The following is a 57,671-nucleotide window of genomic DNA, read 5'->3' as shown; positions in this document are numbered from 1 at the left end:
TGCTGTGGTGGTGGCACTATGTACTTCGATGCTTTTGGCGAACTGACATAACGGTACATGTCGCTCCTCCTTATAAATGACTCTTATACCCAAGTGACTTCAAGATGCAAGATTCAGAGCGTTGTCATTGATTCGGGGTCAAGGAAAACAACGCAGCGTAATAGTCAGCTCTTTCCAAGTTGTTTGACACAGAAGCCGAGTCAATGACACGCTCCCGAAGGGCGAGCTGTCTTGGTTTGTATACTTTGTTGTCGATTCTTGATTTAGACCCACTAGACCTTTAAATCGCCGCCGCGTCTACAAACCAAGCCATTCTCGCTGAACCTAACATCTCGAGGTTACTTGGGTATAAACTAGCTAAGAATACTTTTTTCAATTTCCAAGTTTTTTTTCTACAGCTCATAGAAAGAAACCCAACAAAAAAACCATGCAAAGTAGGCCCTGCATGGCTTGGGTTTGGGCAGCAATGACACTGCCCTCGTCTAGGACTGGTTACATTGAGCTTTGATCGAAATCGTTGCCTTGGTCAGTACCTGTTTGAGTATCCGAGTCGAAGCTGCCAGAGTCATCCGTGAAGTCAACACCTTGATCTTGACCTCCTGCACTTGTCCAGTCGCTGCCGCCAGATTCCATACCCGCCATGTCTGGTTGCTGATCTTGAGCAGAACCTTGCATGGTGTATTGATCATCGACTTCAACTTCAACTGTGCCACTCGCACCTTCTACTGCGCTGCCCAATTCGTCGTAACCTTGGAATTGGATTTCGCTCGTACCTTCGTAACCTTCTGGTAAGTCAACCGATACTGGTTGGTTCAGGTTGCCACTTAATGTGAAGCTGCCATCGCCATTATCCAGTGCGTTGCTTACTGATGCACCATCAGGTAGACCGGACATTTCTGCATAATCCACCGATTCGTTACCACTGACCTCATCTGGAACCGAGATAGAAATAGTATCGCCTGGTGCTGCAGTCACATCAGCTGCGCTCTCCTCTTCACTGTCTGCACCGTTTGCTGCTTGCTCTTCAGGCTGTTGCGCTTCGCCAACTTGCTGCTCTGCTGATGCTTGAGCAGTTTGGATTTGTGGCTCGTCGCTTTGCGCTGAATCGTCCGCAACTTGGATGCTCAGATTCTGAGTCGATACTTCACCATTGTCGTTGACCTGAATATCCATAGCCAAATTGCCATCGAAGTCATCGTTCGGCCAGTATGTCCACTCTTCATCACCTGATTTCGCGAAGAAACCAGCATCGTTTGCATCGGCTACATCCAACACTTCTGCTGAAGGGCTAATGCCAAGCTCATCAATCAACTGTGCTTCCGTTAGGGTTAGTGAACCATCATCAGCCAGTGCGTAGCCTTCGCTAGTTGTGGTTTCACCCTCACCTTGGATGTCGACATTAAAGAAGCTCTCAATGCGGTTTTCACCGTCAGTTGCAATAAAGCCAACTTGAACATCTCCGGTGTAGCCTTCTGCTGGTGTGAATTGGTAGTTACCTTGGTTATCGGTCTCTATCACACCTTGACCTTCCATTAGGCTCACTGACTCAATGCTCAAGGTGTCGCCTTCAGCATCGCTCAAGGTCGATAGCATGTCATCATTGGTGAACGACAAGGTGCCATCCGCTGCCATTTCTGTGGTAGAAATACTGTCGATTTCTGGAGAAGCATTCTCTTGCGGTGCGTCTTCTTTCACGACCACGCCTGTTTGCTCATCATGAAGCACACCGTCTTTATCAATCACGTAAGCGATATCCGCTTCACCAGTAAAGCCTGGTGCTGGATTGAATGTCCATGTGCCATCACCGTTATCGACTATCTCACCTTGGCTGCGATCAGCTAGGTGAACGAATTTCACTTCATCACCCGCGTCAGCGTCTACGTTTTCTGCCAATCCGATTAGGTCATCAGCGGTTAGGATAACGGGTTCACCCGCTAGGGTTTCGAAGTCACCTGAATCGATACCATCTTCGAACTCTTCTGGCTCGTCACCATAATCCACCGTTGTTGCGGTCACGGTTACGAAGAACTCGCCATTAAAGTCAGCCGGAGGCGTCATTTGCAGGTCTGAGATATCCCACTCGTTCAAGTCGATGTATTGACCCGGTTCCGTAATGGTAATGGTGTTCACACCATCCGTAACTTCGAAGCCAACAGGGAAACCAGTCATCACTAGGTTACTTAGCGTTTCTGAATCGTCGATTAGACCGACATTCAAGCCTAGGTGACCCGTTTCGTCCTCACCGAAGACTAACGGACCATCATGGTCGGTTGTAATGACCGCGCCATCCGCAACAGGGCGAACAAACACTGGTACATCAAGTACTGTTTCAAACTCACCGTCACTTACCACAACTTGCAAGTCAGAAACCCCTGCAAAATCGCCAGTCGGTGTGAACGTCCAAGTACCGTCACCGTTGTCTGTTACCTCACCACCATCTTCACCTTCTGCGGTGATAATGCGTGATACGACTAGGTTTTCAGTATCGATATCGCCGAACAAGTTCATCAGGTCGCCAGCGTCGAAGGTGAATGCGCCATCTTCGTCGGTTGCCATAAAGGCATTACCCACATTGAATGGAGCATCGTTGACAGGGATAACATCCACATTCAACGAGCCTTCAACCACTTCTTCACCATCCGTCGCGGTGTAGCCCAGTTCCACCAAACCATTGAAGTCTTGAGTGGTTACCAAGTGGTACATACCATCTGGCTGCTGAGTTAATGTCGCGTTTGCAGGAGCACGAACCGTGATGCTTTCTACGCTGATTTCGTCACCATCAAGATCCGTAACTTGATCAGCGATGTAAGCTGGGTCAATCACCATGACCACATCTTCTTCGCCTTGCATCTGGATGGTTGGCGCTTCTGGTGCATCGTTAACCGCTTCGATGTTTAGATTGCCTTCAACCGGCGTCACTAAATCACCATCGCTAACACCGAACGACATTGGCACATCACCATTGAAGTTCTCAGCTGGAGTGAATGACCAAGTGCCATCACCGTTGTCTAGCAAGTCACCGTATTGCTCATCAATCACTAGGTCGACAGCAGACAGTTCGTCGTAGGTGTTGTCGATATCTGTCGCGTTAGCAAGCAACATGTCCTGCGTGATAAGAATGGTGGTATCTTCGGTGCCAGCAATATTCACTGGCGTTGATTGCGGCGCATCGTTAATTGGGTTCACCGTTAGGTCGACGCCCACTTCCACGCTCGCACCATCGTTATCAATCAAGTCGAAGCTTAGGTCGATATCGCCATTGAAGTTCGCATCAGGCGTAATCGTAAAGCTACCATCTTGGTTCTCAACAACGGTTGCATTGGCAACCGCGGTTAAGTTCACTGCTTCTAGATTATCGCTGTCTACGTCACCCGCTTGAGCCAGTAACTGCTCTTGACTCAATGTGATTGAACCGTCTTCATCGACGCTGTAAGCCAAGTCGCCAGATACCGGAGCATCGTTGACTGGCAATACATCAATGTTCGCGTTGGTTGTCGCAGTTGCACCGTCTTCATCAGCGACGACTACGTCTAGGCTTACGCCACCGTTGAAGTTTTCATTTGGTGCGAAGCTATAAGTGCCATCGTCATTCGCCGTTAGAATGCCGTCGCTACCACTGTAAGAGACGCTTTCTAGGCTCACGTCGCCTTCCACATCGCTTGACTGCGCTAGCAGTTGCTCTTCCGTGAAGATAATGACTTCGTCTTCATTGACAGAGTAACTTGTCGCACCTGCGATTGGTGGATCGTTCACCTCAAGTACTGTGATACCCGCAGTGGTTGAGTCTGTCGCACCCTCTTCATCGACAACTACAACGTCTAGGCTAACCTCGCCATTGAAGTTCTCGTTTGGCGAGAAGGTGTACGTACCATCGCCATTGTCTTGGAACACACCATCGTTACCACTGTAAGTCACACTACTGATGTCTACGTCGCCTTCGATATCCGACGAATTAGCCAATAGTTGCTCGTCACTAATGGTGATCGAGTTGTCTTCATGTACTGTGTAAGACGTGCTGCCCGCAACCGGAGGATCGTTCTCTGGCGTCACACTCACATCAATGTTGGCAGAGGTCGTATCCGTACCGTCTGATACATCAAACGTGAAGTTCACGTCACCGTTGAAGTTCTCGTTCGGTGCAAAGCTGTAAGTGCCATCACCATTATCGGTTAGGACACCGTCTGCACCTGTGTAGGTCACGCCTTCAACTGTTAGGTTGTCACCTTCTACATCCGTCGCGCCTGTTAATAGGTCAGCATCGGTGAAGGTAAGAAGACCGTCCTCACCCACGGTGAACGCTTGATCTTGTGGCTCTGGAGCGTCATTGACTGGTGTAACGGTTAGGTCAAGACCAGCAGCAACCACTTCTTCGCCATCCGTGACATCGTAACTAAACTCAATGTCGCCGTAGAAGTTCTCGCTTGGAGTAATGGTGAAGCTGCCATCCTCGTTCATTTCAACCGTTGCATTTTCATCATTGGTGCTCAGGTTGATTGCACTTAAGTCATCGCCATCGATATCAACAGCGTGCTCCAGTAACTGCTCTTGAGTTAGCGTAATGCTGTTGTCTTCGGCAGTGACTGCAGTGATGTCACCCGTTACTTCTGGTGCATCATTGGTTGGCGAGATATGAATCGTCACATCTTGCGTCGCTGTCGCCGTTGTACCTGTATCCACATCCGTAGAGGTTGCATTTACGGTTAGCGTCACATCGCCGTTGAAGTCCGCAGAAGGGATAAACTCTAGTCCTTCTAGCTCGCCTGGTTGTAGTGACCAAGTGCCGTCACCATTATCGACACCCGCTGATAGTGCGCTGCCTTCTGGCACATCTTCAATCAAGATTGAGAGGTTTTCTGAACCATCGGTATCGCTTAACGCTGCATCGATATCAAGCGGCACTGGTGTATCTTCGGTACCAATAATTTGGTAATCCGCATCCGCTACCGTGATTTCGATGTTGTCGATACCAAACGATTCATCCCAAACGTCTTGATTCAAGGTTGAACCGAAGCCGAGTTGCAGTTCGCCATCCTCGACAGGAACCGTCAGGTTGATTTGGTGAGCTTGGTCATTCCAACCACTGAAGCCTTCACGTTGAGAGGCTCCGTGGATCACTTCACCCACTTCGTTACCGTCAGAATCGTATAGCGTTGTCGTACCATCTTGAGTACGGAACGCGGAGTTCTCCAAGGTGGTTAGCTGTTCGCCACCCACAAAGATTTGGAACGACTCGCCATCCCAAGAATCGATTTCGTAGAAGCTAAACGATATATTCACTTCATTAACATCACTTGGGATCTCGTAGGTTTTGCTGACCGCTTCATCACCGCCAGTGCCACCAATACGACCCAGCATGTCGCCCGTTTCGAAGCCTTGAGAGCTTTCAGTGTTCGCGTTCCAACCGTTCGAGCCAGACTCGAAGTTATCAGACGCAATCACCAAGTCCGAAGCAATCGACAACTCTGGCATATCAACCACAGATTGAACATCAATGTTCGCTTCAGCAGGAACCGTTGCAGTGCCATCGTTGACATCAAACGTCACGTTCACGTTGCCGTCGAAGTTTTCGTTTGGTGCGAAGGTGTAAGTGCCGTCACCGTTATCAACCAAGGTACCGCTGTCAGAGGCAACGTTTTCAACCGTTAAGTTATCACCATCGATATCACCTGCATTTTGCAGCAGTTGCTCTTCAGTGAAGGTGAAGCTGGTATCCTCTTGCGTGACGAACTGTGGCTGACCAACCGTTGGTAGGTCATTCACTGGGTTCACAGTCAGATCGGCAGTCGCTTGAATGGTTGCATCACCGTCCGTAATGTCGAAGCTCAGATCAATGTCGTCATTGAAGTCCGCATCTGGTGTGATAGTGAAGCTACCATCGTCATTCGCAACAACGGTCGCATTGCCATCAACTGTCAGGTTCGATGCGGTTAGGTCATCACCATCCACGTCGCCGGCTTGAGCAAGAAGTTGCTCTTGGCTGAGAGTGATAGAACCATCTTCATCCACGCTGTAAGCCAAATCACCTGATACCGGAGCATCATTGATTGGCAATACATCGATGCTTGCATTGGTTGCTACCGTTGCACCATCTTCATCAGTCACAACCACATCAAGGCTGACATCACCGTTGAAGTTTTCGTTTGGCGCGAAGCTGAATGTGCCATCGCCGTTGTCAGTAAAGATACCGTCGGAGCCGCTGTAGCTGACGCTATCAATCGCCACCTCACCTTCAACATCAGAAGCATTCGCCAATAGCTGCTCAGAGCTAATGGTGATGACTTCATCTTCGTTAACGGAGTAGCTGGTCGCGCCTGCGATTGGTGGGTCGTTCACCTCAAGAACAGTAATGCCAGCGGTGGTTGAGTCCGTCGCACCGTCTTCATCTACCACGACAACATCTAGGCTCACTTCACCATTGAAGTTCTCGTTTGGCGAGAAGGTGTAAGTGCCGTCACCATTGTCCTGGAACACGCCATCTGCGCCACTGTAGCTCACGCTGTCGATTGCTACTTCGCCTTCGACATCAGATGAGTTAGCCAATAACTGCTCGTTACTGATGGTGATCGAATTGTCTTCATGCACTGTGTAAGACGTGCTACCTGCCACCGGTGGATCGTTCTCTGGTGTGACTGTCACATCGATATTCGCGGTCACGGTATCCGTGCCATCGGAAACATCGAAGGTGAAGTTCACGTCGCCATTGAAGTTTTCGTTTGGAGCGAAGCTGTATGTGCCATCGCCATTGTCAGTTAGGACACCGTCCGCACCTGTGTAAGTGACGCCCTCAACAGATAAGTCATCGCCATCAATATCCGTTGCGCCATCAAGCAGATCTTCATCAGTGAACAACAAGACGCCATCTTCACCAATGGTGAACGCTTGATCTTCTGGTTGTGGTAGGTCGTTAACTGGATTAACCGTTAGATCTGCCGTCGCGACCAAAGTGTCAGAACCATCACTGATATCAAACGTGATATCAATGTCACCATTGAAGTTCGCATCAGGCGTAATGGTAAAGCTACCATCATCGTTTGCCGTAACCGTTGCATCACCGTCAACCACTAGGTTAGATGCGGTTAGCGCGTCGCCTTCTACATCCGATGCTTGGGCAAGAAGCTGCTCTTGGCTAAGCGTAATTGAATTGTCTTCATCGACACTGTAAGCCAAGTTGCCCGATACTGGCGCATCGTTGATTGGCAATACATCGATGTTTGCATTAGTTGACGCAGTTGCACCGTCTTCATCAACAACCACAACATCTAGGCTAACATCGCCATCAAAGTTAGCGTTTGGTGCGAAGCTGAATGTGCCGTCACCGTTGTCAGTAAAGATACCGTCGGAACCGCTGTAGCTGACGCTATCAATCGCAACTTCACCTTCAACGTCAGAAGCGTTTGCCAACAACTGCTCAGAGCTAATGGTGATGACTTCGTCTTCGTTCACTGAGTAGCTGGTCGCGCCTGCGATTGGTGGATCGTTCACCTCAAGTACTGTAATACCTGCGGTAGTTGAATCCGTCGCACCGTCTTCATCGACCACGACAACATCTAGGCTCACTTCGCCATTGAAGTTCTCGTTTGGCGAGAAGGTGTACGTACCGTCACCATTGTCTTGGAACACACCATCTGTGCCGCTGTAGCTGACGCTATCAACCGCTACATCTCCTTCGACGTCTGATGAATTCGCCAGTAACTGCTCGTCACTGATGGTGATCGAGTTGTCTTCATGCACTGTGTAAGACGTGCTGCCTGCCACCGGTGGATCGTTCTCAGGCGTGACTGTCACATCGATATTCGCGGTCACGGTATCCGTGCCGTCAGAAACATCGAAGGTAAAGTTCACGTCGCCATTGAAGTTCTCGTTTGGCGCGAAGCTGTAAGTGCCATCGCCATTGTCAGTTAGGACACCATCTGCGCCTGTGTAAGTGACGCCTTCAATCGAGAGGTCATCGCCATCGATGTCCGTTGCACCATCCAATAGGTCTTGATCAGTGAAGATCAACACGCCATCTTCACCAATGGTGAACGCTTGATCTTCTGGCTGCGGCAAATCATTAACTGGGTTAACGGTTAGGTCCGCTGTTGCAACAATAGTGTCGCTGCCGTCGTTGATATCGAACGTGATATCAATGTCGCCATTAAAGTTCGCATCTGGCGTGATAGTGAAGCTACCATCGTCGTTTGCCGTAACCGTTGCATCACCGTCAACCACTAGATTAGATGCGGTTAGCGCGTCGCCTTCTACATCCGATGCTTGAGCAAGAAGCTGCTCTTGACTCAACGTGATTGAGTTGTCTTCGTCAACGCTGTACGCCAAGTTACCCGAAACTGGTGCATCATTGATTGGTAAGACATCGACTGTGATGTAAGTATCGACCTCTGCGCCATCTTCATCGCGAATGGTCACATCCAACTGTACTTGACCGTTGAAGTTTTCATTCGGTGCAAAGCTACAAGTACCATCACCGTTTACTGAGAAGATACCATCTGGACCGTCGTAGCTGATGCCTACTAGCTCAACATCACCTTCAACATCCGAAGCATTCAGTAGCACTTGCGATTCACTAAACGTTAGAACTTGGTCTTCATCGATAGTGTATGCGGTAGGACCTGCGATTGGTGGGTCATTTACCTCAATCACAGTAATGCCAGCAGTGGTAGAGTCCGTTGCACCCTCTTCATCCACAACGACAACATCTAGGCTCACCTCGCCGCTGAAGTTCTCGTTTGGTGAGAAGGTGTAAGTACCATCACCGTTGATTTCTAACACACCATCGTTACCGCTGTAGCTCACGCTATCAATCAATACATCGCCTTCAATATCCGATGAGTTTGCTAATAGCTGTTCATCACTGATGGTAATCGAATTGTCTTCATGAACGGTGTAAGCCGTGCTGCCTGCAACCGGTGGATCGTTCTCTGGCGTCACTGTTACATCGATATTTGCCGTCACGGTATCCGTACCATCGGAAACATCGAAAGTGAAGTTCACGTCGCCATTGAAGTTCTCGTTTGGAGCGAAGCTGTAGGTACCATCACCATTGTCAGTAAGAACACCGTCTGCGCCTGTGTAAGTGACCCCCTCAACAGATAGGTCATCCCCTTCAATGTCGGTAGCGCCTGTTAGCAGATCCGCATCAGTAAAGGTCAGCACACCATCTTCACCAACGGTGAACGCTTGATCTTGTGGTTCAGGCGCATCATTAACTGGTGACACCAATAACTCAAGGTTGGTTGAGACAACATCATCGCCGTCAGACACATCGAACGTAAAGGTGATATCACCATTAAAGTCCGCATCTGGCGTTAAGGTGTAAGTACCGTCGCCATTGTCTGTGATGGTGATGTTTTCATCATCCGTTGCCAAATTCAGCGCTGTCAGTTGGTCTCCATCCAAGTCACGCGCATTAGCAAGCAAATCTTCTTGCGTAATTAGGATTGAACCATCTTCTTCAACCATCGCTGAAACAGGCAATGCTTCAGGCGCATGTTCAATGTGGGCACCTGTTGCATTGACATAGATGGTTTGAGAAACGGTTTCAGAATCATTATTTGATAGCTCTGTTGCCGTTGCCGTTACGTTGATTTCTAGCTGTTGGTTAAAGTTTTCTGGCAATTGAATCTGTAGCTCTTGTTCAATTGCTGTGGTTGGAAGCGTTACGGAACCATCTGGACCGACTGTCACTTCACCGCTGTAGATTTGGCTGTTCACTTCACCCACATCAATGGTGAAGTTGAAGTCGGTGTAATCGGCATCGCCGCCACCGTAGAGATCTTCAAAGCCGTAAACCAGTTCACCGTCTTCGTTCACGGTAGTTCGGGTATGTTCAATACCATCTTGGTTGAGCTCTGAGCTTGAACCACCGTGGAAGACTGCATCACCGAATTGACTTTGAATCACGGTTTCAGAACCATCAGCGCCAACAAACACGAGTTGTGGGTCAACTGTATCCATGTTCGCAGGAGAGCCATCTGCTGCACGGAACTCGTACTGACCATCTTGCATGGACGCAAAGTCATTGAAGTTATGACCGTTAGGAATCAAGAATAGGTTGAAGCTTTCCCCTTCCGAGATTTGGAAGCTGAACTGATCTTGTCCCGGAACGAGGTCACCGCCGCCGCCAACTTGAGAAGCGTTTTCGTACACCACTTCAACGCCCGTGATGTTGCCATCTTCATCGACTTTGTAGTAACCCGCTGTGTTTTGGTAACCCGCGGTTTCACCTTCAAACGTAACCGTGATTTCAGTATCGTTGAAACTGGTGATACCGTTGTCTTGATCGTTAAGCACCCCTTCGTTGTCGTAGCTGATCACCGAACCTTCAGGAACACCATCAACGGTCACAGTCAGCGTTTCTGACAAGTCTTGGTCAACCAATGCTGCGGCAATGTTCACTTCAACAATACCGCCTGGCTCAACCAAGATCGCTTGGTCATCCACGTTTCGACCGTCGCCATCAGTGATGACTAGGTCTGGCGCATCTGCCACGGCTTCGATATGGACATTAATGTCTTGCTCAACTTCATCAGTACCGTCAGAAACCGTAAAGCTGAATTGCAAGTCACCACTGAAGTGCTCTTCTGGTACGAAGCTAAATGTACCGTCACCGTTGTCCGTTACAGTACCTTCATCACCCGAGTAGTTAATGCTGGTAACGGTGAGGTCATCACCATCAATATCAATCGCGCCACTTAGCAGATCTTCTTGCGTGAACAGGATGCTGCCATCCTCTTCAATGTGGTACATGCCAGGCGCAACAATTGGAATGTCATTGACTGGGTTCACCGTCAATGTCATTTCATTGGCAACACTCAATTCACCATCGCTCACTTCATAAGTAAACTCGATGTCTCCATTGAAGTGTTGTGAAGGCGTAACGGTAAACGTGCCGTCACCGTTATCCACGATAGAGGCATTCGGATCATTGGTTTCTAGTGCCGTTGCGTATAGGTCATCACCATCTTGATCGCTGGCGTTTTCAAGCAGCATTTCTTGTGTCACGAGGATAGAGCCATCCTCGTCCACGTCTGCCACGATTGGTGCTGCTTCTGGTGCGTCGTTGACGAACTCAACTTTCAAGTCGATGTTTGCCGCCACCACATCGGTGCCATCGCTCACATCAAACGTGAGGTCAACATTACCAAAGAAGCCCTGCTCTGGCGTTAACGTGTAAGTGCCATCGCCATTATCTGTTACTTGAACCGTATCGCTTAAGCTCGTCACGTTCACAACAGATAAGTCATCGCCTTCGATGTCCGTCGCTTGAGCCAGCAACTCTGCTTCAGTAATCGTGATAGCTTCGCCGTCTTCTGTGGTAAAGGACAAATCAGGCACATCTGGCAGGTCGTTCACTGGGTTAACGGTGAGGTTTAGATCCGCAGCGACGGTTTCAATCGCGTCCGTTACGTCATAAGTAAATTCGATTTCACCAAAGAAGTTTTCGCTCGGTGTAATCGTGAAGCTACCATCAGCGTTCTCAACGATGGTTGCATTAGGATCGTTGGTCGACAGGTTCACCGCTTCAAGGTTGTCACCATCCACGTCGGTCGCGTTCGCTAACAAGTCTTCTTGAGTGATGGTAATTGAGCCATCTTCATCAACGACCGCATCAACCGGGCCGCTGACCTCTGGACCTTCGTTGACGATCTCAACATCGATCTTCGCTGTGCTTGGTGCACTTGCTTGACCGTCGCTGATGTCGAAGGTCAAGTTCACTTCACCGTAGAAGTTCGAAGTTGGTTCGAAGGTAAAGGTGTTGTCGCCGTTGTCTGTCAACGTACCTTGTGACTGGTCGACAAGCAGTAGATTCTCGATATGCAGAATGTCGCCATCCACATCAGTCGCACCTGATAACAGGTCTTTTGCTTCGATGATGATGATGCCGTTTTCTAGCATTTGAGTATGCAGCGGCGCACCAGGAACTGGCACATCGTTGACTGGAATAACGGTCAGATCTAGATGGGTATCGACTTCATCGGTGCCATCGAAGACTTTGTAATCGATGTCGACTTCACCATTGAAGTTTTCATTCGGCATAAAGGTGTAAGTGCCGTCGCCATTGTCGACAAGCTCACCGTTATCACCGCTGTAAGAGATATCAGAGATAGACAGCGCATCGCCTTCCACGTCACTTGCATTGGCAAGCAAATCATCCGAGCTAAACGTAATGCCCACATCCTCATCAGTCGACAACACAATCGGACCAGAAACGATTGGTGCATCGTTTACTGCTTCAAAGTTGATGTTGATGATGTTGTCGTCAGTGAGTTCACCATCTGTAACTTGGTAACCAAGCTCAATCTCACCGTAGAAGTTCTCATCTGGTGTGACTGTCCATGTACCATCGCCGTTGTCGGTTAACGTAGCGTGCTCCGCGTTATCCCCCACCAGCTCTAGGTTTTGAATATCAAGAACATCGCTATCGATATCACTCGCTTGTGCTAAAAGCTGTTCTTCTGTGATTACCACAGAGGCAAACTGCGTAGAACCTTCGGTATCGATGGTCACATTTGGCAGGTCAGCGGTCAGTTCGATTTCACTGTCACCTTCACGGATATTCAGTTCTACCGTTTCAGTGATTTCCGTGCCGTCCACGCCAATAGATGTGAACACCGCTTCATCATGACAAGTTTGCGATACCGTCATGTTTTGAACCACGTAAGTACCGTTACCTTGAATCGTACCTAGCTCAAAGTAAGATACCGGCTCGTTCACCGTTAGGGTGTAATCCGTCTCATAGCTACCACGATCTTCTTTGTGGTAAGTCATCGAGTCGATCAAGTCACCATCAGAGTTAAACGCGCGAATTTCGACTTCGGTAAAGTGGCGAGACTCCTCCATAAACCAGCCGCCTAGACCATCTAGGTGGAAGCTGATTTCGTTGATGTCTTGACCTTCAACAGTCACAGTCAGTTTTTCATCACCGCTCAAGCCTTGGCGGTCAGTATCACCGATACCGTGACCGATGTGTGTTTTACCATTCCACGCACCGAGTGGGTCATCATTACTTTGAACGGTAACTTTCAAATCACCATCAACAAACTCACGTGTGTAAGGGTCAACAGCAGTACCCCAATCATCAAGGCTGGCGTTGTCGTCAAAGGTACCAATTTGACTCGTATGCGTACCGTTTGCCAATGCATCATCATTTGGAATGAAGCGCACTTCCGTGTCTGCAGGAACCTCCTGCCCGACTTCTAGCTGTACCCATTCGTCATTTAGATTTGCTTCAATGATGCCGTTTTCAGGGGCTTGGTCGAGACGTAACGCAGGCTCTTCACGCAGAGAAACACCCACTGTTTGGTCTTCTTCTGCTTGAATAAAGATCTCGTCACCCGCTTCTGGCGCATCGTTGACAGGATTAACGGTCAGATCCAACGTGGTCAGAACATCATTTTCGCCATCGCTGATGTTGTAAGTGAAGTCCAACTCACCATTGAAGTTTTCCGTATGCGTAATCGTGAATGAACCATCATCGTTGGCTACGATCGTCGCATCCGGGTCATTGGTTTGTAGATTGCTGGCAACAAGGTCATCACCTTCAATGTCTGTCGCATTCGCAAGCAATTGCTCTTGCGTGATGGTGATGGCGTTATCTTCATCCACTTCAGCTTGAATGCCTGACGTTTCAGGTGCGTCGTTCACCGCGATAACATCGATGCCTGCGGTTGTCGTATCCGTTGCACCATCTTGGTCGATAACCGTAACATCGAGCGAAATGTTACCGTCAAAGTTCTCATTTGGCGTAAAGGTATATGTGCCGTCGCCATTGTCCACGAAGCTACCGTCGTTACCAGAGTAGCTAACATTCGCCAAGGCTACGTCGCCTTCCACATCAGAAGAGTTGGCTAACAACTGCTCGTCACTGATGGTGATTTGACCGTCTTCTTGAACCGTGTAAGACGTAGAACCTGCAACCGGCGGATCGTTCACTGGTGTCACGCTGACATCAATGAATGCTGGTGTTGAACCTGTGCCGTCAGACACATCGAATGTGAACTGAACATCACCGTTGAAGTTCTCATTCGGCGCGAAGCTATAAGTGCCATCACCATTATCGGTAAGTACACCATCCGCACCTGTGTAGAGAACGTTTTCGATAGACAGATCATCGCCATCAATATCCGATGCGCCTTCCAATAGGTCTGCATCCGTGAACAGCAAGGTGCCATCTTCTTCTACCGTGAACTGTTGATCTTGCGCTTGTGGCAAGTCATTCACAGGATTAACCGTAATATCCAGACCAACTTGTACCGAACCACCATCGTTATCAATGATATCGAAGGTCAGATCTAGGTCGCCGTTGTAGTTTTCATCCGGTGTGATGGTGTAACTGCCATCATCGTTGTATTGAATTGTCGCGTTGTCATCTGTCGATAGATTGATGGCTTCAAGGTTCTCGCTATCAATATCGCCCGCTTTGGCAAGCAGCTGCTCTTGGCTTAGCGTGATTGAGCTGTCTTCGTTGATGGTGTAAGCCAAATCACCCGATACTGGTGGATCGTTGATTGGCAATACATCGACATTGATGTGCGTATCAACGGTTGCCCCATTCTCATCTTGAATGGTCACATCCAACTGAACTTGACCATTGAAGTTCTCGTTTGGTGCAAAGCTACAAGTACCATCGCCATTGACGGTAAAGATACCATCCGAGCCTTCATAGCTGATGCCAACAAGCTCTACATCGCCCTCGATATCAGATGCGTTAGCAAGAATTTGTGACTCACTGAATGTCAGTACTGAATCTTCGTCAATCGTGTAAGACGTTGGACCGGCAACTGGAGGGTCATTCACTTCAATGACGGTAATGCCTGCAGTCGTTTCGTCAATCGCACCTTGCTCATCCGCCACAATCACATCAAGGCTGATATCACCGCTGAAGTTCTCATTCGGCATGAAGGTGTAAGTGCCGTCACCGTTGTCTTGGAATACGCCATCGGTGCCTGAATAGGTCACGCTATCGATGGACACTGCGCCTTCCACATCCGAAGAGTTAGCCAGAAGCTGCTCGTCGGAAATGGTAATCGCGTTGTCTTCATCAACCATGTAAGACGTTGCACCCGCAACCGGAGGATCGTTGACTGGAGTGACGCTCACGTCCACATTTGCTGGTACGGTCTCAGTGCCGTCAGAAACACCAAAGCTAAAGCTGACATCACCGTTGAAGTTTTCGTTTGGTGCAAAGGTGTAAGTACCATCACCGTGGTCAGCCAGCACACCATCGCTGCCTGTGTAGCTAATGCCATCAACCGTTAAGTTATCGCCATCGATGTCGGTCGCGCCAGCAAGCAAGTCTGCGTCAGTAAACTGAAGCGTGCCGTCTTCTTCAACACTAAACTGCTGGTCTTGAGGAACAGGAAGATCGTTAACCGGATTAACCGTTAGATCCGCCGTTGCTTGGATAGTGTCTGTGCCGTCCGTAATGTTGAATTGGATATCAATGTCACCATTAAAGTCCGCATCTGGCGTAATCGTGAAGCTGCCATCGTCGTTCGCTGTGACGGTTGCGTTTCCATCTACAGTCAAATCGCTAGCAGTCAGACCATCTCCCTCAATATCAGACGCTTGAGAAAGAAGCTGTTCTTGGCTGAGTGTAATCGCACCGTCTTCATTAACGCTGTAAGCCAAACCACCCGATACTGGCGCATCATTGATTGGCAATACATTCACATTAATGACGGTATCAACTTCTGCTCCATCTTCATCTCGAATGGTCACATCAAGTTGAACTTGCCCGTTAAAGTTCTCGTTTGGCGCGAAGCTGCACGTGCCATCATCGTTAACGGTGAAAATGCCATCCGGACCATCGTAACTAATGCCAACAAGCTCTACATCGCCTTCCACATCAGAGGCATTCAGCAGCACTTGCGATTCACTGAAGGTCAGAACTGAATCTTCATCAATGGTGTAAGAAGTTGGTCCTGCGACTGGTGGATCGTTCACTTCCAGCACCGTAATGCCAGCAGTGGTGGCATCCGTTGCGCCTTCTTCATCAGCGACGACAACATCAAGCGTCACTTCACCATTAAAGTTTTCATTTGGAGAGAAGTTGTACGTACCGTCACCATTGATTTGCAACACACCATCGCTGCCAGAGTAGCTCACGCTATCTATCGAGACATCCCCTTCTAAATCCGAAGAGTTTGCCAACAGCTGCGCGTCAGAAATGGTAATAGAGTTGTCTTCGTGAACCGTGTAAGACGTTGAGCCTGCCACCGGAGGATCATTCACCGGCGTAACGCTCACATCTATATTCGCTGAAACTGTATCTGTGCCATCAGATACGTCGAAGCTGAAATTCACATCGCCATTGAAGTTCTCATTTGGCGCAAAGCTATACGTGCCATCGCCATTGTCAGTTAGAACGCCGTCGGTTCCTTCGTAGCTGATTCCCGTTACAGAAAGGTCATCGCCTTCAATGTCGGTCGCGCCAGCAAGAAGATCCGCATCAGTAAATTGCAGTGTGCCGTCCTCTTCCACATTGAATTGTTGGTCTTGAGGAACAGGCAGATCGTTGATTGGATTAACGGTTAGGTCAGCGGTTGCTTGAACGGTGTTCGTGCCATCTGAGATATCGAAGTTGATGTCGATATCACCATTAAAATCTGCGTCCGGCGTGATGGTGAAGCTACCATCGTCGTTTTGAGTCACCGTCGCGTTGCCATCTACCGAAAGGTTAGACGCCGTCAGTGCATCGCCTTCCACATCGGAAGCTTGCGACAACAACTGCTCTTGACTCAAACGAATCGAGCCATCTTCATCCACCGAGTAAGCAAGATTGCCTGATACTGGCGCATCATCGACAGGCGTAACGCTTACATCAATGTTGGCAGAAACCGTATCTGTGCCGTCGGACACATCAAAGCTGAAGTTTACATCACCATTGAAGTTTTCATTTGGCGCAAAAGTGTAAGTCCCATTGCCGTTGTCGGTCAGGATGCCGTCGCCACCGTCGTAGCTTACGCCCTCAACTGTTAGGTTATCGCCTTCAATATCCGTTGCGCCAGTAAGCAGGTCTGCGTCCGTAAAGATCAGCGTGCCATCTTCTTCCACGCTGAACTGCTGGTCTTGAGGAACAGGCAAATCGTTGATTGGATTAACCGTTAGATCAGCGGTTGCTTGAACGGTGTTCGTACCATCTGAGATATCAAAGCTAATGTCAATATCACCATTGAAATCTGCGTCCGGCGTGATGGTGAAGCTGCCATCGTTATTTTGAGTCACCGTCGCATTGCCATCTACCGAAAGGTTAGACGCCGTTAGTGCATCGCCTTCCACGTCAGAAGCTTGCGACAACAACTGCTCTTGGCTCAAACGAATCGAACCATCTTCATCCACCGAGTACGCAAGATTGCCCGACACTGGCGCATCATCGACAGGCGTGACGCTTACATCAATGTTGGCAGAAACCGTATCTGTACCGTCGGACACATCAAAGCTGAAGTTCACATCGCCATTGAAGTTTTCATTTGGCGCGAAAGTGTAAGTCCCATTACCGTTATCGGTCAGGATGCCGTCGCCACCATCGTAACTTACACCTTCAACTGTGAGGTTATCGCCTTCAATATCCGTTGCGCCAGCAAGCAGGTCAGCATCGGTGAAGATCAGCGTACCATCCTCTTCAATCTCAAAGGTTTTATCTTCAGGCACTGGTGCGTCATTGATTGGACGAACAGTTAAATCAATCGAACTAGAAATGGTTTCTTGACCATCACTGATATCAAACGTTAAGTCGAGTTCACCATTAAAATCAGCTTCAGGTGTGACGGTATAAGTGCCATCACCATTATCCACAACTGATGCATTAGCACCCACTTGCACGTTAAATGCGGCAAGATCATCGCCATCAACATCACTCGCGTACCCGAGAAGTTGTTCTTGAGTGAAGGTAATAGTGCCATCTTCATCCATGATGTATGCCAGATCTTGCCCTACTTCTGGCGCGTCATTTTCACCTTCGACTTTAATCTGGAACGTTTCGCTCGTAGTTTCGGAGTCGAAATCGTCTTCTACTTGCGTCGTAGTTTCTTCGCTGGTGTCTTGTACATCCACCACGAAGCTCTCTTCAGTGGTTTCTGAATCTAGCTCGTCACCACCTTGAGAACCTTCAGAGTCTGAAGAAGCACTTGGCGCAGATGAAGTTTGTACCGCTTGTCCTTGCGCTTCATTGCCTTCTGCGTCCGAACCACCTTCAGAGCCAGAGGCATCACCACCACCGACCGCTTGGGCACCCGCCCCAGAATCCGAATCACCGCCGCCCAGAGCCTCGTCACCTGATTCTCCGCTAGAAGCTACACTATCAACAACATTGGATTGTGCAGCGTCAGAGTCGCTGCTACTTTCAGTATCCTCTTCTTGAACTGCGCCACCCGAGCTCACTGCTTCTTCTTCCGTACCCGCGCCACTAGGATTTTCTTCCATCGCACGATTGGCTTCATCAACAGCATCTGCGCTTTCAGCACCGGTCGCTACAGTCGAAGAGACGGTCGACTGCTGTTTTTCTTCTTTTGTCCCCGTATCCTTCGTTTCTGTTTGCTCTACCGCATCGTTAAGCTTTTCATTGTCTTTTTCTTGATTAGTGTCGCCTGTCATTACAGCCTCCGTTGCTTTTAGCTAACTGATCGTATTTAGAGGCAGTAAAGGACACCATTTTTAGAAACCAACTTTTTTATACAACTTTTTTCATACCTTTCGAGTTCCATAAAAACAAAAAAATTTGAAAACCCAGTATAAAGATCCTTACTTGTTGTCATTAAAGCAATTAGTGCGGTGGGATAATGATAAATATGACAAATCTGTTGCGCTCAGTCGACAACAGCCATAAAGGGCTGCAATTGCTATTAGGCGATTTTTACCAAGATTTCAGTGACGCAGGGATTGATATTGAGATGCTGCATAAACAAAACCGTTTTGAAGCACTCAGATGTTATTCAAAAAGACTAAAGACCATTCTCGTCTTGTTATGTGATGACGACTTACCACCAAAATTGGCAAAGCTTGAACACTTAAACAAACACCATTTCCCTGCTCCTAATGAATTGATTGAGGACGTTAAAACCGAGCTTAACAACGTAAACAAACAAATTAGCCAGCTGTTAAAAATCGAAAATTCAATCGATAGCCGCACAGGTAGTGAATCGTAGGGGTGGCTCATGAGTAATAAGCAAATAGAACATCACCTCAAAAAGGCGCTCGTTTCGAACAACGAAGCTTCGAAGGTAACAACAGACGATACAATCGTGCTAGCCAGTGCAATGACCAGCGTACACAAAACCTTGCTGGTTATCTTTTTGCTTTCCATGGTGGCTATCGCCGTGGCATCTCAGGCTCGTATCGACATTGTGGTGTCGGTGCGCGGTGAGCTATTGCTCGAATCTGACATCGAAAAAGTGCAACACCTTGAAGGCGGTATTCTAGAAGAAATGCTAGTGCGCAAAGGCGAAGTAGTTTACGAAGGTCAGCCTATTGCACGCCTTCGCTCTCTGGATAGAAACACTCAACTCGATACGGTAAACACAGAGATCATTCAGCTAGAGCTAGACAAGATTCGTTACGAAAGCCTGCGCGATATGGTGGAACCCGATTTTTCTGCCTACATCGAAAAGTACCCAGAATTAGTGCAAGTCAACATGAATACCTGGCAGCAAGAATTTTCTAAAAACCGTTCCAATGAAGAGTTGATCACCCACGACATCAATCATAAGAACTCGTTGATTGATTCAATGCTCAAGCGCCGTAAAAGCTCCGAGAACCAGCTCTCCTTGATACGCAAGCAGCTCAATATTAAGAACACCTTGTACAAAGAGGAAATGGCGTCTTACGTCGATGTTCTGAATATGCAGGTTCAAGAGTCAAACATGGTGCGTGAGATAGAAAACCTTGATGAGTCGGTCATGAATGAGCGCTTCCAACTCGACAAACTAGAGAAGCAGTACCGAGACTTGGTGGAGAATCGTAATGCCGAGTATCAAGCACAAATCATTCAAGCAAACAAGGACTTAAAGTTGAAGCGTATATTACGTCCTCAACACTCAGATAAAGTGGATCGCCTCGTGGTTTACGCCCCTATTGACGGTGTAGTAGATAAAGTGCACTTCAACTTCCGCTCCGCTGTGATACCGCCAGGTGAAAGCATCGCGGACATTGCACCGATCAATAACGCCCTTCACGGAGAGGCGAAGATCCCGCGTAAAGACATGGGTTTTGTAGAAATCGGACAAGCGGTCAAAGTGAAAATGGATACCTACAACTTTGCCAAATACGGATTTTTGGAAGGTCGAATTGCATCGATCAGCCGTTCTTCTTATGAAGAAGAAGACGCAGAATTCTATCTCGCGGAAATCCAAATCAGTCAAAACTATCTAGAGCGCGGAGGCACACAATACAAGCTGTCCCCTTATATGGAGTTTACCGCAGACGTGAAAACAGGTTCACGCCGGGTGATCGAATACGCAGCGAAGCCGGTTATGTCGGCTATCGAAGACGCATTCGATGAGAGGTGATGGATGAGTAGCAAACCTTCTTACAATATTTCCGTTCCTGTTATGCGCCTAAGCATCGCTTTCAGCTTGATGCTGGCTGCCCTCGCCTTTTATTTGTATATCTCTTGGGACAAAGTGGATTCAGTCGAGAAAGTGCAAAACGCGCCTCTTTTGGTTCAAGCTCAACAGCTCAACCAAACTATCGAGTTTGATATTCAAACGCTTCAACGCTGTTTAAGCGCACGTTATTGCAGTACAACAGAGCTTGATTTTGAGGTTCTGAAAGACGAAATTGACCAATTTAAGTCGCTCGCGTCACTCAACAAAACCGAGTTTAGCTTGGTGGGCGCGACCGAATACTCGCAGCTTGAACTGGCAATCAATCGCTTCTCAGACAGCCAAAAAACACGCGACGATGTGTTGGCACTGTACCTCTCGCTCACCAATAACTACCTACAAATGGACGACAACTACCGGACCATATTTAACAACCATGCGAGCGACCTAATGATGGAGAAAAACGAGTTCTTCATTTGGTTGTTTGTGGTCGTTGTCGTACTGGTTGGTATCGCAGTGCTATCGAACTTGGTGGCAATCCTTAAACTGAAAAAATCCAGCTCGAATGAGCGTGACATTGACCAAGAATTCGATGAGCTTTATCAAGAACTCAAACTACTGGATTTACAAAGGTTGGAAGAGTTGCTGAATGAAGTGAGCATCAATCCTAAGCAGCGTCAGATCTACTCACACCTAAAACTGATTTTCAGCAAACTCGAAGAGCAAAAACGCAATAACGATCTCTACAAGCAGCTCTATGCTCTGATTGGTTACGAGATTCGTGGCATCACCAACACCATTAACGGCGGCGTGCAATATCTCGTTCAAGAGACCGATGAGAGCGGCGTGTTGATGGCGCAAGATATAACCTCGGCTGCCAATACCCTGTCTGAATTGGCAGAGAACTACAACCGACTCATTTCACAAGGGACCGAGAGCAAATCGAAAGAGTTTTCACTGCTGAATGTACTGTCTGAATTGATGATTCACATCAGTTCAAAAGTGCAGCGAAATGAAGGTGAGCTAGACTGCTTTATCTCAGATAACTTACCAAACCGTGTTGAAGGACAATCCACCAGCTTATTCTGGGTGTTGTTCCTTCAGCTATCAAATGCCATCCAACTCAAAGCCGACAAGAAACTGTTTGTCACCATTGAATCAGGTGCGGCGTCAGACATTGAAAATACCCGCCTGACCATCAATCTAAACTTCTTAACCACGCTGGATGTGCCGCTTGCCAAGCTCAATACCCTACACTGGAGCGACCATAAACAGCACACTGCAACCAAAGACGATTTGGCGAAAAGCGTGTTGAAAGATTATGGCTATTACGAGAGCCATTGGTATCAATCGGGCAATCAGGAACGTTTTCAAATTCAGCTCGATTTGAAAGCCAAAAGCTTCCACACCGAGAAAACTCGCTTCGACAATAAGCGCCTATTACTGTGTGCCAACTCTCAGCTGCGCATTGATGTGATGAGCAAAATGTTAGTCAACTTGGGCTTAGAGATTACGCCAATTCGAACGCCGAACGAACTCTTCTCTGCGGCAAAAACCTTTGGCGAATACGATGCCATCATGCTGACCGACACGTTCGAGCCAAACAAGCTGCCCTCACTGAGCAAAACGGTGAAATCGCAACTGCGCAATCACCCGAACACCAAGTTGCTGCTCTCGGTCACTAGCACTCAGCAAGCGCAAGAGAGCCATACCTTTGTCGACAAGATTCTGAACTCCCCTGCGATTCCGTATGAGTTTATCCCCAATCTTTTAGCAATCATGGAAGCGGAAGCCTCAGAAGATCAGATGGAGAACAGCTCATTCCTGATTGTGGAAGATGACCGTGTTCAACAGATTCTACTCAAACGTATTTTGAGCAAGCAAGAATACGAAGCCGACACCGTTGGCGATGGCGCAGACGCTGTTCAGCACTTCATGAATCAGCGCTCGGACATCATTTTTATGGACTGCATCATGCCTGGCATGGGCGGTATTGAAGCAACCAAACGCATTCGACAATACGAACAAGAGAGCGGACAAAACCCTTGCACCATCATAGGCGCGACAGCATTGACCAGCAGTAATGAACACCAAGCTTGTATCGAAGCTGGAATGGATTACGTGATCAGCAAACCTTATAAAAACGACGAAATCATCAAGGTGATCAACAAGTATGTGGCGGTACAGAAACTTAACTAGCTGCGTATTGGCAGCGCTTACATTGAGCAATGCTCCTTCGGCAATGGCGACCACCTTGCTTGAGGCGGTCAAACTCGGCTTGGAAAACAATTTATCTCTGCGCGCTAGTGACAAAGGCGTGGAAGAAAACGAATACAACATCGACATTAGCCGTTCTAAGTTCCTGCCTTCTTTAAACGGTGCCGCTGATACAACATGGAATGAAAACGAGACCATATTAACGGGAACACCAGATAAACGTTCAAGCTACAACTCAAATAGCTACAGCGTGTCTTTATCGCAATCGGTGTTTAACCTTGGCGACATCTTCAAATACGGCACCGCGAAGCTGGATTTCAACATTGAGGAAATCAAACACGAGAACAAAATCCAGAGCACCATTTCTGAAATCGCGACGCAATATTTCGAATACCTCAAAAACAACGCGCAAATCAAAGCCACCCAAGTAGAACTTAAATCGTCTGAAACACGTGAGCGCCAAATGCGTCGCAACGTGGAACTTGGCAACACTGCGGCGAGCGAGTTGTATGAGGTAATTGCCCAGAAAGAAGGCATTGCCAATCGCTTAAGAACCTTAGAGAAAGACCGGCGCGTAATTTTGAACGGTTTAGAGATTCAAGTTCAATACCCAGTCACCCCATCACAAGACATCTACGAAAGTGTTCCCTTGGAGGAAATCAGCGAATCCGAACAACGTGAGATTCTTGAACAAGCTTTGAAGCTCAATAACGACTTATTGGTTGCGAAGAAAACCGTCGAGCGCAGCCGAAGAGGCTTGAAAGAAAGCGGTTCAAACTTTGTGCCGACCGTATCGCTCTCTGCCAGTTACCGTTACGACGATGCGAACAACTATGACCGAACCGACCCAACCGCAACAGGGGACAGTAACTCGACCAGCGTCGGGTTGAACTTGAATGTGCCAATTTTCTCCGGCGGTTCGGATTACTACGGTTATCAAAAATCGTCGACTGCCATCGAGCGAACCGAGCTGCTGTACCAAGATTCATTGTTCGCGACGCGCAATAGCGTTAACACCTCAGTACTCAACATTAATGACTTCTCCCGCGCCATCAGCAGTTACGAGAACATCATCCGTGCCAACTACGCTTCCTACAAAGGCATTCAACGCGCCTATCAGCTTGGTACGCGAACCATTACCGACTTACTGGCAGCGGAAAGTAAACTGTTCAGCGCGCTACGTGATTACGAGAGCGCGCGCTATGACTACATCATTGAATCGATCAATCTTGAGCAAATCAAAGGCATGCTATCGGTTCAATCTATCGAAAGCATCATGCAGTTGATGAGCGATATCGAAGGCAGAAGCAATCAAGACTTAGTTCCAAAACACCTTCTCTCTAAACCATCGATTAAGAAAGGAGGTCGCAATGCAAACTGAGCACTTTTCCCAAAAGATTAACTTTGCTGACAAGTGTTATCTGACTTTCTCAACGGTCATCTCAACACTGTTTGGTTTAGTGCTGCCCTTTTCGATTCTTATTATCTTTGACCGTGTTTTACCTAACCAAGCCAAAGACACGCTGTTTCTTCTGTTTGCCATCATCTTGATCACTATCTTCCTCGACTATCACTTAAAGAATCAGGAAGAGAAGATTTCGTCGGTGATCATGAAGCAGTTCGAAACTAACTTAACCAACAAGGTGTTTCAATCCATCTGTTTGGCTGAGATATCGAAGTTTCGTCGCCTAGAACCCGGTGAATACTTAGAGCGTATTGCCACCATTCCCGAGATTAAATCCTTCTTTGGCGGAGAATCTGTACGGGCATTGATCAACCTTGCCGTCAGCATACTGACCATTCTGATTATCGGTGTGATCAACATTTGGGCGGGAGTGACCATCTTGCTCGCCTCCATCATTTTGGCGGTGTTCGCACTGAGCCTATCTAAGCAGAAAATCAACAGCTTAGAAAACAAATCCGACATCGAAGGCTTAACTACTTCTAAAATCATCGAGATCATCTCTAGCCCACTCGATATCAAAGCGCGCAATATGGAATATCGCGTTGAGAGCTTGATGACACAAATGGTGGAAGAACGTGAAGTCGAGAACATCAAATACGAGCAAATTGAATCAAACTTCAACCTTATCTTGTCGCTCATACAACAGCTCTCCATCGCTTGTGTGGTGGTGGTTTTGGCAACGGCAGTTATCAACATGCAATCGAGCCAAGGCATCATGGCTGCCATCATCATGCTTACCAACCGCTACTTCGCGCCATACCAGCAAGTAATGCGCACGGTGAGTCGATGGGAGTTGAACAAGCTTCATATTCAACGTATCGCCGAGCTGCTTGAGCTTGCTGCATCTATAGAACAACAAAACGACACGACGGAAGTCGAGCGCATCTCGGTGAAGTATTCGGAAAAACAACGCATTGAGTTTGAACGCGGTCAGGCTTACTTGCTGACGGGGAAAAGCGGCGCAGGTAAAACCCACCTCGCCAATTGCATTACGCGGCAAAACACCGACAGCAAGCTCGATATCCAAATCAACGAGACACCGCTCGATGACGTCAACTACAACGTCTGGCGTAATAGCGTGCTCATGGTCGACAAAACCAGTTCGTTCGTCGAAGGCACCATCATCGACAACTTGACTTGTTTCCGCCCGAGCTTAAATAACACGGCATTTGCGCTTTGCGAAACCATGAACATCAAGGCACAAATCGATGCCCTTCCCGCTGGTTTTTACACCGAGCTTAAAGGACATTTACGCAACCCATTCTCGCGCCAAGTCGCTTATGCCTTGTTGTTAGTGCGTGCCTTACTCGCGAACAAACGTGTGTTGATCTTCGACGACATCGACTGTGTTTATGATGACGACTTTGCTCGATTGGTTTTGACCAGCACCGCCTATCGCGCCAACGACAAAATCCTCATCATCGTCAGCAACAAGATGGACAAACTCAATCATCGCCTCAAACGCGTCAAACTTACCGGAGGTGACCAATGAGTATTTTGGTTGATTTTAATAATGTCCCTCAGCGCTTGTTGGACTTTGAGGCTCGCAGTTATGACGAGCGATACAATGAGTCACCTTTGATTCGTGGTTTAGCTTACACCCTCATAGCGCTTGAATGGGAAGGCACACCTTCTATCCTCAGCGACGCTTTTATCCCTAAACCAAAAGACAGCGACAGTTTTATCGCTACGATTGAACGCCTTGGTTACCGTTGTGACGTCACCAAACTAAAAACGTTGGAGCACATCGAGGGGCATCCTCATCCTTGTTTTATCGAGATAGAAAACCTCACTGCGATTTTCTTGGGCACTAAAGACGGCAAACTGATCCTGTTTGATTACACAAATAACAACACCATTGAATACCCGCTCTGCAAGAAGCCGTGCTTGTTGGTCTCGATCAGCGAATACTCCCGCTTATTCCGAGAACCGCCACCTGAATCTCAAGACCGCAGTAACTGGATTAAATACGCGTTTTATCGCTACAACAATGAACTCAAAAGCCTGATTATTCTCAGCTTCGTGGTCAGCATTCTCGGCGCACTCCAGCCCTTTTTTATTATGAGTGTGTACAACTTCGCCTTAACCTCTAGCTCGCAAGCCACGCTTTATTGGCTCACGTTATTTGCTGTGATTGTTGGGTTCTCGGAATACTTTTTCAAGAAAATGCGGGTCAACATCATCGCCACATCAGGAAAGGATTTGGCGGTGCATATTTCTCAAAACGTAATATCCAAACTGTTGTGGCTTCCTTATTCGATGACATCTACCGCTGGTGTCTCTTCTCAGTTAGCACGATTGAAGGACATCGACACTTTCCGCCGTTTGGTAACCGCAGAGTCAACATTAAGCTACTTCGACATGCCGTTTGTTATCGTATTCATTATTGCCATTGCTCTTATGTCTGGTACCGCAGCGCTAGTCGTTATGGCGGGGTTGATTCTAATGTTGGTGTTCTGTGTTTATTCTCGTTACATCTACTCGCAAGCCACGTCCAAGAGCTCTCGCGCCAACGCCATGGTTTCTTACCAATGGAATGAGATTCTTCGTGGTATAAAAACCATCCAAGGCTTGCCATTATTGCGTGTTATCCAGTCCCGCTTTAGCGCATCGCATTTACAAAGCACCAACGATGCAGAACATGTTTCAGTGACTAATAGCAGGGTTCAGGCAGCAGGCGGGAGTTTGATTCAGGTTATTGGTACCGCAAGTATCGTCGCGGCCGTTATCGGCGTGATGGACGGCACCTCCGATGCAGGTGCAATGCTTGCTACCGTAATTTTAGTCTGGAAGGCGTTGGGGCCTATTATGGGCATCTACAACTCTATTTCTAAGTTCCAATCCATTAAGGCGTCTTCTGCGCAAATCAACAACCTTATGGCGATGAATGACGATAAGCTAACGTTAGAGAAAAGCCCCCCTATTCGCCTATTTCAAGGTAGTATCGTCGGCTCTGGTGTGAGCCATCGTTATAGTGGTGCGGCAACAGGCTTAACTAATCTTGGTTTTAAAATTCCACCGGGCGCAAAAGTTGTGATTTGTGGACCAACAGGTTGCGGTAAAACGACGCTCATTTCTATTATCGCTGGGCTAGAGGAACGCTATCAAGGCTCAGTTTCGGTGGACGGTTATAACATCAAACAATTCAACAGTTACCGCTATCGAACCTCGATTAACTACATCCCGTTTAACCTGCATATTTTTGAAGGCTCCTTGGAGACTAACTTCATCTTGCATAATGGGTTAATCCCAACAGAAAAAATGCGTGAAATGGTGAGTTTCTTTGAGCTCGATACATGGTTGCCACAAGGCCTGGACACTCAATTGAGCGTTGATATCTGTAAAAGTTTACCAAATGGTATTCAACAAAGACTGCGGCTCGCATTAGGGCTAGGTAACTGCGAACAATCTTTGATTATCATTGACGAGCCATTTAATGGTGCTGAGCAAGAAAACTCGCACTACTTCAAGCGGTTATTCAGCGACAAACTACTCAATAAGACCGTTATTTTCTCAACGAATGATCCGGGCATGATCTCTACATCCAATATGAGCTTAGTCTTGGAGCCAGATGGCAACTTGAAGTATTTCGGGTTAACCGATAAGTACTTAAAAAGTCTAAGTTAAGTTCGGAATGTGGTGTGGTTCATCATTCATAATTGAGCACGGTCATTGACAAAAATGTAAACGATGAGACTATTTACTCTGTAAGCGCGTACACTAAGGAATCCGATGTATACATTTGTTGCAGACAAATTGGATGTGGTTTATTTATCAACAATACCAGAAAACTACCATTTACAAGACTTCGACGTGCCTGAAGAAGAACTCGAAATTCGTGAAATTGTAGAGGTATGGTATGAGTGTGCGTTTCTTCCTGACTTTAACCTTCAACACATCGACATCGAAAACAAAACCGCATTGGTCGAGACACAAGCGCGAGTCGTAAACAACTACACAAGTACGCTCGCTTTTTTACTCAAAAGTCGTACTTATCGCGCAGCACTTAACCGATTATTGAGTGTATGGAGATTGGAGGCAGCAGCTAAAGCACAGCTTGAGCTGCTGTTACTTACGGAAGAACAGAGTAGCAAGCCAGTAAATTAATCGGCTAGGATAAGGGGCTAAAAATCTTAAACCCAACCATCGAATCGGAGACGTTTCTGCACGCGTTCAACCGCCTCTATCTGCATCTGACGAACACGCTCGTTAGACACGTTTAATAACAGGCCTATTTCCGACAAGGTTTTCACTCTCTGGTCAAATAATCCGAATCGATGGATCAAGACTTTCTGCAACTTAATTGGCAAAGTTTTAATAATATTTTCAATAGCTTGAGTAAAGCACTGGTTTTCACAGTCTTGTTGTGGATCTGGCGTATACTCACTTTCACACAGTTCAAGAACAAATGGAACGCGATGTAGGTCCGCAGTGGTCGATACATCAATAAAGCCACTAAGCGCAACAAGTTCATCTATACGCTCTGCTTTCACCCCTGAGCAGCGTGAGAGTTCAGAAATAGACAACTCCTTGCTCTCACTTTTTGACGCATCGAGCTTTTTTAAAGCCAGACTATTTATCTCTTTGCACACATGAGCAGGTAAACGTACCGTTCGGCCATTGTTCATTAATGCCGCTTCTATATTCTCGCGAATCCACCATACCGCATAAGTAGAAAAACGGTAGCCTGGCTCAGGATCGAACTTATCGACCGCTTTTATCAAACCAATATTACCTTCTTCTATTAAATCGAGCAGAGTAAAGTTATTGCCTGGCCGTTTGAGGTAGCCTTTTGCGATTTTCACAACAAGTCGAAGATTAGACTCAATCAACATTTCGCGCGCTTCTTCATCACCAGCTCGATTAAGTTTGGCGTAATGCAACTCCTCTTCACGAGACAACAAATCAATGCCCACAATATCTTTGAGATAGTGAGCATAAGGGTCTTTCCCAACTGACAACGATTCTTTCATTGACAGTTCATCCGTGACAGCTCGGAACCTAGCAAAGCATTCGTTGTTCATTCCCCGTCCTTCTCAAGCCAACTTATTTCTTATCTTCTTTAATTGTTTTTGTACAACACTGTATGCATCATGCTTTATATGCATTACTTTACACTGAGTGTAGACAGGGGTTCTGATCTTTACCAAGAAATCGCTTATCACTTTGAAACAATTACTGCTTCTATGATAAAAACGTGAGCAGGTGGGGGGTTATATATATGAAAGTGCAAGTATTTGTACGCAAATTGGCCTCAAAGAAAACAACGCAACGTGATCGTCAACGCTTACCACGTTACTCTGACTAAAACTTTGAGGCTTGAGGATGGTTTGAAGCATCAGTTGAATTAGCGAGATCTAATTCACTTGACGAAGCGCAGGTTGAAGCTGACAGTCTGTTATAACTTGGAAAACTGCACGATTCTTTCCTTCAGACTTACCTTGATACATCAACTCGTCAGCATCTTGCAAGCTCACGATGTGGGTAAACTCAGGATAGTAAGCACAGCCCAAACTGATACTCAAATGAATTGCTTGTCCGCCCAGTATAACAGGCTGATCGTAAACGGCTTTACAAAGCATATTGGCAAAATTGAGCGCTTCTCGCTCTGACAGAGAAGACGTAACGAGTGCGAACTCTTCTCCTCCAATTCTCGCCAATGTCATTCGGTCATCAGTCATCGACTTAGCGGCTTCTGCGATGGCAACTATTGCTCGGTCTCCAGCAAGGTGGCCATATCGATCATTGATTGATTTAAAATCATCAATATCAAACACCATCACCGTTAAGTTTCGCTTCAAATGATTCAGTAGCGCCAATTGCTCAATCAGGTGTCTACGGTTGTATAGCTTTGTGAGAGAATCCGTCAACGTCATCTCCAGCAATTGCTGATTGGCAATCGTTAATTGCCTTGTCCGAAGAGCAACCATACGTTTGAGGGCAAAAATATGATAAAGCGTTGCAATCGCCATAATGAAAATAGCAATAGGGAAAAGATAAAGTGGATAAACCGTTTTCACCACACTCCAACGGGTAAGGATCCGCTCACGATCCGTATCAATGACTTTTTCAAACGCTCTTGATACCTCTAAAATGGAAGTTGCACTATGCATTCCTTTAGCAATCCGAAGATCTTTACTATACAAGCTAATTGTCGGGACAAACATACCCGCTCCCGGCGTGGTTGCCATATAAAAGTTAGCAACTTGCAGGTCTGCAACAAAGTACAGCACCTTTTTATCGACGGCTGCTTGTATCATCGAATCATTGTTAATGTACTCTGCAATAGGTGCATTTGGATAATTCGTCTGAACAAACTCAGACTCGTAACTTCCTTTAACAACGCCAATTGGCAGCGTCATTTCGCCAGTTAAAACACTCCTGATATCAACCGAAAGTACATCTTTATTTACGTACAGTTTGGTTTGGATAGGCATTATGACTGCGCCAAAGTCCATATACTTCGCTCTTTCGGGCGAGTAGACAAGTCCTCCGTGAAAGTCAGCCTTACCCTCTTTTACGGCTTGTAAAGAAGCATCCCAATCCAAAAGGAGAAACTGAACGTCGATTTGGTTGTTCGCCGCGTACTCTTTCCAAAAGTCGATTAAAATACCTTTAGGTTCACCATCTGGGCTAAGGTAAGAGAACGGCTTCCACGCTTTGGAGTTAGCAACAATTAAAGAATGAGACTCTGATTTGTGCGCATGCGCCATCGGACAAATGGACAGCCACACTAGTAATAAAGAAGCACACGCTTTTTTACATTTGCAACCATAAGTACCATAACTCGTCGATGACATACCTACTTCTCACCAGTCTTTTTAAACCATAATCTCGGCTGTTTGATTAGACTAAAGATATAGTAGAGTTGCATAAGACAGGAAGTGACGCTTATTGATATGAATCTAACTTAGTAAGTTTTAGTACTTAATTGGTACTTTCAACGCCTGGTTCGCTGAAGCAGTTGAAGCAGTTGAAGCAGTTGAAGCAGTTGAAGCAGTTGAAGCAGTACATGATAAATTAGGAAAACTTATCTGGTACTAAAAAATTGACTATCATCAGTTTTGCAAACACCTAGTACCAATAAAAAAGCCCTATTCAAAATCCACCTTGGGGAGAACTTTGAATAGGGCTCTTTGCCTCTATGCTTCATTTTACGGCTGAAGCTACCTTTACCTTTTTTCGCTTTAACGACTCGTGTTTGGAACAGCTGACTGGTAACAACCGCTTTTAGCGCGTTGTCTTTGATTTCACCTCTGCCGAAGTCGGTCTCATGTTGTGAGCCACTCGGTTGAGGACTGATTTTACGCTTTGCCATAAATCCTCCTTAATGGTCGAACCAGATTGGACAATAATTATATAAATAAGTCAAATTTATAGATTTAGTTGAATTTTATGCTAAAAAACTTCACATCACCGTCATTTATTTGAAATTTAATCAAAAACATGCTGGTTAAATAGTGACTAAATACAAATATTTGTCCATAAAGCACTAATATATGTTGACTCTTCGTGGAATTAACCTAGACTCAAACACGGCTAGAAAGAAAGTTCTTTGTTTTCACATTTCGTTGGATTACTTGTAACCCGTCGTCCTGTGGTACGCAATAGCAATTTATTTTTCCACGCTATAAGCGCCGTTGAGGCGAAAGATTACATTATTTAGATATTTAGGAAATAGACATGTCTAACACAGCTACTGGCACAGTTAAGTGGTTCAACGAAACTAAAGGCTTCGGTTTCATTCAACAAGAAAACGGTCCTGACGTATTTGCTCACTTCTCTGCAATCACTGGTGACGGCTTCCGTACTCTAGTTGAAGGCCAGAAAGTAGAATTTGTTATCTCTCAAGGTCAAAAAGGCCCTCAAGCAGAGCAAATCAAAGTACTTTAATTCTTAAAGAATTTGATACGATAGCCAGCTTTTAAAGCTGGCTATTTTTTTGCCTAAAACTTATTTTGCCAACAAAACGATATAAATCTATGGCTCTTAAACCAACCATTTACAAATTTCGTATCGCCATTTCCGATATGAATAATGACTATTACGATTCTAAAAATCTAACTATCGCCCTCCACCCTTCTGAAAAGCCGCAACGAATGTTGGCTCGCATTCTAGCTTACTGTTTAAATGCTCAAAGCAATCTGGAGTTTACAAAAGGACTCTCTACGATTGAAGAGCCTGATTTATGGCATGTTGGCGATGATCAAAGCATTACTCACTGGATTGAAATTGGCGAACCAGAACCAGACAGAATTAAGAAAGCTTCTCGCCTCGCAAAGCATGTAAAAGTTTACACTTATAACACCAAAGCGGCTGTCTGGTGGGACAAAATGTCAGGAAAGTTCTCAATGCTTCCCGTCAACGTAGAGAGCTTTGACTATGACGCTATCGACTTGATTTGTCAGCACCTTGACCGAGGTACTAGCCTTTCTGTTATGATTACTGGCAGCTCAATTTTTGTTGATATCAATGATCAACATATCGAAGTAACGGTGAAGGAACTAAAAAACCATGACGTCTCTTAGTGAACTGAGTCAAGAGATGGGATTTGAAGAAATCCCCTTTGTTAAAGAACATAAAGCAGCAAAGCGACGTTGGTTAAAAGAACAGTCACAACTATTTACAAAAGTTTGTGAGAACAAACCCACAACAGCACCTACTCTTCACCTGCTTGGCCTTTTGACCAAATCACATATTGAAGCAAGTGCTAACTACGAGCAACATGCTCACTCTACCCAGCGTATGCAGCAAGTTCTGACTGACTCCTTGGGTAATGAGCACGCGGATAAGTTTACTAACCAATCTGCTGAAGACCTAATCTTAGTCACCCACCTTTGGTTATACACGCAAGGCTATTTAAATATGGATTTCAGCTTGGCGCACGATCATGCCGAGCAGACTCAAAATACATTGCAGCATGAGCTTGTCATAAAACGCATGGACGTTGATGCATTCAGAACCGAACTCATGCAAAGTTTTTATCAAGGTAAAGAAGCCCGTCCGGCTTCAGCAAGTGGCTTTTGGGGTTGGTTTAAACGTCTATTTTCCGCATAAAATACATGGTTTTATCCATTTCAAACAACTGATAGACTTCACGTTCAGTGCAACAAGCATCATGATTGCATTCTTAAAGGACAATTACCCAATGAACATCAAGGGATCATTATGAAGTTTATCCGTTGGATTTTAGGCAAGGTTATCTTATTGCTGAACGCGGTGTTCTCACCTCGTGGTATTAAGCGCACCGCAGAAGAACAGCAACGTATTGATGAAAAAGCGAAACAATACGCACTTTACCAATTTGAAGCCTGCCCTTTTTGCGTAAAGGTCCGCCGTGCAATGAAGCGTCAATCGGTGAACATTGAGCTACGTGATGCAAAAAATAACCCGACTCATCGAGCTGAACTAGAGCAAGGTGGTGGGCGAGTTAAAGTCCCTTGTCTTCGTATCGAAAAAGATGGCGAGACACAGTGGTTATACGAGTCATCTGACATCGTCGCTTACGTTGAAAAAGAATTTGCCTAAGTTCCCCCTATGAACATTGGCGGATGTAAAAGAGGCACCTAACGGTGCCTCTTTTCTATTTTTTCTAGCTAAATGTTGCCGTGCGAGCTTTCCTTATTCAGTCTTCTTGCTCAACTCCGAACTTAAACTCCACTAAGCAAATAACGGGTATGCGAGAACAACACAACGAAGATTACCGCCTAACGTCTGCGTTATTCATCCACGATCAATGTTAGCTCTACGCGCCGATTGCAAGCTTTACCACTCGCTGTCGCATTGCTGCACTTCGGTACATACTCTCCGAAGCCTCTAGAAAACACTCGTTGACGTGGAATACTCGTCGCCAATAGTTGTTTTTCTACTTCACGAGCTCGCTTTTCAGATAGCGTGTCATTGAAGCTTTCAGCTCCCGTGCTATCCGCATGACCATCAATCACGACATCAACATCAGTTCTTCCAGCCAGATAGTGACCAATGTTTCGAATCCAGTCTTGAGATTGAGCAGATAACCGTGCAGAACCCGTTTGAAAATGCACTTGCTCTTTCAAACGTATCATCAGGTGACCACCACTGAGCGTCTCGTGAGGAATGTTATGCCTGCTCAGGAACATTTCCAGAGAGGTCACGTTTTGCGACTTTTTTACTGACGCCCTCGCCGTTTGATATGAACGAGGGGAAGAAGCCACATTGGATGCGCTCGGGTATCCCCACTCTGGGTGTCTCAGCTCAGTGTTTGATTTAGGAGCTGTATCTAAAATGTTCCCACCAGGGACCATATCTTGATCGAGGCTGCTGCACCCGGCCAGAATGCCACAAACAATTAAAAACCAATGCTTCATACCATTACCAACGTAGAAAAACTCTTGTTCATTGTGTCGACAAAACACGCCGAATCTTTAGCGCTTTTGTCCACCGATTGGTTTGTCTATGCAGCGTTCATGCCACTGGAGTCAATGCAAAATCATCTCTCAAATAAAAAGCAACACTAAAATACCCTACCCTTACAGCCCATACGTCAGGCAAAGTCTGTTACCAATGGTCTCACTTTATTGTTATTTAATGGTTTTAGTCACTATCGTTAACCGATAAACTAACGCAAATTTCTCATTTAGAGCACTACTATGTTAAAAACCATATCGAAAGGCTTTGCTGTTGTTGTTGCCGTAATGGCTTTGTCGGCATGCGATAGCGGCAAGAGTCAGCCTCAGCAAGGCAAACAATACGAAGTTTTGCCAGTATCCCTTGAAGAATATGATTTAGCTCCCCTGACTGAAGCATTCTCTTTAACTTGTGGCCACTGCCGCTCAATGGAAGAGTTTGTCCCTCAAATTGAATCATTGACCGATCAAAGCGTTGAAAAAATGCATGTAACGTTCAATGAAAGTGCACAAGTGAGCGCCATCATCTTCTATACTGCCGTAATGCAGCTTGAATCAACACCAGATAAAGCGTTTATGGCAGATCTTTTTACTGCTGTGCAAATGGGTGCCGATGCAACGGCTGAGGAACGCCAAATCGCTGTTGAGAAAGCCTTTGAGTCTCGCAACCTTATCAGCCCTTACCATTTAGATGAAGCACAACAAAAAACGCTGTTTGAGTACATCACTAAGGCAGAAGCGATCACGACTCGCGGCCAAATTAACTCCGTTCCAGCCTTTATCGTAAACGGAAAATATCAAGTGATTACTGGTGGTCATGATAGCGTTGAAGCCATGGCAGAAACCATCAACTTTTTGCTAAAACAACCTAAATAGACAAGGAGATTACGTGTCTAAATTTTTGTTTCCTTTTATTATTTTTATTTTGGCGGGCTTTTTCATTTACCGTACTTGGACAAACCATAAAGTAGCAGATGAAAACTTTGCCAAAGGCCAAGCATTCTTACTAGAAAATGCGAAAAAAGAAGGCGTCATCACAACAGAAAGTGGCCTTCAATACATGGTTCTTGAAAAAGGCGAAGGTGAGGTTCACCCAACGGCAACAAGTAAAGTAAAAGTACACTACCACGGCACCTTGATTGATGGCACGGTATTCGATAGCTCTGTTAATCGTGGTGAGCCGATTTCATTTGGTCTTAACCAAGTCATTAAAGGCTGGCAAGAAGGTCTACAATACATGGTAGAAGGTGAGAAAATCCGCCTTTTCGTACCAAGCACGCTTGGCTATGGTAAGAGTGGCTCTGGCCCAATTCCACCAGCAAGTGTTTTGATCTTTGATGTTGAACTGCTAGAAATTCAATAAATCTAGAAAGCTTTATCTTAAAGCCAAAGTATCAAAACCAAAAACGCCGCGAACCACGCGGCGTTTTCTGTTTTAAGAGAGGTTAAAAACCAATATAGTGATCCGAAAGCAATGCAATGAACAACGCCAAAAGATGATATATAGAGAATTTAAACGTCTCCATCGCGGTATTTGGCTCTGGTGCATATTTTAGCTTCCATGCATGGTACATAAAGCCAGCATTGAGTAGTAGCGAGGCAAAAAGATACACCACGCCGACCATACCAACCAAAACCGGTAGGACACAAACCAAAGTCAATAGCACCGTATACAACAGAATAGAAGTTTTGGTGTACTCAATGCCGTGTGTCACTGGCAGCATGGGAATATCTACCTTGCGGTAATCCTCGACACGATGAATAGCCAGAGCCCAAAAATGTGGTGGCGTCCAGATAAAAATGATCATCACGAGCAGCCAAGCATTCGCATGTAATTGCCCTGTTACAGCAGTCCAACCGAGAAGAGGCGGCATCGCACCGGCAATCCCTGCAATGACGATATTTTGGGGCGTAGCACGTTTGAGGTACATTGTGTATACCATCGCATAGCCGAGCAAACTCATCAAAGTCAACCATGCCGTCAGCGGGTTGACCATCGCATAGAGAAGTACAAACCCTAAGACACCTAAAACTGTAGCGAAGGCTATCACCGATGATGGTTTAGTCTCACCCGATGGCAATGGTCGTTTGTGTGTACGTGCCATTCTAGCATCAATTCGGCGGTCAATTAGATGATTAAACGCTGCCGCAGACCCTGCCATCAGACCAATCCCCGTTAGGCCAACTACCGCCTGCAACCAGGGGAAATCATCAACCGGGGCTAAGCTCATCCCTACTACTGCCGTCACCAACATTAACGCCACCACTTTAGGTTTCGTTAACTTCAAATAAACTGAACTTAGTCGCTTTCGCCCATTTAACGACAGCGCGATTTCTTTACTCATAGCGAACTCCTTTCGCGGTGTAATTCCAAGCCGTTTTACCCTGCCACAAGTAAAACTGGCTAACACAAACGAGACTCAACATAACAGCGGCACCAAGGTTGTGCGCCACCGCGACATAGATAGGAAGTTGAAATACTACGTTGCTTACACCCAGCATAATTTGGCACACCAGAGTGAATAACAACCACCCTCCGATTCTCTGTGAATGATGAGAATCTTGCCTCATAAGCCCAATACTATAAGCCAATACCACGGTGGCGGTAACAATAGCACCTATACGATGAGTGACGTGTATAGTCATTCTTGCCGGATACTCCAAGACACCAAATTCATAATTCTCGAATCCAGTTTGCCAGAAAGAAAACGCTTCTTTCCATGAGAGATGGCTCATCCAGTCTCCCTCACAAATCGGCAGTGTGGTACACATCAGCGCAGCATAATTTGACGAAGTCCATCCTCCAAGGAGCACTTGCACCAAAACAACCAGGAAAACCAACAATGAAAAGCCTCTCAGAGAGCTAGAAGATGGAGAGAAATAGAGATTGTTTTGCGCTTTTAATTGGCAGTAAAAAATCGCCTGTAACGCCAATAAAACAAAACCACCGAGCAAGTGAAGCATCACGATGACGGGCATTAATTTAAGAGTAACTGTCCACATTCCCAAAAGTGCCTGCCCAATCACCAATACGCTGAGCAACATCGGAATGGTTGAATTTACACGCTCAGACCTTATTGATATCGCTGCCATCGCAAAAATGACTAAACCTAACGTTCCTGCAAAATAGCGATGAATCATCTCAAGCCATGCTTTCTCATGCTCTACTGCCCGCTCGGGGAAGTTCAGGTTAGCACGTATGACGTCTTCTTCTTGATGCGGCACAGAAAAGTGCCCATAACAACCAGGCCAGTCCGGGCAACCTAACCCTGCATCTGAAAGGCGAGTATATGCCCCTAGCATGATCACCACGAGAGTTAGGAGCAAACTGAATCTAACCAACTGAATTAATTTCATATGCACTTCCTCTAACCGACTCGTGACAGTTTTAAGAGCTTGCGTAAGTCCGCCAACATACCTTTATTCATTAGGACTAAGTCCTCATTTGGTTTCGGCGAGTAAGACATCACCAGTTGCCCAAGAGGATCAACGATCAACATTTGCCCAGGTTTCACTTTAGCGGTAACCAATTCATTCATTTGCATCGCTAACATCGATACTTCCATGGGATCTGAATGCTCAGTCTGCCAAACGACTGGCACTACTCGCTCTTGATACTTACCTAAAGCAACATGGCTTTGCTGAAGCAGGTAAAGCTGCTGTTTACACTGTTCAGTGCATTCGTTAGGCAATACATAAGCGAGTTGCCAACCATGGTCTTTGAGAGGTGACTCTTGACCAAGCTGCTCTAACGTCGTGTATGGTTCGACTAACTCGCCTCTATTGGTCACTCCGCTTTGATACCACCCTTGTGTGAGAATGACTTTTGCAATGACAGCGGGAAGCGCGAACGTACAAACCAGCGCAATCAACATTAGTCGTCCTTTGGTTACTTTAGATGTCATGCTTCACCTCCATGTGACGCAACTTTTTTTGCCAACGAACAAAAACAATTAAAGTCAGTAATAAGAAAACACCTGCCATCGAAAACCATTGAATCGAATAGCCGAAATGTTTGGCACTATTGAGTGGCAATGGATTCCAAGGAAAGTCATAGGGCCAACGAGTTAAATTGTCTGGCTGCAAGACTGCGGGCATAAGTTCAATATTCAGTAGCTGATTCAATTGCGCGATGTTTAGGTTTTGCACGCGAATAACATCGCCAACTTCCGGCATTAACTCTGAGCTCAGTGGATTAGTAGATTTTCGGTACAGGCGTCCTGTGATGAAAATCGAATTATCGAGTTTGGTGACCGTTGGTAACATTGAGCGATCTGCTCTTCCCTCGACAAAACCAAGCTCCAATAACGCATAGGTACTAGGCTCATCGCTCGTCAATACAATCTGAAATGCTAAATATCCCACACTGCCTTGATGCGTTTGGTTGTCTAACAAAATTACGGGAAACGCCTGAGGAACAACATTAACTTCCACTTTTTTCCCGAGGATACTTTCCTCTCGCCAGTCGTTGTCTTCAAGAACGACGCTTAGTGCTTGGTACGCACTATCCGCACGCGCGAGAATGGCTTGTTCCAATGCTTGTTTTTCTTGCCCTCTCTCAAACTGCCAAAAACCCAGTTTGACCAAAAGAGAAAACACAACCACAGTTAAACCAACTGCAACCCAAAACCGTTTCGATAGCCATAATTGTCTTGATAACAACAATGATGAAACCGGAGGTGCCATGTCCACCGTATTTCTATTCAAACTGACGCTTGTCCTTTTGCTGCTTTTCATTATCTTCAACCTCGCAAAAGCGCTTATCGAAATGGTTCGTGAAGACCCAGATAATCCTGAAAAAAGAGACAAACCCATGAGTCATTACTTAGGCCGTCGAGTCATGTTCTCCGCTTTGGTGGTCGTCCTTTTGCTTATTGCGCTCAGCTCGGGTTGGCTAGCACCAAACCCTCGCCCTTATTAGTCGAACCAAGAGTTCACACTGCGCCTAAAGTACGTAAACAAACACAAACAGACATAACCAAACCACATCCACGAAATGCCAATACCAGCTGCCGGCTTGAAAGGCAAAATGGTTCTTTGGCGAAAAGTGATCTTTAGCGATTCTGAACAGCAGCACGATTAAGAAGATAGTCCCAAGACAAACGTGTAAACCGTGGAATCCCGTCAACATGAAGAACGTGTTACCGTAAATACCGGACTGCAACGTGAGCCCTATGTCTTGATAAGCATGAATATACTCAACCGCTTGGTAATATAGGAAAAAGCCAGCAAGTACGATGGTTATCTCTAACCAAACAATCAGTGCCGTTCTTTTGTCTTGTTCAAGGCTTATATGCGCCATATGTAGCGTAATAGACGACAATAGCAGCAAGATAGTATTGGTAAGGGGTATGCCCTGCCACGGCATAGCTTGTGTTGTTTCTCCCCCCGGTGTCAGTGTGAGTGGCCACATCGCTTCGAAGGTTGGCCACAGGACTTCGTTGGTCATGAAGTTATTATCTGCCCCACCTAACCAAGGCACAGAAATCATTCTGGCGTAAAACAAGGCACCAAAAAAGGCACCAAAAAACATCACTTCAGAAAAGATAAACCAGCTCATTCCTTGGCGAAAAGAACGAGTAATTTGCGAGCTGTATTTTCCACTCAGTGATTCAGTAATCACATTACTAAACCAACCAGCCAACATGTAAAGCAAGAACAAGAAGCCCACCGCTAGCACAATGCCACCAATGGTTCCCACTGCACCGTCACTTTGTGTCCCCTGGACGGTCATGCCTGCGCCAACAGCAACCAAAAACAGAGCAAATGCACCGATGATCGGCCAGCTACTTTGAGCGGGAACATAATATGTTCCTGGCTTGTTACTCATAATTTCTCTCCTTACTGACCAACCTTGGTCTGTATCTCTCTCCCTGAGTGGCTAAGAGCCTGTAGGAGGGGGAAGTTTATAGAGTGTGTAAGACAGCGTTAACGTGTGTATAGACTCCGGCAAGTCCGGTTCGATATAAAAAATCAACGGCATTTGAGCTTGCTGTTTACCATCCAGAGGCTGCTGGTTAAAGCAAAAACACTCAATCTTATTGAAGTAAGCAGCTCCAGTCCCGGGAGAAACAGAAGGAACGGCTTGCCCCACCAACTTCTGCCCACTTTCATTAAATGCAAGGTATTCAGTTCGCACAACTTCACCTGGGTGAACATCCATCGAAATCACTTTGGGTCTAAACTCCCAAGGCATATCTGGGCTTACATGCGCCATAAACTCCACGCGAATAGTTCGGCTCATGTCCGGCTGCATACCTGTCGGTTGAATGGCGGCCACTTCACTTGTCTTTCCATTGATTCCCAATGCGTCGCACATCACGTCATAAAGTGGGACCAGTGCATAGCCGAAGCCAAACATTAACAGGGTCGCCAAAAGCAACTTCACTGTGAGCTTCTTGTTTGATGGATTCGGTTTCATGTCACTCACCCCACTCTTTGCTAGTCAATCTTAGGCGGTGTAGTAAACGTATGATGCGGCGCAGGGCTTGGCACTGTCCACTCTAAGCCTTCCGCACGTTCCCACGGTTTTGCAGAAGCCTTTTCCCCGCCACGAATACACTTGATCACCAACCATAAGAAGATCAGTTGTGACAACCCGAATGCAAACCCACCAATTGATACTATTTGATTAACATCAGCAAACTGAATGGCGTAATCCGGTATGCGTCTTGGCATGCCCGCTAAGCCTAGGAAGTGCATTGGGAAAAACAGGACATTGACGGAAATAATTGAGCACCAGAAATGCCATAAACTCAGCTTGTGGTCGTACATATTGCCCGTCCACTTAGGTAGCCAGTAGTATGCCGCTGCCATGATCGAGAATACCGCACCAGATACCAACACATAATGGAAATGGGCAACTACGAAGTAAGTGTCATGATATTGGAAGTCCGCCGGCACAATCGCCAACATTAGTCCCGAGAAGCCACCAATGGTAAAAAGCACAATAAAGGCAATGGCAAACAACATTGGCGTTTCAAATGTCAGAGCTCCACGCCACATGGTGGCAACCCAGTTAAAGACTTTCACCCCCGTTGGTACCGCAATCAGCATAGTGCAATACATAAAGAAGAGCTCAGCAAAAACTGGCATCCCCGTGGTAAACATGTGGTGCGCCCACACAAGGAAAGATAACAATGCAATGCTGCACGTCGCGTAAACCATCGAATGATAACCAAACAGCTTCTTACCACTGAAAGCAGGCAGAATGGCGGAGATGATTCCAAACGACGGTAAAATCATGATGTACACTTCTGGGTGACCAAAGAACCAAAAGATGTGTTGGAACATTACCGGGTCACCACCACCAGCTGCGTCAAAAAAGCTAGTCCCGAAATATTTGTCAGTAAGAACCATGGTCACCGCACCCGCTAATACCGGCATAACCGCGATCAACAAGAAAGCGGTAATTAACCAAGTCCAAACAAACATTGGTAACTTGAACCAAGTCATTCCCGGAGCTCGCATATTTACGATCGTCACGATAACGTTGATCGCGCCCATAATGGAGCTGATACCCATGATATGAACAGAGAATACAAACAGCGCAGTGCTATCCGGGCCATAAGTCGTGGACAGCGGAGCATAAAACGTCCAACCAAAATCAGGACCGCCGCCAGGTAAAAACAACGAGCTCAACAAAATAAGAAATGCAAAAGGTAAGATCCAAAAGCTCAAGTTGTTCATGCGCGGCAGCGCCATATCTGGAGCGCCGATCATCATCGGGATCATCCAGTTAGCAAGCCCCGTAAATGCTGGCATCACCGCACCAAATACCATCACTAAACCGTGTACCGTGGTCATTTGATTAAAAAACTGCGGATCGACTAGCTGTAGCCCTGGCTGGAACAGTTCGGCACGAATGATCATAGCCATCGCACCACCTGTTAGAAACATCGCAAAGCTAAACCAAAGGTAGAGGGTGCCTATGTCTTTATGGCTTGTAGAATACAACCAACGAGTGATGCCCTGGGGTGCATGATGCTCGTGACCATCATCAATCGCAATGGTACTGTTCGCACTGGCTTCTGCTGGCGCAGACTTCACTGCCTTATCTATTGGCTTACTCATATTTCCTCCTTAGCACTGCCTTGTGCCTTAAAGGCATTCACATCGGATGCTTGCACTGTATCGCCAGTATCGTTGCCCCATGCATTTCGTTGATATGTGATAACCGCGCCAATTTCTTTGTCACTTAACTGATTAGAAAAAGCCTGCATTGCGGTGCCAGGGCGACCGTTGACAATAATATCTATGTGCTCTGTAACATCTCCGGTTGCAATAGGACTGCCTTTAATCGCGGGAAATGCACCCGGAATCCCATCACCATTTGCCTGATGACACACAGCGCAACGCGCCGTGTATATCGATTCGCCTTGCGACATCAATTCGCCCATAGATAAGTCTTGAGAGAGCGCTTCTTGTGCCGCCGCTTTTTGAAGTGCGAGTTCTTGCTTCTTACTCGCTAGCCATTCATCGAACTTTTCTTCTTCCATCGCATGCACCACCACTGGCATAAATCCGTGTGCACGACCACATAGCTCCGCACATTGGCCGCGATATACGCCTGGCTCATCAATTCTTGTCCATGCTTCATTAATAAAACCTGGAATGGTGTCTTTCTTGACGGCAAAGTCCGGTACCCACCAAGAGTGAATGACATCATCAGAAGTCATCAAAAAACGCACTTTGCGATTCACAGGCAACACCAAAGGGTTGTCTACTTCCAGTAAGTAATGTGCGCCTTTAGCTTCGATTCCATCAATTTGTTTTTGGCTGGTGGCAAGCAAACTAAAAAACTCAACATCTTCGCCAAAATAGCTGTAATGCCATTTCCATTGCGAGCCTGTGATCTTGACCGTGATATCCGATTGGCTTGTATCTTCCATTGCTACTAGAGTTTTTGTTGCGGGAATAGCCATAGCGACAAGAATGATGATGGGTATGACCGTCCAAATAATTTCCACTTTTGTACTTTCATGGAAATGTGCGGCAACTGCTCCTTTTGACTTGCGATGACGGAAGATGGAATAGAACATCACACCAAAAACAATCAAAGCAATTACACAGCAGATATAGAAAATCAGCATATGTAATTCATACACTTGCCCACTTATCTCTGTGACCCCTTTTGTCATGTTGTAGTCATTTTCCTTTGACCAACCAAAAGAGGAAAATGTGATTAAAATCACATTCAGTGATAAGGCTAGAGTAGTCGTTAATCTTTTCAAAAGATCTCTCCTCTGCTCAGCCGCTACGCCTACGCGAGCTTCCTTGCGTCCCGATGCAAATATCGAACAACTTTACGAAAAATCACAAAAACTACGATTTCGACACGGTTTGTTATATTTATGTTAAAAGGCTAGTTATAGTTCCAAGGTTCTTCAAGAAATTAAATATGATTAAATTTTGTTCGGATAAGAAAAATTAATTCGGTTTATCGATTGCCCTCTTTGAAATGTAATTGAGAACCATTTACATTGATTTAAAAGAAAACATTGAGATACTTACCAAACGAAGTGTCCAAGAAAGTAGGCTCCCCCTACTAAGGAATGACTGATATGACAGCACTAATTACGCAATGGCTAGAACGAGACCCTGATCCTAAGACTCGTGAAGAGCTACAACACCTCGTCGATACGAACAATGAACAAGAACTTACTGATCGCTTTGGCTCACGCCTTGCCTTTGGTACTGCAGGCTTACGTGGCAAAGTGGGCGCAGGTCCAAACCGAATGAACCGCTTGGTGATTCAAGAGACCGCCACTGGTTTAGGGAACTATTTGCTTGAGCAAGTCAAAGATGCCGCGAGTCGTGGTGTCGTTATTGGCTACGACGGTCGTCCCGATTCAAAACAATTCGCGCATGATACCGCCTCCGTACTGACGGCCCTTGGTATCAAGGTTTACCTAACGTATGACGTTGCAGCAACCCCAATTGTTGCGTTTGGTGTCCGTACATTGAATGCTGCGGCCGCTGTTGTTGTTACTGCCAGCCACAATCCACCAGAATACAATGGCTTTAAAGTATATTGGGAAAATGGCGCACAGATTATTCCTCCGCACGACTCTGGAATCGCAGCGAAAATTGATGACGCAACAACGAAGCCATTACCTTTAATGTCTCTCGATGATGCAAAACAGCACGGTTTGTTAGTTTGGTTGGAAGACGACTACTACCAAACTTACCGTAAGACAATGAATGAAAACGCGCTGCTTACTCCTGACAACAATACCGATATATCTATTGCTTACACCGCAATGCATGGCGTTGGCGCGAATATGGCGGAAACGCTACTTGCCGACGCAGGCTTCCAAAAAGTGGCAAGTGTTAAGGAACAGCGCGAACCTGATGGAAGCTTCCCAACCGTCAACTTCCCAAACCCTGAAGAAGCCGGTGCAATGGATATGGTGATGGCATTAGGTAAGTCCGTAGATGCCGATATCGCTTGCGCGAACGATCCAGATGCGGACCGTTTTGCCGTGGCAGTTAAACGCCCAGATGGCGAGTATCAAATGCTAACAGGTGATCAGGTGGGCTCACTGTTTGGCGATTACTTGCTGGAACAACAACCTAACGCTTTGGTTGGCAACACCATCGTATCCTCAAGAATGCTGAGCAGCATCGCTAAGGCGCATGGCGCACAATACTATCAAACATTAACTGGCTTTAAATGGCTTACTAACGTTGCCATGGAACAAGAGACAGAAACCAACCCATTCTTGTTTGCTTATGAGGAAGCGCTCGGTTATACCGTGGGTAACAAGGTGTGGGATAAAGATGGTTTATCTGCAATCGTCGCGTTTTCACAGCTAACAGGCAAGCTTAAAGCACAAGGCAAAACACTGTGGGATAAACTGGAAGAGCTGTACCGCGAGCACGGTTTCTACTTCAACGCACAACGCAGCATCGCTCTCGACCCGAACTCTCCACCAATCGGCGACAAACTCCGAGCAAATCCACCAACAGAGATTGCTGGTAAAAAAGTTGCAGTAACCGAAGATCTAAAAACATCGGTTCGCATGTTTGACGACGGCTCTGAAGAATCCATTGACTTACCGGCAAGTGACGTATTGATTTATCACCTAGAAGATCAATCACGCGTGATTGTTCGTCCTTCTGGTACTGAGCCAAAACTAAAATGTTACTACGAAGTCATCAACCTCTTCCCTGCGGATATGAGCTATGAGCAAGCACAGCAAGCAGCGGAAGCGAAGATGAACGAACTTATCGACGCGCACCAGCAAAGTTTGTAAGTCAAAGAGAAACATAGATATTTGATACAACAAGAGGCGCAAATTCGCGCCTCTTTTTTGATTTTCACTAGAACAAGTCAAGCTAACCCGTGCTTTTCCCTAGCCTACAATTTCCTTTTGTAGAAAGTACTTGTGGATGCCCTCTACAGGATAGCCTGAGTACTGCCCCACTTTCTCAAAACCCAATTTGAGATAGAACTCAAGAGCTTGAAAGCTGTAGGTATCCAAATAAACATGGGTAACCCCATGAGGCTTTACTTTTTGTTCTAGCATCGACATTAATTGACTACCGAGACCAGAGGTTCGACTTTCGGCGTCTACCCACAAAAACTCAACAAACACCGTATTTTTAAACATTTCGCCAGTCAAGCCACCCATGATCTTGCCATTCTCATCTTTTGCGAAACAGCCTACAGCATGCACTTCCCCTTCAGGTAAATGCAGTCGGTTATAAGATCGAATACCTTCACGAACAAAATCAAGGTCTGTTTGATCTGGATTTAAACAAAATTCAAGCTTCATATATCCTCTCCTTGGGAAACACCAATATCCTAAAACAAAAAGCCAGCAATTGCTGGCTTTCTGATGGAATATGATAACTTTACAAGGCGAAACTACTCAGCATCCACAACGCCAGAATAACAAACACTAACCCCATTAGTTTATGTTGATACGTGCGGAATTTTTCGTTCTCGAGCAGCCCTTTGCCCAATGTGCCTGCTAACCCAACAAGTAATAAATTGAATGACAAGCCAAGAACGTTCAACAATAACCCTAGCGCTAGCATCTGCTCACCAGAAGATGCCGTGATATTGCTTGAGACAAACTGCGGCAAAAACATTACAAAAAAGACCAAGGCTTTAGGGTTAAGCAAATTACTCATCAAAGCACGTTGATAATAAGTTGATGCCATTTTGTTTTGACCATCAAGCTCTGGAGCCGAAGATGCCTCAGCTCGTAAGCAGTCCCAACCCATTTTTAACAAGTAAGCGCCACCTAGTAGATGAAGGACTTTAAGGGCTATTGGGCTCATGGCAATCAGGGTAGATACGCCCATCGCAGCAAGCAAAGTAAGAATAACACCAGACGTCGCATTGCCTAAGCTAGCAAAAAGACCGACCTTCTTACCGTAACTCATACTAGAACTCGCTATCAGCAACATATCGGGCCCTGGTAACAGCAACAAAGCCACTACTGCGGTGAGATAAACAGGAAGTACAGATAAATCAATCATGATGGAACCGCTTTTCTACAACAAGGCGGCGAATGTTATACCAACAAAATAACATCATCCAGCCCAAAATAGCCAAGATAAATCAAAAAATAAAAATCATAGTTTGCCCAGCTGAAAAATAGCAATCAATTCGCCTGTTTATCAAAATCGAATAGCAATTTTGTACAAAAATAAGCACGATGGATCCGTTACACTTCTAAAATGATTTTCTTGAGCAGACCGGATAAAGATGAAAGAAAAGAATAAGGAAATCGCTACCTTCAAGATAGCTCAAGAGCTCGGCGGTTTAGAACTTCTCGATGCAAAGTATGAGAAGCAGAATTTTTCACGCCATAGCCACGAAGGTTACACTATTGGTGTCATCGAAAAAGGGGCACAACAATTTTTTAGGACGGGCGGGAATCATATCGCGCCACAGGACAGCATCATCCTTGTTAATGCAGATGAAGTACACAACGGGCATTCAGCCTCGGAAGGCGGCTGGGAATACAAAGCAATGTACCCCGTACCTCAGCAGTTTCAAACTTTAGGACAAGAGCTTGGTTCACCAAATGTAGCTCTGCCCTATTTCCCTCAACCTGTGGTTTACGATCCTGAGCTGGCTAGTCAGTTACGATTGGTATTTGAAACACTAGAAAAATCAGACAACCGTTTATTGAGAGAAACTTTGGTTTACGGCACGTTGATCAAGCTAGCCAGTAAACACAGCACTCATCGGGCACCACTGAAAGAATCAACCAGAGCTCAGCGACAAGTGCAGCTCGTCAGAGAATTTTTGGAAGACTTTCCACAAACGGACGTCTCACTAGAAGAACTCGCCAAACTGTCTGGATTAAACCCTTTTCATCTGCTGAGAGAGTTTCAAAAGCAATTTGGCTTTCCGCCTCATGCCTATCAAATTCAGCAACGTTTACGTATGGCGAAGAAGCTACTAAAAATGGGACAAAAAATTTCAGACGTGGCACAAGAATGCGGTTTCCATGATCAAAGCCATCTGCATCGACACTTTAAAAAAGCCATGGGCGTCACTCCCGGCCAATACGTCCGTCACAGCTAAAGCAGCAATATTGTACAAGGCGTTATGCGACTACCGAGCTATCTTGGTAATCTGATTTAGGAATAAATAAGAAGAAACTATGGACCACACTTTGCCGTTACAAAAAGAATCAAAAGCCACGCTATTTTGGCAAGGTACACTTGCGATGATGCCTCTGAGTATCGCAGTGCTCCCTTGGGGCTTACTCGCAGGCTCATTCGCAATTGATACTGGGCTTCACCCTTTGGAAGGACAAGCACTATCCGCCATTTTGTTCGCAGGTTCTGCACAGCTCGTCGCGATGGGAATGATTAAAACGGGAGCAGGTCTAGTGACCATGTTACTGACAACGTTTTTTATCACCTCTCGACACTTCCTCTACAGTGTATCGATGCGCAGTAAAATTGCACCGCTCCCTCTACAATGGCGATTATCACTCGGCTTCTTACTTACTGACGAGCTGTTTGCGATTGTAGGCCACCATTCCGATAAACAATTTAATCGCTGGTATGCACTTGGGGCTGGACTGAGTTTTTACCTGTTTTGGAATGTCGCGACATTGACGGGCATTATTGCGGGAAGTCTAATCCCTGAACTGAACGAAATGGGTTTGGAATTTGCTGTAGCCGCTACTTTTATCGCGATAGTAGTACCCACCATTAAAAATGCAGCGGTGCTCGCGAGTGTTATTGTGGCTTTGGTGAGCTCAGTTGCCCTAACCTATTATCAAATTGAGGGAAGTTTGATGATTTCGAGCATTTTAGCCATGCTTACTGGTTACTTTGTGGAACAAGTAAAGGAGAAACGCTAATGATCATGTTGGCTATTTTGCTGATGACGGTACTTGTTTTCACCAGCCGCTACTTGTTTTTAGAACCCAAGCTACCATTGCGATTAGGGACGCGCACTCAAAAAGTACTCAATTACGCTAGCCCCGCAGTACTGACTGCGATCTGGGCACCGATCGTTTTCATTCCCGATGGGGAGCTCAGCGTCAATGTGCAAAACCCATTTTTACTGGCTGCCGTACTGGCTGCTTTAATCGCGTATTTTACTAAAAATGTTCTTTTAACGACGGTTATCAGTATGGTGGTATTTCTCGTTCTACGAATTTGGCTTTAATCCGCCAACCACTCAATCTCCAACAAGGTGACATCGCCACACTTTAATCGACCAAGGAAGATGTCACCTTCATGTACCTCACCAACGCCCTTTGGTGTACCAGTCATCACTACATCGCCATCTTGAAGTGTTGTGTAACTGGTTAATTCATCCAGGATAGTTAGCGGCGGATAGAGCATTTGGTTAACGTGACCTTTTTGTACACGAACACAGTTGATTAAGAGCTCAAGGTTAAGATCATTGATATCAATGTTATCCAAAGAGACAAACCGACTAAACACAGCAGAGCCATCAAATGCCTTAGCTCGCTCCCACGGCAACCCCTGATTTTTAAGCGAGGATTGCAAACCACGCTTGGTCAGATCCAATCCCAAACCAACCGCTGAATAACGTCCATCCTTGATCAAAAAGCAGATTTCAGCCTCATAATGAAGGGGCTCTTGATGGAATGAACGCAGAGTTGTTGATACGGAAGTTGCGGGTTTATTAAATACCACCATTTGCTCAGGCATTGCATTATTAAGCTCATGAATATGTTCAACGTAATTTCGTCCAACACAAAGCACTTTACCCACTTCTACTTTCTTTTCTTCAACTTGAATAACACTCATCATTCTTCCCTGCAAAACAAAAATCCCATCATAATCTAACCTATTGACTTAACGACACTAAATAGCAACCTCTAGTGTAAAAAATAAGACATTCACCCCGTTTTGAGTTTTGTATCATCTAATTGAAACAGCAAAGTATTTGTAAAACAAATAGACAAAAAAGCCAGCACGAGGCTGGCTTTAGATCAATGAGCTTGAATAATAGTTCTCGCTAAACCCTATTATAGGTAGTAACGAGCACCTAACGCCCATTTGTCATCAGTTTCACGACCATTGTCGTCATTTAGGTCAAACTGGTAACCCGCGTAACCAACAAATTTAGGCGTGAAGTTGTATTCTGCTTGTAGTGCCATTTCTTCACGAGCAGTTTCTGTTTTAGAGTTCTTAAACTCTTTACCTTCCACCATCTCATAGTTAACACTCAAGTTTAGGCTGTTCGCCAGAGCGTATGCGATGATCGCCTCGTACGCATCACTTTCTTCTAAACGGTCACCTTTTACACTGAAGTTCATGTTTTCGTTTGAACCATAAACTGCAGCAAGGAATAGGCCTTGGCCGTACGCACCGTAAGATGCTGATACAACGTGTGATTCCGCCGTGTGCTTACCTGCATATGCAGGGTGCTGGAAATCGCCGCCATTGTAAGAGTAACCGATTTTAGCGCCCATGATTGAGTAAGAAAGCGCAGCTTGCACACGGTCATCGTATTTAGCACCGCCAGTTATAACTCCAGCATCGTTGCGCGTGTAATCATCGTTTGCACCCTGCCAACCAAGACCAAAGTTGATCACACCCGCTTCACCCAGCTCGATGGCATTACGGTAAGAAAGCATTTTATCCGCACGGCCAGTGCCAAGGTTTCCATGATCGTCATAGATGAAGTCGTTGGCAAACGCGATTGGCATATCTGCAATACCTGCGACATCGTAGTAAGGTGACCATTGCGTACCACCTACTGCACGACCATAAACCTCATGCGTTATACCTAAGTAACCTAGACGAGTTTTAAACGACTCTTCACCACCGTCTAAGTAGTTTAGCGCCCATTCACCACGTGCGTCTGCGGTGAAGCCATTACCCAAATCCTGTGTCGCAGAGATATTGATACGAGGAGAGTTAGTACCCACATCCGTGTCACCTTGCTCTGATCCATTTAAATTAACAGAAACGTGGCCGCCCATCGAAAATGTTGTGCCATCGTTATTATATAGTTCCACTGCAACTGCTTGAGTACCGAAGGTTGCTGCCGCGATTGCCGCTGCTAATAATTTTTTATTCATTTCTAAATCCATTACTTATTAGTTGGTTAGTCAGTTTTAGACCCGGCTTTGGTTCACTTTCGTAAAAACGAAATGATGAACAAAGAGAGGAATACAAAGGCTATCCGAGGCATCGTTTCCACCAGATTAGTTTTACCTTTGTGTAACAACTGCCGACACTTTATTTGATTAGTTCCTGACAACCGAGTGAAAAGATCTCAGACAAAACCTAAAAAGCAATCGTTTACTTAGCCTTCAAAAAATCGAGAAATAAAAACCTTACAATAAGAAATGCTTTAGAGAGAGTTAGCTCACAAATAGCTGATGATTCGCTATTTTTAGGCCAAACTTCCCTGCCAAATTGAAATGTTTACTTACATTTAGGGTCAAGAAACAATTCAGGAACTTTTTGAAAAAAACACAGTCTTCAACGGAGAGGAAAAAACCTCAAAAAAGATAAACCTTTCTTTTTATAAGTGGTATGAGAAGGGGCACTTATTCTCGCCAGCAATAAAAGTGCAATCAAATCATAACTTAACAGAAATCTATCTTTCATTTTCAGCCTTTACCTTAGCGTCATCAACACATCGGGCAAGAAAGCCCATCGATTACAACTAGGGTAATAAGAAAATGAAAAAGGCAGCACTAACTACTGCAATTCTTACAGCATTGGTATCAGCACCATCATTCGCAGCAACTGTATACAAAAACGACGGTACTGAATTAAAAGTTGGCGGCCGCGTTGAGTTTCGTGGTGACTTCATCGGTTCAGACGGTGCTGAAGTTGAAGGTTCCATGGAAGATAAAAGCCGTGCTCGTCTTAACCTAAAAGGTAAAACAGACATCGGCAACGGCCTTTCTGCTTTCGGTGTTTACGAAGCCGAACAAAAAACGGGCAAGAGTGAATTCAAAAACCGCTACATGTATGCAGGCGTCGACTCTGATATCGGTGCTTTCTCTGTAGGTCGTCAAGACATGGCTGCAGTCATCATCTCTGACATGACGGATATCACAGAATTCTCTGGTGTTCAGCAAGTTATTGATTCGTCGTCTGATAAGCAAGACAGCGTTTTCGCATACCGTGGTGCGTTTGATGCACTACAACTTCAAGCAACCTACCAAGCAAACTCTAGCGATAACGAAGATAAATACGGCATCTCTGGAATGTACTCACTACCAATGGGCCTCGACTTTGGTCTTGCATACTCTGGTGGCGATGTAGATAAAGATAACTCTGAAGATCAAATTCTAGGTGGTATCGCTTACTCGATGGACAACCTTTACCTAGCAGGTACTTATTCTCAAGGTTCCCTGACTGACTCTGAAGACTTTACGGCTTACGAGCTAGTCGCAAGCTACAAAGTAGCAAGCAAAGTGACACTTGCAGCTCTATACACAGCTCAAGAGAATGATCCAGACAACGGTTCAAAGTACGACACCGTTGAAGGTATCGAGCTTGTTGGTTACTACAAACTAAACAGCAACTTCCGTACTTACCTGTCTTACTACATCAACCAACTTGATGAAGCAAAAGATGCAACAACAGGTCTAGTAACAGAAGGCGAAGATACACTGCGCCTAGGCGTACGTTACGATTTCTAATTCACTCTTGTCCTAAGAGCGAGTCCACTTGGCCAGCACCTTTGCTGGCCATTTTTTGTTTAACCCAACACAACTCGATAAGTTTTCACACTATCCAAGCATCGCTCAGCAATGAAAAACGAGCGTAACGACGCCTACTTCTGCCCTCTTTTAATGCGATTGATCACTAAGTTAGTGCATTTCATCTAATCGACAACATAGAAAAACCAAAAAACCATTTAAAATCAAACAGATAAAAGTTGGCACGTGTTCTGCAATATTATTTATGCAAATGCATGGCAGCGTTTGTGCTTCTCGTTCTTTGTACCTGTTATAACAGGCACGTCCTTTGAATTGGTAATGTCGCCTCCCTCTGGGAGGCATTTTTTTATTGGCGCGAAAAACAATAGGACGTATGATCCCGCCACCTCTATCAAACTGGAATTTTTCAATTGAATCATCATCCTGTTCAAGGTGCGTCCTGGATGCTAACAGCTGGCTTGGCATTCGCCATAGTGAACAGCTTCGCCCAAATTGCTAGCATCAACTTTGGTGTCTCCTCCACCACATTTGCGTTATTCCAATATGCAATCGCCTTATTTGTTATTCTGCCCTACCTACGTACACTTGGGATTAGACGTTCTTTAAGAACCCAACACTTTGGCTGGCATGCATTCCGCATTTTTCTCTCTGTTATCGGGATTCAACTTTGGTTATGGGCTCTCGCTTACCCAGTTCCAATTTGGCAAGGCATTGCACTTCTCATGACCTCTCCGTTATTTGCCACAGTTGGTTCTGGCTTGTTACTCAAAGAGAAAGTAGGTACTGCACGCTGGCTCGCTACATTGACGGGGTTTGTTGGTGCCATGATCATTCTTGAGCCTTGGGCAGACTCATTTACATGGGCGACCCTGCTCCCTGTTGGCGCCGCATTTTTCTGGGCAGCGTATTCATTAATGGTTAAAAAAATGTCGGTAAACGATCCGCCTTCAACCATGGTCGTCTATTTATTACTGCTGATAACGCCATTTAATATCTTGTTAGCGATACCGACGTTTACTATGCCAGATACGTGGACGATATGGGGTGTGCTTTTAGCCGCAGGTGCACTTACAGCACTCGCTCAATGGGCTATCGTTAAAGCATATGCAGTAGCAGACGCCTCATTTGTGCAACCATTTGATCACGCCAAACTGCCTTTGAATGTTGTTGCTGGTTGGTTGGTGTTTGGTTGGGTGCCACCTGGTCGTTTATGGTTAGGTGCTGCGATTATTATTGCATCTATTGCGTTTATTACGCATTGGGAAGCGAAAAAGACAAAGTTAGTTGAAAGAAAAATCTAATTTAAAAGTTCTATATTTTCAGGAAAGGAAATGAGGAACCCATATGAGTCAACCAATCAAAATTACACTGTATCGCTGGGCTGGTAGTTGGGGCCCATTCAAAGTCAATATTCCTTGTGGTGAATGTACATTAACCAAAGATATTTTAAAGGATACTTTTGAAAACGAACTAGCCGATGTGCCCGTTGAACTCGAGATAAAAGATTGGTTATCTCACTGGTGGGAACCATTAAAAGCGGGGGCTTGGCATGCACCCATTCTTCTTGTCGAAGGGAAAGTTATCAGTCAAGGAGAAGCATTGAATCGGGGTGTGCTTGTACAGTCTGTTATTGCTGAGTGGGTAAAACGCGATGAGCTAAAAGGCAACATTGTTTATGGTAAAGCAACTTGCCCTTACTGTGTCAAAGCCAAACAATTACTTGACGAGGCTGGCGTTCAGTATGAGTACCATGATGTAGTTAAAGACAGCGCCGCCTTATACCGCATGATTCCTGAAGTAAAAGCCATCATTGGCGAAAAAACACCGGTAACAGTGCCGCAAATTTGGTTAGATGGAAAATATATTGGAGGGGCTGACGATTTAGAGAAGTGGTTATCAGCAAAGGGGCTAGATAAAGTGCCTAACAATGTTGTGGAGATACCAAGCCAATCCGCGTAATTCTAGATTTAAATGTCATCAGTCTTTGAGTAGCGTTTTGCCAATGTTGTGCAATATGTTGGCTACTTACTAACAACAAAACAGAGAAAAGCAAAAAGCCCTGATTTTTCAATCAGGGCTTTTTAAATTATTTCGCCAGTTTTTTAATAACACGAGCAAAAACAGAAGCTTTTTTCTTCTTCGCTTTACCGTAAAGCGCTTTGTGCATCGCGTCTTTTGCAATCATCTGGCCAATATAAGCACCACCAAGTTCGTTACCCATGACCTTCTCCTGAATGTATTGACTTAACTATGTTGTAATTTTACACCACAATTAGATAAAAACAAGACTCTAGTCACATTTATTCTGTAATTAACTTTCAGTTTGATTTTCGTGGATTTCTTGAAATGAGCGTCTATCGCTTAGGTTGTTGGTATGTTTTACCCGCTGCGACGTACGTATCTTTCTGTTTGATTTCAAAGAATGTTTCAAAGAACCACGCAGCAAACTTGATCAAGTGATCGCCTTCATTCATGACGTGCTCTACGTATTCTTGCTCTTCTCCGGACTCATCTTCTTGAGTGGTAATATGGTAAATACGTTTCTCACCATCAACTTCTGCAAGGCCAAACTGACCCGTTAGGGATTGCGCCGCTTGTGCAACTTCTTCTTCCTCACACGCCTTCAAGATTTCAAGTGCCTTTGGCATGCTTTCTTGCTGAGTAATTTCTTTTACCAGTGTTTCAAATTCGTTTTGTTGCATTCTTTCACCTAACGATTAGAGATCGGATAGCCATTGGGCAGAAATGTATTCCAAGCTTGAGAGAGTATCAAGGTTCGCCCTCTTCCTTTCAAACCAAGTCATTCAGTATACACAACAGGCCAGACTTAATTTAGCTGCGCATTTTAGAAAGCCGACCTTCTGGTTGCAAGTATATTCAGATGGAAGTTTCTGCTTGAACCGTCCCTTCTGGCACTTTACGAAATTGGCTTAGTACAAGAACAAAGCAAGAAAGTAACGCAATAAACAAATAAAACACCCCAAGCTGCTGCTGATTCGTAACCCATGAGTCTACTAAGTACCCACCAAACAAACCTGCTAAACACATTTGAATAGAACCAGATAGCGCAGAAACCGCGCCTGCCTGTTGCTTATGTGGTGAAAGTAGCAAACTGATCGAGACCGGGAATGACATTCCTTGAGCAAAACTTAAACACGTGAATGCCGTCAGCAATGAAAATACACTGAAGGGGGTAACCAACAACATGAAGCCTGCAACAGCAACAATCGCGAAACTCATCAGCAAGATTTGCTGAGCTTTGTAACGAGCATTGATCAAGTTCAGCACTAAGCTACCCGTCAGCAAACCAACTGATGGTATGATCATCAAAGAGCCGTAATCTGCCGCCGTTAATCCTAACTCTTGTTGCATTAAAAATGGATACAAGGAGAGCGTAACCAGAGCCGATAAATAACTAAGCCAGTTGTAGCTCGCACTACCAATCACTTGTGTATTCGTTAACAGACGCAAATAGTTCGCGCTTACTTCGCCTACTTTAAATTTTCTCTTCGGATAAGGCAGCGTTTCTGGCAGCACCAATAAACCAAGTGTAAAAATTGCCATTAAGTAAATCAGCACAAACACGAAGACAGCATGCCAACTCAGGTGAAAAGCAATCCAGCCACCAAACAGCGGAGCAATAATTGGCATCACTGAAGCAGTGACTGAAATATAAGATAGCGCTTTGGTTAATTGCATACCGTCATAACTATCACGCAGTACTGACCGACCAAGTACCGAAGCGCTGCCCGCTCCTAGGCCTTGCAGTAACCGTCCCGCTTCAAGGGCAACAATGTTGTCCGAAAACACGATGCAAATAACCGTACCAACTAGATATACACTTTGCCCCAGAATAAACACTGGCCGACGACCAATCGCATCAGACAATGGGCCGTAAAAAAGCTGAGAGATACCGAAGCCAACGAGAAATAGCGTGACGAGATTCTGAATCGAATGTTGCGGTAAATTCAAGTCATGACCAATCAATGGCAAAGAAGGAAGATAAATACTAACGCCAACTTGGCCTGTGGCAATGATCATCATCGCTAATAACAATGGTGTTTTACGCAAACGTTCCTCCTACTTTGTGACAGATTGATGGCAAACAGTGTATATTTGATACTCAAAGATGATAATCAGCTAAGTTGGAAAGGAATTAATTCCCAAGGAGATACAATGGACTGGATTCAAAGCGTGAAGAGTTATATTCGTGTGGTCGAAGAAGGTAGCTTTAATGCCGCAGCGCGGAAACTCAATACCACCAGCTCAGCTATCAGTAAGCGAGTTCAATGGCTAGAAGATAAAATTGGCGTTCAACTACTCAAACGTACGACCCGCTCAATTAGCCAAACTGAAGCTGGTGCGCTGTTTTATCAACGAGCAAAAAGTCAGCTTGATTCATGGCAATCGGTATTAGATGAAACTCGCTCAGTCAACCAATCACCAGCGGGACTATTAAAAATTGGGGCAACGCTGGCCGTTGGTTCCAAGTTTCTAGTTCATTATCTTGATGATTTTCTTGAGAAATATCCAGACATCACACTTCAATTAACAACAACGCTACCAGGCCAATTGCCAGAGCTAAGCTTAGACCTGTTTATTAGCCGGGAATTAGAGCAACTGAACTCTCTAAGTTTCAAAGCTACTGCACTTTTCGAACATAAAGCCCAGTTTTACGCCGCGCCTAGTTACCTAAAGAAATATGGCACACCACAATGCGTTGAGGATCTGACAGAGCATAATGTCCTGATTTGGGGAGAAAAACCCTCACGAGAAATCAAAACAAATCGAGGCAAACGTATCAGCTTGTCCGGTAACTTTGCCACGACCAACCCAGAAGCGCTGTTTCATGGCGCCAAAAGAGGCATGGGTATTTTGATGACGAACAACGTCATGATCAAAGATGATCTCAAATCCGGCG

At 45.7% G+C, this 57,671-nt stretch carries 43 protein-coding genes (2 of these 43 cut by a window edge); 22 read left to right on the top strand and 21 right to left on the bottom strand.

All coding sequences use genetic code 11. From position 1 onward, the window contains the following. Both J4N40_RS16875 and J4N40_RS16870 read right to left on the bottom strand, forming a co-directional pair. Window positions 1-59, bottom strand: partial view of a hypothetical protein gene (locus J4N40_RS16875; protein ID WP_033906832.1) — the 5' end (the start) only. It extends 295 nt beyond the left edge of the window; 59 of the gene's 354 nt are visible here — the first part of the coding sequence; the start codon lies at window positions 57-59; its stop codon lies beyond the left edge, outside the window. Window positions 60-492: 433 nt separating this feature from the next. Continuing rightward, on the bottom strand, window positions 493-18,264 hold the full coding sequence (locus J4N40_RS16870; RefSeq protein ID WP_503054988.1) for a tandem-95 repeat protein: 17,772 nt from the start codon (window positions 18,262-18,264) through the stop codon (window positions 493-495). A 512-nt stretch (window positions 18,265-18,776) separates the two neighbouring features. Between J4N40_RS16870 and J4N40_RS16865 the strand changes: the two genes are divergently transcribed. The 7 genes from J4N40_RS16865 to J4N40_RS16835 all read left to right on the top strand — a co-directional run bounded on the left by J4N40_RS16865 (window position 18,777) and on the right by J4N40_RS16835 (window position 28,329). Beyond that, a complete protein-coding gene (locus J4N40_RS16865) occupies window positions 18,777-19,145 on the top strand; it encodes a hypothetical protein (RefSeq protein WP_031777210.1) in 369 nt (122 codons plus the stop codon). Between the two features lie 9 nt (window positions 19,146-19,154). Next, window positions 19,155-20,504, top strand: coding sequence for an HlyD family type I secretion periplasmic adaptor subunit (locus J4N40_RS16860; RefSeq protein WP_250654596.1), 1,350 nt, complete (start codon window positions 19,155-19,157; stop codon window positions 20,502-20,504). A gap of 3 nt (window positions 20,505-20,507) precedes the next feature. Further along, window positions 20,508-22,739 (top strand): ATP-binding response regulator, encoded by a 2,232-nt coding sequence (locus tag J4N40_RS16855; protein ID WP_250654595.1) that lies wholly within the window; start codon window positions 20,508-20,510, stop codon window positions 22,737-22,739. Continuing rightward, on the top strand, window positions 22,714-24,138 hold the full coding sequence (locus J4N40_RS16850; RefSeq protein ID WP_062730940.1) for a TolC family protein: 1,425 nt from the start codon (window positions 22,714-22,716) through the stop codon (window positions 24,136-24,138). The genes J4N40_RS16855 and J4N40_RS16850 overlap by 26 nt, the downstream gene beginning before the upstream one ends. Further along, complete coding sequence (locus J4N40_RS16845; RefSeq protein WP_005389021.1) at window positions 24,128-25,714, top strand: ATP-binding cassette domain-containing protein; 1,587 nt, start codon at window positions 24,128-24,130, stop codon at window positions 25,712-25,714. Before J4N40_RS16850 ends, J4N40_RS16845 begins: the two co-directional genes overlap by 11 nt. Next, complete coding sequence (locus J4N40_RS16840; RefSeq protein WP_053350479.1) at window positions 25,711-27,849, top strand: ATP-binding cassette domain-containing protein; 2,139 nt, start codon at window positions 25,711-25,713, stop codon at window positions 27,847-27,849. Before J4N40_RS16845 ends, J4N40_RS16840 begins: the two co-directional genes overlap by 4 nt. A gap of 105 nt (window positions 27,850-27,954) precedes the next feature. Beyond that, window positions 27,955-28,329: a hypothetical protein gene (locus J4N40_RS16835; protein WP_064369162.1), complete on the top strand. Its 375-nt coding sequence runs from the start codon at window positions 27,955-27,957 to the stop codon at window positions 28,327-28,329. A 26-nt stretch (window positions 28,330-28,355) separates the two neighbouring features. On the opposite strand, the gene J4N40_RS16830 is transcribed toward J4N40_RS16835, so the two are convergent. From J4N40_RS16830 to J4N40_RS16820, 3 genes are all read right to left on the bottom strand, one after another. Beyond that, window positions 28,356-29,246, bottom strand: a complete 891-nt coding sequence (locus tag J4N40_RS16830; RefSeq protein WP_025768458.1) for a sigma-70 family RNA polymerase sigma factor — start codon at window positions 29,244-29,246, stop codon at window positions 28,356-28,358. 333 nt (window positions 29,247-29,579) lie between these two features. Continuing rightward, window positions 29,580-31,022: a transporter substrate-binding domain-containing diguanylate cyclase gene (locus J4N40_RS16825; protein ID WP_171345462.1), complete on the bottom strand. Its 1,443-nt coding sequence runs from the start codon at window positions 31,020-31,022 to the stop codon at window positions 29,580-29,582. Window positions 31,023-31,252: 230 nt separating this feature from the next. Beyond that, entirely contained in the window at window positions 31,253-31,540 is a 288-nt protein-coding gene (locus J4N40_RS16820) for an alternative ribosome-rescue factor A (RefSeq protein WP_171345463.1), read from the bottom strand. A gap of 365 nt (window positions 31,541-31,905) precedes the next feature. On the opposite strand from J4N40_RS16820, the gene J4N40_RS16815 reads away from it, so the two are divergent. From J4N40_RS16815 to J4N40_RS16800, 4 genes are all read left to right on the top strand, one after another. Beyond that, on the top strand, window positions 31,906-32,115 hold the full coding sequence (locus J4N40_RS16815; RefSeq protein WP_005375625.1) for a cold-shock protein: 210 nt from the start codon (window positions 31,906-31,908) through the stop codon (window positions 32,113-32,115). Window positions 32,116-32,204: 89 nt separating this feature from the next. Further along, window positions 32,205-32,750 carry a YaeQ family protein gene (locus J4N40_RS16810; protein WP_005375627.1) on the top strand — a complete coding sequence of 182 codons (546 nt, stop codon included), beginning with the start codon at window positions 32,205-32,207 and terminating at the stop codon, window positions 32,748-32,750. Beyond that, window positions 32,737-33,279 (top strand): hypothetical protein, encoded by a 543-nt coding sequence (locus J4N40_RS16805; RefSeq protein WP_005375629.1) that lies wholly within the window; start codon window positions 32,737-32,739, stop codon window positions 33,277-33,279. Before J4N40_RS16810 ends, J4N40_RS16805 begins: the two co-directional genes overlap by 14 nt. Before the next feature lie 111 nt (window positions 33,280-33,390). Further along, on the top strand, window positions 33,391-33,750 hold the full coding sequence (locus J4N40_RS16800) for a glutaredoxin family protein (protein ID WP_005375631.1): 360 nt from the start codon (window positions 33,391-33,393) through the stop codon (window positions 33,748-33,750). Between the two features lie 191 nt (window positions 33,751-33,941). Here J4N40_RS16800 and J4N40_RS16795 read toward each other — a convergent pair whose 3' ends face one another. Continuing rightward, a complete protein-coding gene (locus J4N40_RS16795; protein WP_025768460.1) occupies window positions 33,942-34,568 on the bottom strand; it encodes an OmpA family protein in 627 nt (208 codons plus the stop codon). A gap of 282 nt (window positions 34,569-34,850) precedes the next feature. Between J4N40_RS16795 and J4N40_RS16790 the strand changes: the two genes are divergently transcribed. Both J4N40_RS16790 and bamJ read left to right on the top strand, forming a co-directional pair. Then, a complete protein-coding gene (locus J4N40_RS16790; RefSeq protein WP_005375635.1) occupies window positions 34,851-35,483 on the top strand; it encodes a thiol:disulfide interchange protein DsbA/DsbL in 633 nt (210 codons plus the stop codon). Window positions 35,484-35,496: 13 nt separating this feature from the next. Continuing rightward, entirely contained in the window at window positions 35,497-35,970 is a 474-nt protein-coding gene (bamJ, locus tag J4N40_RS16785) for a BamJ family beta-barrel-assembly machinery protein (protein WP_171345464.1), read from the top strand. A gap of 82 nt (window positions 35,971-36,052) precedes the next feature. Here the strand turns inward: bamJ and cyoE are convergent, their stop codons facing one another. The 4 genes from cyoE to J4N40_RS16765 are packed head-to-tail and all read right to left on the bottom strand — an operon-like array spanning window position 36,053 to window position 39,293. After that, window positions 36,053-36,952 (bottom strand): heme o synthase, encoded by a 900-nt coding sequence (gene cyoE / locus J4N40_RS16780; RefSeq protein WP_005385222.1) that lies wholly within the window; start codon window positions 36,950-36,952, stop codon window positions 36,053-36,055. After that, on the bottom strand, window positions 36,945-37,964 hold the full coding sequence (locus J4N40_RS16775) for a COX15/CtaA family protein (protein WP_033906821.1): 1,020 nt from the start codon (window positions 37,962-37,964) through the stop codon (window positions 36,945-36,947). The genes cyoE and J4N40_RS16775 overlap by 8 nt, the downstream gene beginning before the upstream one ends. 11 nt (window positions 37,965-37,975) lie before the next feature. After that, window positions 37,976-38,512, bottom strand: coding sequence for a redox-active disulfide-containing membrane protein (locus tag J4N40_RS16770; protein ID WP_033906820.1), 537 nt, complete (start codon window positions 38,510-38,512; stop codon window positions 37,976-37,978). Further along, on the bottom strand, window positions 38,502-39,293 hold the full coding sequence (locus tag J4N40_RS16765; protein ID WP_199267669.1) for an SURF1 family protein: 792 nt from the start codon (window positions 39,291-39,293) through the stop codon (window positions 38,502-38,504). Before J4N40_RS16765 ends, J4N40_RS16770 begins: the two co-directional genes overlap by 11 nt. Here J4N40_RS16765 and J4N40_RS16760 point away from each other — a divergent pair. After that, window positions 39,292-39,528 carry a DUF2909 domain-containing protein gene (locus J4N40_RS16760; protein WP_005375504.1) on the top strand — a complete coding sequence of 79 codons (237 nt, stop codon included), beginning with the start codon at window positions 39,292-39,294 and terminating at the stop codon, window positions 39,526-39,528. The two genes, J4N40_RS16765 and J4N40_RS16760, sit on opposite strands and share 2 nt — an antisense overlap. 24 nt (window positions 39,529-39,552) lie before the next feature. On the opposite strand, the gene J4N40_RS16755 is transcribed toward J4N40_RS16760, so the two are convergent. Genes J4N40_RS16755 through coxB form a run of 4 tightly spaced genes read right to left on the bottom strand, consistent with a single transcriptional unit; the run spans window position 39,553 to window position 43,840 of the window. Next, complete coding sequence (locus J4N40_RS16755) at window positions 39,553-40,437, bottom strand: cytochrome c oxidase subunit 3 (protein WP_171344122.1); 885 nt, start codon at window positions 40,435-40,437, stop codon at window positions 39,553-39,555. 51 nt (window positions 40,438-40,488) lie between these two features. Next, on the bottom strand, window positions 40,489-41,028 hold the full coding sequence (locus J4N40_RS16750; RefSeq protein ID WP_158173150.1) for a cytochrome c oxidase assembly protein: 540 nt from the start codon (window positions 41,026-41,028) through the stop codon (window positions 40,489-40,491). Between the two features lie 20 nt (window positions 41,029-41,048). Then, a complete protein-coding gene (gene ctaD / locus J4N40_RS16745) occupies window positions 41,049-42,680 on the bottom strand; it encodes a cytochrome c oxidase subunit I (RefSeq protein WP_005375510.1) in 1,632 nt (543 codons plus the stop codon). Beyond that, window positions 42,677-43,840 carry a cytochrome c oxidase subunit II gene (coxB, locus tag J4N40_RS16740; protein ID WP_250654594.1) on the bottom strand — a complete coding sequence of 388 codons (1,164 nt, stop codon included), beginning with the start codon at window positions 43,838-43,840 and terminating at the stop codon, window positions 42,677-42,679. Before coxB ends, ctaD begins: the two co-directional genes overlap by 4 nt. A 330-nt stretch (window positions 43,841-44,170) precedes the next feature. On the opposite strand from coxB, the gene J4N40_RS16735 reads away from it, so the two are divergent. Next, window positions 44,171-45,865: a phospho-sugar mutase gene (locus J4N40_RS16735; protein WP_025768465.1), complete on the top strand. Its 1,695-nt coding sequence runs from the start codon at window positions 44,171-44,173 to the stop codon at window positions 45,863-45,865. Window positions 45,866-45,964: 99 nt separating this feature from the next. On the opposite strand, the gene J4N40_RS16730 is transcribed toward J4N40_RS16735, so the two are convergent. Both J4N40_RS16730 and J4N40_RS16725 read right to left on the bottom strand, forming a co-directional pair. Then, the gene (locus J4N40_RS16730; protein WP_213903485.1) at window positions 45,965-46,387 is read right to left on the bottom strand and encodes a GNAT family N-acetyltransferase; all 423 of its coding nucleotides are present in this window, start codon (window positions 46,385-46,387) and stop codon (window positions 45,965-45,967) included. Between the two features lie 79 nt (window positions 46,388-46,466). Further along, a complete protein-coding gene (locus J4N40_RS16725; RefSeq protein ID WP_005375522.1) occupies window positions 46,467-47,099 on the bottom strand; it encodes a LysE family translocator in 633 nt (210 codons plus the stop codon). 229 nt (window positions 47,100-47,328) lie between these two features. Here J4N40_RS16725 and J4N40_RS16720 point away from each other — a divergent pair, with 229 nt between their 5' ends. From J4N40_RS16720 to J4N40_RS16710, 3 genes are all read left to right on the top strand, one after another. Further along, the gene (locus J4N40_RS16720; RefSeq protein WP_250654593.1) at window positions 47,329-48,156 is read left to right on the top strand and encodes an AraC family transcriptional regulator; all 828 of its coding nucleotides are present in this window, start codon (window positions 47,329-47,331) and stop codon (window positions 48,154-48,156) included. Between the two features lie 79 nt (window positions 48,157-48,235). Next, window positions 48,236-48,946 (top strand): AzlC family ABC transporter permease, encoded by a 711-nt coding sequence (locus tag J4N40_RS16715; protein ID WP_062730935.1) that lies wholly within the window; start codon window positions 48,236-48,238, stop codon window positions 48,944-48,946. After that, window positions 48,946-49,257, top strand: coding sequence for an AzlD domain-containing protein (locus J4N40_RS16710; RefSeq protein ID WP_005385193.1), 312 nt, complete (start codon window positions 48,946-48,948; stop codon window positions 49,255-49,257). Before J4N40_RS16715 ends, J4N40_RS16710 begins: the two co-directional genes overlap by 1 nt. On the opposite strand, the gene J4N40_RS16705 is transcribed toward J4N40_RS16710, so the two are convergent. Then, window positions 49,254-49,868, bottom strand: a complete 615-nt coding sequence (locus J4N40_RS16705) for a fumarylacetoacetate hydrolase family protein (protein ID WP_017635857.1) — start codon at window positions 49,866-49,868, stop codon at window positions 49,254-49,256. The genes J4N40_RS16710 and J4N40_RS16705 overlap by 4 nt on opposite strands. A gap of 221 nt (window positions 49,869-50,089) precedes the next feature. After that, complete coding sequence (locus J4N40_RS16700; protein WP_062730933.1) at window positions 50,090-51,148, bottom strand: porin; 1,059 nt, start codon at window positions 51,146-51,148, stop codon at window positions 50,090-50,092. 609 nt (window positions 51,149-51,757) lie between these two features. Here J4N40_RS16700 and J4N40_RS16695 point away from each other — a divergent pair. From J4N40_RS16695 to J4N40_RS16685, 3 genes are all read left to right on the top strand, one after another. Next, the gene (locus J4N40_RS16695; protein ID WP_005375535.1) at window positions 51,758-52,729 is read left to right on the top strand and encodes a porin; all 972 of its coding nucleotides are present in this window, start codon (window positions 51,758-51,760) and stop codon (window positions 52,727-52,729) included. 464 nt (window positions 52,730-53,193) lie between these two features. Beyond that, on the top strand, window positions 53,194-54,051 hold the full coding sequence (locus J4N40_RS16690) for a DMT family transporter (protein ID WP_005375542.1): 858 nt from the start codon (window positions 53,194-53,196) through the stop codon (window positions 54,049-54,051). 43 nt (window positions 54,052-54,094) lie between these two features. Next, complete coding sequence (locus J4N40_RS16685) at window positions 54,095-54,709, top strand: glutaredoxin domain-containing protein (RefSeq protein ID WP_053303774.1); 615 nt, start codon at window positions 54,095-54,097, stop codon at window positions 54,707-54,709. Window positions 54,710-54,836: 127 nt separating this feature from the next. Here the strand turns inward: J4N40_RS16685 and J4N40_RS24560 are convergent, their stop codons facing one another. From J4N40_RS24560 to J4N40_RS16675, 3 genes are all read right to left on the bottom strand, one after another. Further along, entirely contained in the window at window positions 54,837-54,971 is a 135-nt protein-coding gene (locus J4N40_RS24560) for a hypothetical protein (RefSeq protein ID WP_017635854.1), read from the bottom strand. Between the two features lie 133 nt (window positions 54,972-55,104). Beyond that, window positions 55,105-55,452 carry a hypothetical protein gene (locus J4N40_RS16680; protein WP_005375501.1) on the bottom strand — a complete coding sequence of 116 codons (348 nt, stop codon included), beginning with the start codon at window positions 55,450-55,452 and terminating at the stop codon, window positions 55,105-55,107. Window positions 55,453-55,627: 175 nt separating this feature from the next. Continuing rightward, the gene (locus J4N40_RS16675; RefSeq protein WP_213872382.1) at window positions 55,628-56,821 is read right to left on the bottom strand and encodes a multidrug effflux MFS transporter; all 1,194 of its coding nucleotides are present in this window, start codon (window positions 56,819-56,821) and stop codon (window positions 55,628-55,630) included. 105 nt (window positions 56,822-56,926) lie between these two features. Here J4N40_RS16675 and J4N40_RS16670 point away from each other — a divergent pair, with 105 nt between their 5' ends. Then, window positions 56,927-57,671, top strand: the 5' portion of a protein-coding gene (locus tag J4N40_RS16670) for a LysR family transcriptional regulator (RefSeq protein WP_017635852.1). It continues 143 nt past the right edge of the window; only the first 745 of its 888 coding nucleotides appear in the window; it begins with the start codon at window positions 56,927-56,929; the stop codon falls past the right edge of the window.

The organism is Vibrio sp. SCSIO 43097, assembly GCF_023650755.1.
Classification (GTDB): domain Bacteria; phylum Pseudomonadota; class Gammaproteobacteria; order Enterobacterales; family Vibrionaceae; genus Vibrio; species Vibrio alginolyticus.
Note: the sequence above shows the minus strand (reverse complement) of the source record. Positions and strands in the feature narration are given on the sequence as shown.

Bases quoted from the DNA above. Each gene is read 5' to 3' on its own strand.
- J4N40_RS16860 (WP_250654596.1), top strand. From the start codon at position 19,155: ATGAGTAATAAGCAAATAGAACATCACCTCAAAAAGGCGCTCGTTTCG.
- J4N40_RS16855 (WP_250654595.1), top strand. From the start codon at position 20,508: ATGAGTAGCAAACCTTCTTACAATATTTCCGTTCCTGTTATGCGCCTA.
- J4N40_RS16850 (WP_062730940.1), top strand. From the start codon at position 22,714: ATGTGGCGGTACAGAAACTTAACTAGCTGCGTATTGGCAGCGCTTACA.
- J4N40_RS16845 (WP_005389021.1), top strand. From the start codon at position 24,128: ATGCAAACTGAGCACTTTTCCCAAAAGATTAACTTTGCTGACAAGTGT.
- J4N40_RS16840 (WP_053350479.1), top strand. From the start codon at position 25,711: ATGAGTATTTTGGTTGATTTTAATAATGTCCCTCAGCGCTTGTTGGAC.
- J4N40_RS16835 (WP_064369162.1), top strand. From the start codon at position 27,955: ATGTATACATTTGTTGCAGACAAATTGGATGTGGTTTATTTATCAACA.
- J4N40_RS16830 (WP_025768458.1), bottom strand. From the start codon at position 29,246: ATGAACAACGAATGCTTTGCTAGGTTCCGAGCTGTCACGGATGAACTG.
- J4N40_RS16825 (WP_171345462.1), bottom strand. From the start codon at position 31,022: ATGTCATCGACGAGTTATGGTACTTATGGTTGCAAATGTAAAAAAGCG.
- J4N40_RS16820 (WP_171345463.1), bottom strand. From the start codon at position 31,540: ATGGCAAAGCGTAAAATCAGTCCTCAACCGAGTGGCTCACAACATGAG.
- J4N40_RS16815 (WP_005375625.1), top strand. From the start codon at position 31,906: ATGTCTAACACAGCTACTGGCACAGTTAAGTGGTTCAACGAAACTAAA.
- J4N40_RS16810 (WP_005375627.1), top strand. From the start codon at position 32,205: ATGGCTCTTAAACCAACCATTTACAAATTTCGTATCGCCATTTCCGAT.
- J4N40_RS16805 (WP_005375629.1), top strand. From the start codon at position 32,737: ATGACGTCTCTTAGTGAACTGAGTCAAGAGATGGGATTTGAAGAAATC.
- J4N40_RS16800 (WP_005375631.1), top strand. From the start codon at position 33,391: ATGAAGTTTATCCGTTGGATTTTAGGCAAGGTTATCTTATTGCTGAAC.
- J4N40_RS16795 (WP_025768460.1), bottom strand. From the start codon at position 34,568: ATGAAGCATTGGTTTTTAATTGTTTGTGGCATTCTGGCCGGGTGCAGC.
- J4N40_RS16790 (WP_005375635.1), top strand. From the start codon at position 34,851: ATGTTAAAAACCATATCGAAAGGCTTTGCTGTTGTTGTTGCCGTAATG.
- cyoE (WP_005385222.1), bottom strand. From the start codon at position 36,952: ATGAGTAAAGAAATCGCGCTGTCGTTAAATGGGCGAAAGCGACTAAGT.
- J4N40_RS16775 (WP_033906821.1), bottom strand. From the start codon at position 37,964: ATGAAATTAATTCAGTTGGTTAGATTCAGTTTGCTCCTAACTCTCGTG.
- J4N40_RS16770 (WP_033906820.1), bottom strand. From the start codon at position 38,512: ATGACATCTAAAGTAACCAAAGGACGACTAATGTTGATTGCGCTGGTT.
- J4N40_RS16760 (WP_005375504.1), top strand. From the start codon at position 39,292: ATGTCCACCGTATTTCTATTCAAACTGACGCTTGTCCTTTTGCTGCTT.
- J4N40_RS16765 (WP_199267669.1), bottom strand. From the start codon at position 39,293: ATGGCACCTCCGGTTTCATCATTGTTGTTATCAAGACAATTATGGCTA.
- J4N40_RS16755 (WP_171344122.1), bottom strand. From the start codon at position 40,437: ATGAGTAACAAGCCAGGAACATATTATGTTCCCGCTCAAAGTAGCTGG.
- J4N40_RS16750 (WP_158173150.1), bottom strand. From the start codon at position 41,028: ATGAAACCGAATCCATCAAACAAGAAGCTCACAGTGAAGTTGCTTTTG.
- ctaD (WP_005375510.1), bottom strand. From the start codon at position 42,680: ATGAGTAAGCCAATAGATAAGGCAGTGAAGTCTGCGCCAGCAGAAGCC.
- J4N40_RS16735 (WP_025768465.1), top strand. From the start codon at position 44,171: ATGACAGCACTAATTACGCAATGGCTAGAACGAGACCCTGATCCTAAG.
- J4N40_RS16730 (WP_213903485.1), bottom strand. From the start codon at position 46,387: ATGAAGCTTGAATTTTGTTTAAATCCAGATCAAACAGACCTTGATTTT.
- J4N40_RS16725 (WP_005375522.1), bottom strand. From the start codon at position 47,099: ATGATTGATTTATCTGTACTTCCTGTTTATCTCACCGCAGTAGTGGCT.
- J4N40_RS16720 (WP_250654593.1), top strand. From the start codon at position 47,329: ATGAAAGAAAAGAATAAGGAAATCGCTACCTTCAAGATAGCTCAAGAG.
- J4N40_RS16715 (WP_062730935.1), top strand. From the start codon at position 48,236: ATGGACCACACTTTGCCGTTACAAAAAGAATCAAAAGCCACGCTATTT.
- J4N40_RS16710 (WP_005385193.1), top strand. From the start codon at position 48,946: ATGATCATGTTGGCTATTTTGCTGATGACGGTACTTGTTTTCACCAGC.
- J4N40_RS16705 (WP_017635857.1), bottom strand. From the start codon at position 49,868: ATGAGTGTTATTCAAGTTGAAGAAAAGAAAGTAGAAGTGGGTAAAGTG.
- J4N40_RS16700 (WP_062730933.1), bottom strand. From the start codon at position 51,148: ATGAATAAAAAATTATTAGCAGCGGCAATCGCGGCAGCAACCTTCGGT.
- J4N40_RS16695 (WP_005375535.1), top strand. From the start codon at position 51,758: ATGAAAAAGGCAGCACTAACTACTGCAATTCTTACAGCATTGGTATCA.
- J4N40_RS16690 (WP_005375542.1), top strand. From the start codon at position 53,194: ATGCTAACAGCTGGCTTGGCATTCGCCATAGTGAACAGCTTCGCCCAA.
- J4N40_RS16685 (WP_053303774.1), top strand. From the start codon at position 54,095: ATGAGTCAACCAATCAAAATTACACTGTATCGCTGGGCTGGTAGTTGG.
- J4N40_RS24560 (WP_017635854.1), bottom strand. From the start codon at position 54,971: ATGGGTAACGAACTTGGTGGTGCTTATATTGGCCAGATGATTGCAAAA.
- J4N40_RS16680 (WP_005375501.1), bottom strand. From the start codon at position 55,452: ATGCAACAAAACGAATTTGAAACACTGGTAAAAGAAATTACTCAGCAA.